This is a genomic window from Micromonospora sp. NPDC049900 (genome assembly GCF_044461025.1).
In the GTDB taxonomy this organism is placed as follows: domain Bacteria; phylum Actinomycetota; class Actinomycetes; order Mycobacteriales; family Micromonosporaceae; genus Micromonospora.
Map to the genome: position 1 here is coordinate 109,303 of NZ_JBITKM010000010.1, position 55,235 is coordinate 164,537.

Annotated in this window: 53 protein-coding genes, 2 tRNA genes, 1 pseudogene and 1 riboswitch (1 of these 57 running past the window's edge); of the genes and pseudogenes, 36 read left to right on the forward strand and 20 right to left on the reverse strand. The window is 71.2% G+C overall.

Translation table 11 applies throughout. From position 1 onward, the window contains the following. Positions 1 to 1,599, forward strand: the 3' portion of a protein-coding gene (locus ACIBMZ_RS21570; protein ID WP_396696445.1) for an ATP-binding protein. Its footprint begins 879 nt before the window's first position; 1,599 of the gene's 2,478 nt are visible here — the last part of the coding sequence; the start codon falls outside the window, past its left edge; the stop codon is at positions 1,597 to 1,599. Between the two features lie 320 nt (positions 1,600 to 1,919). Here ACIBMZ_RS21570 and ACIBMZ_RS21575 read toward each other — a convergent pair whose 3' ends face one another. Further along, on the reverse strand, positions 1,920 to 2,444 hold the full coding sequence (locus tag ACIBMZ_RS21575; protein WP_396696447.1) for a MarR family winged helix-turn-helix transcriptional regulator: 525 nt from the start codon (positions 2,442 to 2,444) through the stop codon (positions 1,920 to 1,922). 103 nt (positions 2,445 to 2,547) lie between these two features. Here ACIBMZ_RS21575 and ACIBMZ_RS21580 point away from each other — a divergent pair, with 103 nt between their 5' ends. Beyond that, complete coding sequence (locus ACIBMZ_RS21580) at positions 2,548 to 3,129, forward strand: YceI family protein (protein WP_396696449.1); 582 nt, start codon at positions 2,548 to 2,550, stop codon at positions 3,127 to 3,129. Between the two features lie 306 nt (positions 3,130 to 3,435). Next, a complete protein-coding gene (locus tag ACIBMZ_RS21585; protein ID WP_396696451.1) occupies positions 3,436 to 4,914 on the forward strand; it encodes a glutamate--cysteine ligase in 1,479 nt (492 codons plus the stop codon). Between the two features lie 143 nt (positions 4,915 to 5,057). Here the strand turns inward: ACIBMZ_RS21585 and ACIBMZ_RS21590 are convergent. Next, positions 5,058 to 6,447: pseudogene (locus tag ACIBMZ_RS21590) on the reverse strand (hypothetical protein); the annotation flags it as partial. A 122-nt stretch (positions 6,448 to 6,569) separates the two neighbouring features. On the opposite strand from ACIBMZ_RS21590, the gene ACIBMZ_RS21595 reads away from it, so the two are divergent. Both ACIBMZ_RS21595 and ACIBMZ_RS21600 read left to right on the forward strand, forming a co-directional pair. Continuing rightward, positions 6,570 to 7,244 (forward strand): PASTA domain-containing protein, encoded by a 675-nt coding sequence (locus tag ACIBMZ_RS21595; RefSeq protein WP_396696453.1) that lies wholly within the window; start codon positions 6,570 to 6,572, stop codon positions 7,242 to 7,244. Between the two features lie 102 nt (positions 7,245 to 7,346). Further along, complete coding sequence (locus tag ACIBMZ_RS21600; protein WP_396696455.1) at positions 7,347 to 8,132, forward strand: PASTA domain-containing protein; 786 nt, start codon at positions 7,347 to 7,349, stop codon at positions 8,130 to 8,132. A 6-nt stretch (positions 8,133 to 8,138) separates the two neighbouring features. Here the strand turns inward: ACIBMZ_RS21600 and ACIBMZ_RS21605 are convergent, their stop codons facing one another. Together ACIBMZ_RS21605 and ACIBMZ_RS21610 are read right to left on the reverse strand one after the other, a co-directional pair. After that, complete coding sequence (locus ACIBMZ_RS21605) at positions 8,139 to 8,579, reverse strand: hypothetical protein (RefSeq protein ID WP_396696457.1); 441 nt, start codon at positions 8,577 to 8,579, stop codon at positions 8,139 to 8,141. Between the two features lie 101 nt (positions 8,580 to 8,680). Beyond that, positions 8,681 to 8,968: a hypothetical protein gene (locus ACIBMZ_RS21610; protein ID WP_396696459.1), complete on the reverse strand. Its 288-nt coding sequence runs from the start codon at positions 8,966 to 8,968 to the stop codon at positions 8,681 to 8,683. A gap of 566 nt (positions 8,969 to 9,534) precedes the next feature. On the opposite strand from ACIBMZ_RS21610, the gene ACIBMZ_RS21615 reads away from it, so the two are divergent. From ACIBMZ_RS21615 to ACIBMZ_RS21625, 3 genes are all read left to right on the forward strand, one after another. Next, positions 9,535 to 10,416 carry a helix-turn-helix domain-containing protein gene (locus ACIBMZ_RS21615; RefSeq protein WP_396696461.1) on the forward strand — a complete coding sequence of 294 codons (882 nt, stop codon included), beginning with the start codon at positions 9,535 to 9,537 and terminating at the stop codon, positions 10,414 to 10,416. Beyond that, positions 10,386 to 10,607 (forward strand): DUF397 domain-containing protein, encoded by a 222-nt coding sequence (locus ACIBMZ_RS21620; protein ID WP_131051387.1) that lies wholly within the window; start codon positions 10,386 to 10,388, stop codon positions 10,605 to 10,607. Before ACIBMZ_RS21615 ends, ACIBMZ_RS21620 begins: the two co-directional genes overlap by 31 nt. Before the next feature lie 188 nt (positions 10,608 to 10,795). Further along, positions 10,796 to 11,194, forward strand: coding sequence for a hypothetical protein (locus ACIBMZ_RS21625; RefSeq protein WP_396696463.1), 399 nt, complete (start codon positions 10,796 to 10,798; stop codon positions 11,192 to 11,194). Here the strand turns inward: ACIBMZ_RS21625 and ACIBMZ_RS21630 are convergent. Next, the gene (locus ACIBMZ_RS21630) at positions 11,162 to 11,764 is read right to left on the reverse strand and encodes a hypothetical protein (protein WP_396696465.1); all 603 of its coding nucleotides are present in this window, start codon (positions 11,762 to 11,764) and stop codon (positions 11,162 to 11,164) included. The two genes, ACIBMZ_RS21625 and ACIBMZ_RS21630, sit on opposite strands and share 33 nt — an antisense overlap. A 220-nt stretch (positions 11,765 to 11,984) precedes the next feature. Between ACIBMZ_RS21630 and ACIBMZ_RS21635 the strand changes: the two genes are divergently transcribed. Beyond that, positions 11,985 to 13,859 carry a S8 family peptidase gene (locus tag ACIBMZ_RS21635; RefSeq protein ID WP_396696467.1) on the forward strand — a complete coding sequence of 625 codons (1,875 nt, stop codon included), beginning with the start codon at positions 11,985 to 11,987 and terminating at the stop codon, positions 13,857 to 13,859. Between the two features lie 66 nt (positions 13,860 to 13,925). Here the strand turns inward: ACIBMZ_RS21635 and ACIBMZ_RS21640 are convergent, their stop codons facing one another. From ACIBMZ_RS21640 to ACIBMZ_RS21650, 3 genes are all read right to left on the reverse strand, one after another. Continuing rightward, positions 13,926 to 14,723: a WecB/TagA/CpsF family glycosyltransferase gene (locus ACIBMZ_RS21640; protein ID WP_350697917.1), complete on the reverse strand. Its 798-nt coding sequence runs from the start codon at positions 14,721 to 14,723 to the stop codon at positions 13,926 to 13,928. Further along, positions 14,720 to 15,835, reverse strand: a complete 1,116-nt coding sequence (locus ACIBMZ_RS21645; protein WP_396696469.1) for an NAD-dependent epimerase/dehydratase family protein — start codon at positions 15,833 to 15,835, stop codon at positions 14,720 to 14,722. The genes ACIBMZ_RS21640 and ACIBMZ_RS21645 overlap by 4 nt, the downstream gene beginning before the upstream one ends. 65 nt (positions 15,836 to 15,900) lie before the next feature. Then, a tRNA-Leu gene (locus tag ACIBMZ_RS21650) sits at positions 15,901 to 15,986 on the reverse strand. A gap of 227 nt (positions 15,987 to 16,213) precedes the next feature. Here ACIBMZ_RS21650 and ACIBMZ_RS21655 point away from each other — a divergent pair. Genes ACIBMZ_RS21655 through pknB form a run of 7 tightly spaced genes read left to right on the forward strand, consistent with a single transcriptional unit; the run spans position 16,214 to position 25,232 of the window. Continuing rightward, positions 16,214 to 17,008: a DUF3662 and FHA domain-containing protein gene (locus tag ACIBMZ_RS21655; protein ID WP_350697915.1), complete on the forward strand. Its 795-nt coding sequence runs from the start codon at positions 16,214 to 16,216 to the stop codon at positions 17,006 to 17,008. A gap of 6 nt (positions 17,009 to 17,014) precedes the next feature. Further along, complete coding sequence (locus ACIBMZ_RS21660) at positions 17,015 to 17,503, forward strand: FHA domain-containing protein (protein ID WP_111242783.1); 489 nt, start codon at positions 17,015 to 17,017, stop codon at positions 17,501 to 17,503. After that, positions 17,500 to 18,963, forward strand: coding sequence for a protein phosphatase 2C domain-containing protein (locus tag ACIBMZ_RS21665; RefSeq protein WP_396696472.1), 1,464 nt, complete (start codon positions 17,500 to 17,502; stop codon positions 18,961 to 18,963). Before ACIBMZ_RS21660 ends, ACIBMZ_RS21665 begins: the two co-directional genes overlap by 4 nt. A gap of 27 nt (positions 18,964 to 18,990) precedes the next feature. Beyond that, the gene (locus ACIBMZ_RS21670; protein ID WP_396696474.1) at positions 18,991 to 20,481 is read left to right on the forward strand and encodes an FtsW/RodA/SpoVE family cell cycle protein; all 1,491 of its coding nucleotides are present in this window, start codon (positions 18,991 to 18,993) and stop codon (positions 20,479 to 20,481) included. Further along, positions 20,478 to 21,983 (forward strand): peptidoglycan D,D-transpeptidase FtsI family protein, encoded by a 1,506-nt coding sequence (locus ACIBMZ_RS21675; protein WP_396696476.1) that lies wholly within the window; start codon positions 20,478 to 20,480, stop codon positions 21,981 to 21,983. Before ACIBMZ_RS21670 ends, ACIBMZ_RS21675 begins: the two co-directional genes overlap by 4 nt. Before the next feature lies 1 nt (position 21,984). After that, positions 21,985 to 23,397 (forward strand): protein kinase, encoded by a 1,413-nt coding sequence (locus ACIBMZ_RS21680; protein ID WP_396696478.1) that lies wholly within the window; start codon positions 21,985 to 21,987, stop codon positions 23,395 to 23,397. Beyond that, positions 23,394 to 25,232: a Stk1 family PASTA domain-containing Ser/Thr kinase gene (gene pknB / locus ACIBMZ_RS21685; RefSeq protein ID WP_396696480.1), complete on the forward strand. Its 1,839-nt coding sequence runs from the start codon at positions 23,394 to 23,396 to the stop codon at positions 25,230 to 25,232. Before ACIBMZ_RS21680 ends, pknB begins: the two co-directional genes overlap by 4 nt. 112 nt (positions 25,233 to 25,344) lie before the next feature. Here pknB and ACIBMZ_RS21690 read toward each other — a convergent pair whose 3' ends face one another. The 4 genes from ACIBMZ_RS21690 to ACIBMZ_RS21705 are packed head-to-tail and all read right to left on the reverse strand — an operon-like array spanning position 25,345 to position 29,531. Next, positions 25,345 to 25,995 carry an aminodeoxychorismate/anthranilate synthase component II gene (locus ACIBMZ_RS21690; protein WP_396696482.1) on the reverse strand — a complete coding sequence of 217 codons (651 nt, stop codon included), beginning with the start codon at positions 25,993 to 25,995 and terminating at the stop codon, positions 25,345 to 25,347. Positions 25,996 to 26,000: 5 nt separating this feature from the next. After that, a complete protein-coding gene (locus tag ACIBMZ_RS21695) occupies positions 26,001 to 26,300 on the reverse strand; it encodes a hypothetical protein (RefSeq protein WP_396696484.1) in 300 nt (99 codons plus the stop codon). A 2-nt stretch (positions 26,301 to 26,302) separates the two neighbouring features. Then, entirely contained in the window at positions 26,303 to 28,723 is a 2,421-nt protein-coding gene (locus ACIBMZ_RS21700) for a class E sortase (protein WP_396696486.1), read from the reverse strand. Positions 28,724 to 28,730: 7 nt separating this feature from the next. Continuing rightward, on the reverse strand, positions 28,731 to 29,531 hold the full coding sequence (locus tag ACIBMZ_RS21705) for a DUF881 domain-containing protein (RefSeq protein ID WP_396696488.1): 801 nt from the start codon (positions 29,529 to 29,531) through the stop codon (positions 28,731 to 28,733). Positions 29,532 to 29,754: 223 nt separating this feature from the next. Between ACIBMZ_RS21705 and ACIBMZ_RS21710 the strand changes: the two genes are divergently transcribed. The 4 genes from ACIBMZ_RS21710 to ACIBMZ_RS21725 all read left to right on the forward strand — a co-directional run bounded on the left by ACIBMZ_RS21710 (position 29,755) and on the right by ACIBMZ_RS21725 (position 35,122). Then, positions 29,755 to 30,018, forward strand: coding sequence for a cell division protein CrgA (locus ACIBMZ_RS21710; protein ID WP_350697905.1), 264 nt, complete (start codon positions 29,755 to 29,757; stop codon positions 30,016 to 30,018). Positions 30,019 to 30,283: 265 nt separating this feature from the next. After that, positions 30,284 to 32,485 (forward strand): (Fe-S)-binding protein, encoded by a 2,202-nt coding sequence (locus ACIBMZ_RS21715; protein ID WP_396696490.1) that lies wholly within the window; start codon positions 30,284 to 30,286, stop codon positions 32,483 to 32,485. Between the two features lie 253 nt (positions 32,486 to 32,738). Next, positions 32,739 to 33,752 carry an NlpC/P60 family protein gene (locus ACIBMZ_RS21720; protein WP_396696492.1) on the forward strand — a complete coding sequence of 338 codons (1,014 nt, stop codon included), beginning with the start codon at positions 32,739 to 32,741 and terminating at the stop codon, positions 33,750 to 33,752. 180 nt (positions 33,753 to 33,932) lie between these two features. Beyond that, a riboswitch (cyclic di-AMP (ydaO/yuaA leader) is annotated at positions 33,933 to 34,069 on the forward strand. Positions 34,070 to 34,081: 12 nt separating this feature from the next. Beyond that, on the forward strand, positions 34,082 to 35,122 hold the full coding sequence (locus ACIBMZ_RS21725; RefSeq protein ID WP_396696494.1) for an NlpC/P60 family protein: 1,041 nt from the start codon (positions 34,082 to 34,084) through the stop codon (positions 35,120 to 35,122). Between the two features lie 62 nt (positions 35,123 to 35,184). On the opposite strand, the gene dcd is transcribed toward ACIBMZ_RS21725, so the two are convergent. Continuing rightward, positions 35,185 to 35,763, reverse strand: coding sequence for a dCTP deaminase (dcd, locus tag ACIBMZ_RS21730; RefSeq protein ID WP_396696496.1), 579 nt, complete (start codon positions 35,761 to 35,763; stop codon positions 35,185 to 35,187). 79 nt (positions 35,764 to 35,842) lie between these two features. Between dcd and ACIBMZ_RS21735 the strand changes: the two genes are divergently transcribed. After that, a complete protein-coding gene (locus ACIBMZ_RS21735; RefSeq protein ID WP_396696498.1) occupies positions 35,843 to 36,376 on the forward strand; it encodes a pyridoxamine 5'-phosphate oxidase family protein in 534 nt (177 codons plus the stop codon). Positions 36,377 to 36,443: 67 nt separating this feature from the next. On the opposite strand, the gene ACIBMZ_RS21740 is transcribed toward ACIBMZ_RS21735, so the two are convergent. Continuing rightward, the gene (locus ACIBMZ_RS21740; protein ID WP_396696500.1) at positions 36,444 to 37,445 is read right to left on the reverse strand and encodes a zinc metalloprotease; all 1,002 of its coding nucleotides are present in this window, start codon (positions 37,443 to 37,445) and stop codon (positions 36,444 to 36,446) included. Positions 37,446 to 37,658: 213 nt separating this feature from the next. Between ACIBMZ_RS21740 and ACIBMZ_RS21745 the strand changes: the two genes are divergently transcribed. Next, positions 37,659 to 37,732, forward strand: a tRNA-Gly gene (locus ACIBMZ_RS21745). Positions 37,733 to 37,960: 228 nt separating this feature from the next. Here the strand turns inward: ACIBMZ_RS21745 and ACIBMZ_RS21750 are convergent. Continuing rightward, complete coding sequence (locus ACIBMZ_RS21750; protein ID WP_396696502.1) at positions 37,961 to 38,269, reverse strand: hypothetical protein; 309 nt, start codon at positions 38,267 to 38,269, stop codon at positions 37,961 to 37,963. 134 nt (positions 38,270 to 38,403) lie between these two features. Between ACIBMZ_RS21750 and ACIBMZ_RS21755 the strand changes: the two genes are divergently transcribed. From ACIBMZ_RS21755 to ACIBMZ_RS21775, 5 genes are all read left to right on the forward strand, one after another. Continuing rightward, positions 38,404 to 39,294, forward strand: a complete 891-nt coding sequence (locus ACIBMZ_RS21755; RefSeq protein WP_396696504.1) for a MerR family transcriptional regulator — start codon at positions 38,404 to 38,406, stop codon at positions 39,292 to 39,294. Positions 39,295 to 39,896: 602 nt separating this feature from the next. Next, positions 39,897 to 39,998, forward strand: coding sequence for a divalent cation tolerance protein CutA (gene cutA, locus ACIBMZ_RS21760; protein ID WP_396696650.1), 102 nt, complete (start codon positions 39,897 to 39,899; stop codon positions 39,996 to 39,998). 102 nt (positions 39,999 to 40,100) lie between these two features. Then, positions 40,101 to 40,418, forward strand: a complete 318-nt coding sequence (locus tag ACIBMZ_RS21765) for an antibiotic biosynthesis monooxygenase family protein (RefSeq protein WP_396696506.1) — start codon at positions 40,101 to 40,103, stop codon at positions 40,416 to 40,418. Between the two features lie 157 nt (positions 40,419 to 40,575). After that, on the forward strand, positions 40,576 to 41,139 hold the full coding sequence (locus ACIBMZ_RS21770) for a dienelactone hydrolase family protein (RefSeq protein ID WP_396696508.1): 564 nt from the start codon (positions 40,576 to 40,578) through the stop codon (positions 41,137 to 41,139). A gap of 25 nt (positions 41,140 to 41,164) precedes the next feature. After that, positions 41,165 to 42,049: an LLM class flavin-dependent oxidoreductase gene (locus tag ACIBMZ_RS21775; protein ID WP_396696510.1), complete on the forward strand. Its 885-nt coding sequence runs from the start codon at positions 41,165 to 41,167 to the stop codon at positions 42,047 to 42,049. Positions 42,050 to 42,056: 7 nt separating this feature from the next. Here ACIBMZ_RS21775 and ACIBMZ_RS21780 read toward each other — a convergent pair whose 3' ends face one another. Next, the gene (locus ACIBMZ_RS21780) at positions 42,057 to 42,476 is read right to left on the reverse strand and encodes an ASCH domain-containing protein (protein WP_396696512.1); all 420 of its coding nucleotides are present in this window, start codon (positions 42,474 to 42,476) and stop codon (positions 42,057 to 42,059) included. 104 nt (positions 42,477 to 42,580) lie between these two features. Here ACIBMZ_RS21780 and ACIBMZ_RS21785 point away from each other — a divergent pair, with 104 nt between their 5' ends. Beyond that, positions 42,581 to 43,096 carry an alpha/beta hydrolase gene (locus ACIBMZ_RS21785; protein WP_396696514.1) on the forward strand — a complete coding sequence of 172 codons (516 nt, stop codon included), beginning with the start codon at positions 42,581 to 42,583 and terminating at the stop codon, positions 43,094 to 43,096. A gap of 79 nt (positions 43,097 to 43,175) precedes the next feature. Here the strand turns inward: ACIBMZ_RS21785 and ACIBMZ_RS21790 are convergent, their stop codons facing one another. Next, a complete protein-coding gene (locus ACIBMZ_RS21790; protein ID WP_396696516.1) occupies positions 43,176 to 43,721 on the reverse strand; it encodes a phosphoribosyltransferase in 546 nt (181 codons plus the stop codon). Positions 43,722 to 43,967: 246 nt separating this feature from the next. On the opposite strand from ACIBMZ_RS21790, the gene ACIBMZ_RS21795 reads away from it, so the two are divergent. The 4 genes from ACIBMZ_RS21795 (at position 43,968) to ACIBMZ_RS21810 (ending at position 48,611) form a co-directional block, all read left to right on the forward strand. After that, on the forward strand, positions 43,968 to 44,621 hold the full coding sequence (locus ACIBMZ_RS21795; RefSeq protein WP_396696518.1) for a septal ring lytic transglycosylase RlpA family protein: 654 nt from the start codon (positions 43,968 to 43,970) through the stop codon (positions 44,619 to 44,621). A gap of 98 nt (positions 44,622 to 44,719) precedes the next feature. Continuing rightward, positions 44,720 to 45,847, forward strand: a complete 1,128-nt coding sequence (locus tag ACIBMZ_RS21800) for a PP2C family protein-serine/threonine phosphatase (RefSeq protein WP_396696520.1) — start codon at positions 44,720 to 44,722, stop codon at positions 45,845 to 45,847. 173 nt (positions 45,848 to 46,020) lie between these two features. Then, a complete protein-coding gene (locus tag ACIBMZ_RS21805) occupies positions 46,021 to 47,877 on the forward strand; it encodes an acyl-CoA dehydrogenase (RefSeq protein WP_396696521.1) in 1,857 nt (618 codons plus the stop codon). Positions 47,878 to 48,341: 464 nt separating this feature from the next. Then, positions 48,342 to 48,611, forward strand: a complete 270-nt coding sequence (locus tag ACIBMZ_RS21810) for a DUF6458 family protein (RefSeq protein ID WP_131051717.1) — start codon at positions 48,342 to 48,344, stop codon at positions 48,609 to 48,611. 213 nt (positions 48,612 to 48,824) lie between these two features. On the opposite strand, the gene ACIBMZ_RS21815 is transcribed toward ACIBMZ_RS21810, so the two are convergent. Then, complete coding sequence (locus tag ACIBMZ_RS21815) at positions 48,825 to 49,364, reverse strand: SixA phosphatase family protein (protein WP_396696523.1); 540 nt, start codon at positions 49,362 to 49,364, stop codon at positions 48,825 to 48,827. A 114-nt stretch (positions 49,365 to 49,478) separates the two neighbouring features. Here ACIBMZ_RS21815 and ACIBMZ_RS21820 point away from each other — a divergent pair, with 114 nt between their 5' ends. Continuing rightward, a complete protein-coding gene (locus tag ACIBMZ_RS21820) occupies positions 49,479 to 49,763 on the forward strand; it encodes a DUF6458 family protein (protein WP_131051719.1) in 285 nt (94 codons plus the stop codon). A gap of 94 nt (positions 49,764 to 49,857) precedes the next feature. Here the strand turns inward: ACIBMZ_RS21820 and ACIBMZ_RS21825 are convergent, their stop codons facing one another. Further along, positions 49,858 to 50,535, reverse strand: coding sequence for a hemolysin III family protein (locus ACIBMZ_RS21825; RefSeq protein ID WP_396696525.1), 678 nt, complete (start codon positions 50,533 to 50,535; stop codon positions 49,858 to 49,860). A gap of 106 nt (positions 50,536 to 50,641) precedes the next feature. Here ACIBMZ_RS21825 and ACIBMZ_RS21830 point away from each other — a divergent pair, with 106 nt between their 5' ends. The 3 genes from ACIBMZ_RS21830 (at position 50,642) to ACIBMZ_RS21840 (ending at position 53,194) form a co-directional block, all read left to right on the forward strand. Continuing rightward, positions 50,642 to 51,541: an allophanate hydrolase subunit 1 gene (locus ACIBMZ_RS21830; RefSeq protein ID WP_396696527.1), complete on the forward strand. Its 900-nt coding sequence runs from the start codon at positions 50,642 to 50,644 to the stop codon at positions 51,539 to 51,541. A gap of 71 nt (positions 51,542 to 51,612) precedes the next feature. Then, the gene (locus ACIBMZ_RS21835) at positions 51,613 to 52,461 is read left to right on the forward strand and encodes a biotin-dependent carboxyltransferase family protein (RefSeq protein WP_396696652.1); all 849 of its coding nucleotides are present in this window, start codon (positions 51,613 to 51,615) and stop codon (positions 52,459 to 52,461) included. Further along, the gene (locus ACIBMZ_RS21840; RefSeq protein WP_396696529.1) at positions 52,445 to 53,194 is read left to right on the forward strand and encodes a LamB/YcsF family protein; all 750 of its coding nucleotides are present in this window, start codon (positions 52,445 to 52,447) and stop codon (positions 53,192 to 53,194) included. The genes ACIBMZ_RS21835 and ACIBMZ_RS21840 overlap by 17 nt, the downstream gene beginning before the upstream one ends. 89 nt (positions 53,195 to 53,283) lie before the next feature. Here ACIBMZ_RS21840 and ACIBMZ_RS21845 read toward each other — a convergent pair whose 3' ends face one another. After that, entirely contained in the window at positions 53,284 to 55,119 is a 1,836-nt protein-coding gene (locus tag ACIBMZ_RS21845; RefSeq protein WP_396696531.1) for an NHL domain-containing thioredoxin family protein, read from the reverse strand. Positions 55,120 to 55,235 lie beyond the last annotated feature (116 nt).

Genomic DNA, 55,235 nt, shown 5'->3' on the forward strand with positions numbered 1-55,235 from the left:
CTGGTCCGGCGGCTGGGCGGGCTGCCGTTGGCCATCGAGCTGATGGCCGCGCGCGGGCGACTGCTCGACCTCACCGAGCTTCTCGACCGGTACGGCGACCGGGTGCTGGACCTGGACACCTCAAGCGCGGCACGCGGCGGGTGGGAACCGGGCCCGAGCCGGGGTGACGACGCACGGGCGGCCGTGGCGGAGACGCTCCGCGACGCGGTGGCGACCAGCTACCGGTTGCTCGCCGACGAGGAGCGGGCCGCGTTGCGTCGGCTGGCCGCGTTCGGCAACCGCTGGTCGGTCGAGATGGCCGAGGAGATGCTGGCCGGGACGGGGGCGACCGCCGACCCGGTACCCATGCTGAACCGCTTCCTCGACCTCGGGCTGCTGAGCGTACGCGGCACCGGACCGTTCCGGTTCCGGCTGGTCGACGCCGTGCGGGACTACGCGGTCGAGCAGGCGTCCGGTGCCGGTGAGTCGACTGCGGTCCGGCGTCGGCACGCCCGGGTGGTGACCCGGTTGGTGGAGCGGACCGTGCCGGCGCTCAGCGGTGCCGGTGCGACCGTCGCGGCACACCGGTTGGACGAGGTCACCGGCGACGTCAGCTCGGCACTGGCGTACGCGGCGGTGGACGACCCGCTGACCGCACTGCGCCTGGCGGCGGCGTTGTCCCGGTGGTGGCGGCTGCGGGGACGGGACGTCCTGGGCCGGCAGTGGCTGCTGCGGCTGCTCGCCGATCCGCGTACCGCCGATGCCGATCCGGCGCTGCGGGCCTGGGCGTCGCTCGGCGTCGCGATGCTCGCCGGTGAGCACGGCGCGGCGGGTGAGGAGTTACCGACGGCGCAGGCCGCGTTGGCGGCGTTCCGGCGTCTCGGTGACGTGCCGGGCGAGTTGGAGGCGCGGAACGTGTTGGGTGCGCTGTTGTCCGCGACGGGCCGACCGGGACAGGCGCGGGAGCAGGCGGAGGCGGTGTTGGCGGTGGCGACCGAGGCCGGTCTGCTCCGGCAGATGGCGATCGCGCAGCACCACCTGGCCTGGCACGAGATGCGGGTGGCCGACCTCGCTGCCGCGCGGCGTCGACTGGCCACCGTGGACCGTCTCGGTGGCCAGTGTGGCGAGCAGCGGTTGCGGGTGCTGGCCCGGGGCACCGTCGCGGAGGTGTTCCGCCTGGAGGGCAGGTACGTCGACGCGGTCGGCGAGGCCCGACGCGTCCTGGCGGCGCTGGCCGACCTGGGGGTGCCCCGGCACCGTCGTCGGGTGCTGGGCACGCTGGGTCTGGCCCTCGCGCAGGACGGCCGTGCGGCCGAGGCCGCCGAGGTGCTCGTGGAGTTGCGGCCGTTGGACGGGACCGGCGCGTTGATCGAGGGACAGCTAGCCCGGCACCGGGGTGACCGGGAGGTCGCCGTGGAGTGGTTCACCGCCGCGGCCGAGATGAACCGGGAGGACCGGGACCGGCGGCGGGTGGTGGAGGCGCTGGTCGGCCTCGCGGCGAGTACGGCGGATCCGGAGGTGCTCGATCGACTGGACCTCGCCTGCCGCGCGGGTGCCGTGCGGCTGCTGCCACAGGAGCAGGAGTTGTTGTACGCGTTGTCGGTCGGTCGTCGCCGTTGAGCCGGACCGGCCCGACGGTGGTGCCGGAGAAGCACGGCGGGCCGGGCACGTGGCCCGGCCGACCGGCGGCGGAAACCCGAGGTGGCGCGGGCGAGGAAGCCCCCTGTTACCACCCCTCGCTCATCGCCCGCGCCGATTCCCCCCGATGCGCCCCGCTGCAGCGAGATTAGCGAGCGACTACCGCGAAGTCCGTCCCTCTTGTGGTGGTATGGCCGTTTCGTTGTCCGGTTCTGCCGGTCCTTCTGCCGGTGCCGTCACGCTCGGGTGTACCGATCGGCACCGAAGGTCGGAGCGCGGGTGCGGTCGAGGCGTCGCGCCACTCAACAAGGGGACGAATCCGGCGTTTTCCGGGCTGGTTCCTGCTCCGGGGCGGTGTCACTGCTGCCGGCGGTCGCGCAGGGGTGAACCGCGTCGCGGATCTGCCGCAGGCCGTCCAGCAGCGCGTCCAGCGCCGCCGGGTCGAGCTGGCCGGTGAACCAGTCCTCGATGAGCCGGAGGTGGCCGGGCAGGCTCTCGTCGAGCCGGCGCAGACCGGCGGGGGTCACCACGGCGTACGAGCTGCGTCGGTCGGACGGGCAGGCGCGCCGGGTGATCAGACCGTCGCGCTCCATCCGGTCCACGACCCGGGTGACGCCGCTGGTGGAGAGCGACGTCTGCGCGGCGAGATCGGTCATCCGTAGTTGGTTGCCGGGTGACCGGGTGAGCCGGGTCAGCACCTCGAACTCGACCGCTGACAGCCCGTGCTCGTCGAGTTGCGTGGCGAAGCGGGCGGAGAGGCCCGCGTGCACCTCGAAGAGGAGGCCGACAGCGGTGATCCGAGGGTCGTCGAACACGTTCGGGTCCACCGGCCCATCCTATCAGTACTTGACACACGGAATATTGCTACGACTATAGTTGCTCAGGCAGTCGTTGGGCTACTAAACAATCTCTTCCGGAGGGCAGTTTCTCATGACCAGCAGCACCGAGCCGGTTACCCGCGAGTGGAACGGCCTCACCATCCCGGCGGCCGGCACCTACCTGCTGGACGCGGCGCACAAGCGCGTGGGCTTCGTCGCCCGGCACATGATGGTAAGCAAGGTTCGCGGTGAGTTCGCCGACGCCGCCGCCACCATCACGATCGCCGAGGAGCCCCTTGGGTCCACGGTCAGCGCCACCATCCAGGCCGCCAGCATCAACACCGCGCAGGCCGACCGGGACGCGCACCTGCGCAGCCCGGAGTTCCTCGACGCCGAGCAGTTCCCCACCCTGGAGTACCGCAGCACCGGTGTGAAGTCGCACGAGGGCAACGAGTTCGTGCTCGACGGTGAGCTGACCATCAAGGGCGTGACGCGTCCGGTGGAGCTCAAGGTCGAGTTCGAGGGCGTCGGCCGCAGCCCGTTCGGCCAGGACATCTTCGGCTTCTCGGCGAGCACCGAGATCGACCGGGAGGACTTCGGTCTGACCTGGAACGTCGCCCTGGAGTCCGGCGGCGTGCTGGTCGGCAAGAAGATCAAGATCGAGATCGAGGGCGAGGGCATCCGCCAGTCCTGATCGTCCCCGTACGCCGACGGGCCCGCGCCGACCGCGCGGGTCCGTCGGCGTTTCCGGTGACGGTCGCGGTGCGGTTTGTCACAGGTTGTCAGCAGGGACGTGGGTGGCGCCACGGACCTGGCCGGGTAGGAATGCCCACGGGAGCGGCTCACCCGCCCCGTCGATGGGTCCGACCCACCCGCAAGGCGGGTGGACTGCGACAATGGACCGATCTTCGGGCCATCCGGTTCGGCGCTTTCACCGAGTATGGTTCACACTGCGCTGCGGAACGGCACCGTTCCGTCGCGTCGCGCGCCGGGAGGAAACATGGGCAGGGACGTCGACCGAGCCGCCTTCTCCCGTGAGGATCGGATCCGGTACCGCCAGAAGGTCCGCCGCTGTCTGGACGTCTTCGCGTTGATGCTGGACGACTTCGGGTTCGACGCCGACCGGCCGATGACCGGGCTGGAGATCGAGCTCAACCTGGTCGACCCGCTCGCCGAGCCGGCGATGCGCAACGAGGAGATCCTCGCCGCCATCGCCGATCCGTTGTTCCAGACCGAGTTGGGCCAGTTCAACCTGGAGCTGAACGCCAACCCCCGGCTCATCTCCAACGGCGGGTTCACCGACTACGAGCGTGACCTGCGCGGCAGCCTGGATCGGGCGAACGGGCGGGCGGCCCGCTCGGACACCCGGATCGTCCTGGTCGGCATCCTGCCCACGCTGACCGAGCGCCACCTGGTCGCGGACAACCTCTCCACCAACGAGCGGTACCGGGTGCTCAACGACCAGATCGTCGGTGCCCGGGGCGAGGACATCGAGCTCGACATCCGGGGCGTCGAGCGCCTGCGTACGCACACCGACTCGATCGCGCCGGAGGCCGCCTGCACCAGCCTCCAGTTCCACCTCCAGGTCGCACCGGACAGCTTCGCCGACTACTGGAACGCCTCCCAGGCCATCGCCGGGGTGCAGGTGGCGGTGGGTGCGAACTCGCCCTTCCTGTACGGCCGCCAACTCTGGGCGGAGACCCGGATCGCCCTGTTCGAGCAGGCCACCGACACCCGGCCGGACGAGCTGAAGGCGCAGGGCGTACGGCCCCGGGTCTGGTTCGGGGAACGCTGGATCACGTCCATCTTCGACCTGTTCGAGGAGAACGTCCGCTACTTCCCTCCACTGCTACCGATCTGCGAGACCGAGGACCCGGTGGAGGTGCTGCACGCGGGTGGCGTACCGGAGCTCGCCGAGTTGCGGCTGCACAACGGCACCGTCTACCGCTGGAACCGGCCGGTGTACGACATCATGGACGGCCGCCCGCACCTGCGGGTAGAGAACCGTGTGCTGCCGGCCGGGCCGACCGTGGTGGACATGCTGGCCAACGCCGCCTTCTATTTCGGGTTGGCCCGGGGCCTGGCCGAGGCCGACCGGCCGATCTGGAGCCAGCTCACCTTCAGCTCCGCCGAGGAGAACTTCCACGCCGCCGCCCGACGGGGCATGGACGCGGTGCTGCACTGGCCACGCCTCGGCGAGGTGCCGGTCACCACGCTGGTGCTGGACGTCCTGCTGCCGATCGCCGCCGCCGGGCTCGACGGGTTCGGGGTCTCCCCGGCGGAGCGGGACCGCCTGCTCGGCATCATCGAGCAGCGCTGTCGTACCGGTCGTAACGGTGCGGCCTGGCAGACCGCGGCGGTGTGGGCCGCCGAACGGCAACACGGCCTGGACCGGACCGCCGCCCTGCACCACATGCTCCAGCGCTACGCCGAGTTGCAGCGCACCAACGAGCCCGTGCACACCTGGCCCATCGACTGACCCGTCGCGCCGAGCGCCTCGGCGCGCACACGCACCGCCGGGTCAGCGGCTGCGGCGGTTGCGCCGACCGGTGCCCTCGGGCGCGGGGTCGGTACCGGTGGCACCGCCGTCCGGTGGTGCGGTGGGCGACGCCTCGTCGGAGGCCGGCGAGCCGCCGGGGGCCGTCGGGGTGACGGGCGCGTCGTCGTCGACCGTTCCGCTCCGCCCGGTGCCGCTGTCCGTGCCGCTCCTGCCGCCGAGTCGCCGTCGGGCCGGGCTCCGGGTCGCGGCGCGCGCGGGTTCCTTCGCCCTGTCCGCCGCCGGTCCGTCGAGCGTCGTCGTCGAGCCGGACCCGGCCGGGTCGGGCGCGGTCGGGTCGGCGGCCGTCGGGGTGCGCGCAGGACCCTCGCTGGCCGCCGGTGCAAGGCCGGTGTCGTCGGCCGCCCTGCGTTGCCGGGGCACCCGGGGTGTGTCGCCGGTGGGCGGCAGTTCCTGCCTGCGCCGGGCGGCCCGCTGGGCGAGCGCCGCGACCAGGACCGACCCGCCGATACCGACGATCACCGCGTACGGGGCGATCAGGTGGGCCGACACCTGCTCCGGGCTGATCGCGGTCAGCCTCGGCACCGCGAGGAAGTAGGCGATGGCCACCAGCAGCGGTCCGGCGGCACCGGAGGCGGTGGCACCGACCCGTCGGTGCGCCGGACGTACGCCGTGCCGCGCGGCCAGCGCGCCGATCAGCAGCGCCGAGCCGAGCGAGAGGATCGCGCCCGGCCAATAGAAGTAGTCCCGGATCCAGAACTGCGGATTGTCCGAGCTGAGTTGCCAGATGCCGAGCTGGGCGGTGGTGAGCCCGCGACCGGCCAGCACCGAGTCGACGACGGCGACCACGGCGAGCAGCCAGAGCCAGCCGGCGGTGGCGATGACGTTGGTGGCGGCGGCCCGGCAGCGCAGTGCCCAGACCGCCACCAGCACTCCGACCAGCACGCCGATCGCGGCGTAGGCGGCGGCCATGTCCCGCGGGGACGGAGTGTCCGGCACCTCCGCCACCCGCGCCGGCACGGCGACCAGCAGCACGGTGATCAGCGCGCCCAGCCCGGCGGCACCGGCCAGCGCGATCCCGTGCAGACCACCGCCGTCACCGCCCTCCCGGCGAACGTCGGTCGACCCGGCGGAATCGGATCGGGCGTCGTCGGGCCGGACGGTGCTGGTCCGAGCGGTGTCGGCCCCGACCGTCTCGGGCTGCGGCGTGGTGGCGGCCGACGGGCCGGCGTCGGTGGGCGTACCGGCGTCGGGGGGTGCGGCGGACGTCGGCTGCGGTGCGGTGCGGCGGTCGCGTAGGCGTTGCGCGCAGACCGCGCCGAAGATCGTCGAGGTGGCGGCGATCCAGGTGGCCCAGATCAGGCTCGCCACCCAGGCCGCGGTGCCGGCGGTCGCCTCGGTCGGTGCCCAGTTGAGAATGCCGAGCCCATACCCGAAGCCCAGTTGGGCGGCCCCGGCGCCGGCTGCCACGCCGGCCGCAGTGGCGATCGATCCTCCCCAGCCCTGTCTGGCCATGCCGGGCAGCGTAACGTCCTGTGGTCGGTGCGGCGAGTCGTGCGCGGCACCGGCCGGCAACGGTGACGGACAGTGCTTGGCGTCGGCGACTACGGTCGCCGGTGATAGGGCGGTGGGCGGAGATGACGGACGGATCCACGGACCGGGACGAGGTGCGCTCCGGCGCCGGCCCGGACCGCGCGAAGGTGGTGATCGGCGGCGGGCTCGCGGCGGTGCTCCTCGCCGTCATCGGGGCGACCGGCGGATGGGTGCTGGCCGGCGACCAGAAGCCCCCGCGCGACACGACACTGGACGCGAGCGGCAGTCGGGCCCCGACGTCCGAAGGCTCGCCGACGCCGCGCGACCGGCCGACGACAGCGACCAGCCAGCCCGCCCGGCCCACGCCGAACCGCACCGGCCTGACGGTGCCGGAACTCGTCGGCATGGACTTCGAGGAGGCCCGGGAGGAACTACGGGACCGGGGCCTGGGCTGGCAGTTCGTCTTCGGCAGCGGCGACAGTTCCCGCGTGCGCAGCACCGAGCCGGCCGGCGGTTTACCGGTGAAGCGCGGGGCCACCGTGAAGGTCACCGTGGCCGGTGCCGCGCCGGAGAGTTCGATACCTGACCTGGTCGGCGACTCGTGCGGTGAGGCGCGGGACGAACTCGTCGACGACGGCTTCTATCCGCGGTACCCGAGCGGGAAGTCCGGCACGGTCACCGCACAGGACCCGGCGGGCGGCGCCGTCGGGAGATGGAACGACGTGGTCCAGATCTGGTGCGGCACGACCCCGAGCCCGGAGGCCAGCGAGGAGTCGTAGAGACGCGCGTCCGACACGCTGATGCCGGCCGATGGCCCGACGAACCGTTAGGTTGACCGTCGAGGGCCATGCCGCCCGCCGGACCGGCGGAAAGGACGTGCGATGAGCGACGACCGCCAGGAGCCGCCCGAGGGCGAGTCGGACGACCGGACCCGCCCGATCCCGCCGGCCAGCGGACGTCCCGACGAGACCGCGCCGCTGGACCGTACGCCCGATCCCGCCGTACCCGACGAGACCGCGCCGTTCGGGCGTGCTCCCGGGGAGCCGGTGGACGCGACCGCGCCGTTGCCCCCGACGCAGCGGTCCGGTTCCGCGGCGTGGTCGGGGCGGGCGGAGGTGCCGTCGGTCCGGCCCGGTTTCGACGGCGAGCCGGCCGGTGGCGACTGGTACCCCGACGATCCGGGCAACCGGCGCTGGTGGTCGCCGATCCTCTGGGGTGTCGTCCTGCTGCTCCTGCTCGTCCTGCTCGGCGTGGGCCTGTGGCTGGTCCGGCAGGCGCTGGACGAGGACGGGTCGACGCCACCGTCCCCGCAACCGACGACGCAGGCGTCGCCGACCACCGCGTCACCGTCGCCGACCACCCGGTCACCGTCGCCACCGCCGACCACCAGCGCTGCCCCGACCCAACTCCCGGTGCCGCCGCTGACCGGGCTCTCCGAGGCGGCGGCGCGGGCGCTGCTGGACCAGCTCGGTCTCGGCTACGAGGTGGAGTACCGGCCGTCGGACCAGCCGCCGGGCACGGTGATCGCCACGGAACCCGGTGCGGGTGCGCTGGTCGAGGAGGGCGACGAGATCAGGTTGGTGGTGGCCACCGCGAGCCCGAGCCCGTCGCCGACGACCGGTGCGCCGACCACCGAACCGACGGTCACGGCGAGCCCGACCACCTGAGGCCGGTCACCACATCCGGCGTCTGGTGCCGACCAGTCCCAGCCCGGCCAGCGAGATGGACAAACCGAACACGCCGGACCAGAACAGCGAGCGGCTGAGTTCCTGGCGAGGGTCGGCACGGGTGGCGTGCGCCGACGGGTCGGTGTCCCGGTACGGATCGTCGACCGACCCGGAGCCGCCGTACGCGGTGGCCGGGGCGCCGCCCGGCTGATCGCTCGTGCCGAACTCGTCCCAACCGCCGGTCACGCCGTACGGGCCGACCGGTTCGGTCTGCACGACGGTGATCTCCGGTGCCGGGACCGGCTCGGCCAGTCGAGTGGACGAGAGGGCGGGGTCCCGGACCAACACCAGCATGGTGGTGGCGGCACCGAGAAGCGCCAGGACTCCGAAGGCGTAGGTGATGCGGGACCGATGGGGCTGTCGCGTGGGCAGATTGACCATGGCCATCCCAGGTTCAGGGCCCGGGACGCGCGGGATGGAGACTTTGCCGGGGTGGGCACACCGATTCTATGGCGTCGGCGTGCCCCCACGGCGGCTGTTCGTGATGCTCAGCCCACCCGGATCGGAGTTCGGGTGACCGGCCGACGGGCCGAGCGGACGGTGTGCGCACGCGGCTGCGGAGCGGCCTGGATCTGTTCCAGACCCGCCCGCTGCACGAAGATCGAACGCCGGTTGACCGCGTCCCCCGCCGCGTTCAACTCGTAGCCTTCGAGCCAGAGCCAGCCGTCGTAGGTGGGTCGGTCGAGTACCCGGATCACCCGGAACTGGATGGGCTTGCGGAACTGGACACTCGCCGCGCGAGTCACGTGCAGTACGTCACCGGAGCGGGGAAGCACATGGGCTCCTGAGAGGGTTGGCCGACGGGGAAGGTCGGCGGGGGCGATCGGGGGGAGATGCGGCTCCGGCAACGAGGTCGTGTCTCGTGCGCCGGTTCGTGGCGCGGGCGTCGGTCGGTGCCGGGCACGCTGGTGGCGCGCCGCTCGACCGGTGCGGGCTCAGGTGGTGTCGCCGGAGCCGCCGCCGGGGGTGGGCGGCCGGCTCCCGTGCGGGGAGTCCGTGCCCATGGCCGACGGTCGGGTCTGCACCCCGTCCGCGCCTCCGCCGTGGGGATCACGGGGGGAGATGGCGCGGAGACGGTGCGTAACCCAGGTCATACGGACAGAGTGCATCAGAGACGTGCTGCATGCAAGTTGCACGTAGACTTTTGCCAATAAGTGAGCGGCTCGCACGAAACGGCGCTTGAACGCGCCACCACCCGAGCGGCACACTGAGGAACGGTTTCGCCGCCGCGGCCGGCCGACGACCGGCACCACCCCAACGCCGCGTACGCTCGCCAGCCCCGACGGTCGCGCCCGAGGCGGGTGTCGAACCGACGGCGCGTCGAGGCGAGAGGTGACATCGGGTGAGCGAGCGCCGCAGTCCGACCATCCGGCGGCGCCGGCTCGGCGCGGAGTTGCGCCGCCAACGCGAGGCCGCCGGCATCACCATAGAGGCGGTCGCAGAGCAGTTGGAGTGCTCGGCGTCGAAGATCTCCCGCATCGAGACCGGCCACACCACCGCCACGCCCCGCGACGTCCGGGACATGCTCCGCATCTATGGCGTGGTGGGGGCAGAGAGCGACGAGCTGGTGCAGATCGCCCGCGAGGCGCGGCAGAAGGGCTGGTGGCACCCATACAGCACGGTGCTGGTCGGTGCGTTCGTCGGCCTGGAGGCGGCGGCCAGCTCGATCCGGGCGTACGAACAGCAGGTCATACCCGGACTGCTGGAGACCGAGGACTACGCCAGCGCGATGATCAAGGCCGCTCGTCCGGACTTCACCCCCGAACAGGTACGACAACGAGTGCGTGTCCGACTCGGCCGTCAGTCGTTGTTGACCCAGGATGATCCGGTCGATCTGTGGGTGGTGCTCGATGAGGCGGTGCTGAGCCGTCCGGTTGGCGGGGACATGGTCATGCGTGACCAGCTCAAGCGATTGGCGGAGGTGGCCCAACTGCCGAACGTGACGCTCCAGGTCCTGCCGTTCGAGGTAGGGGCGCACGCCGGCATGGACGGCACCTTCACGATCCTCAGCTTTCCCGAACCCGGTGATCCGGATGTCGTGTACGCAGAGAACGCCACGGGTGGGCTCTTCCTGGAGAAGAGCGACGAGCTACAGAAGTACAGCTTCATCTTCGATCACATTCGAGCAGCGGCCCGACGTCCGGAGGAGTCCGTCGAGTACATCGCGAGACTGGCAGAGGAGCCGTTGTGGAAGTGGCGACGCAAGGATTCTCCGTGGACCTGACGCAGGCGACATGGTTCAAGAGCTCGAAGAGTGGGCCGAACTGTGACAACTGCGTGGAGGTGGCGTACGTGACCGGGGCGGTCGGCGTCCGGGATTCGAAGGACAAGGCCGGTCCGGCCCTCGTCTTCGCCCCGGGGCACTGGCACGCCTTCGTCGCCGGCACCAGGGACGGCGCGTTCGGCCGGAGCTGACTGGCGGTAAGCGGTGTGGACGGTCCCCGTCCGGCTCGGCCGGGCGGGGACCGTCGTCGTGTCGGGTGCCCGTGGCCGTCCCGAGGGCTGCCGTCGCCACATCGACCGTGTCTCGTTGTACCTGTCGGTACGCGCTGGTCGACATCCTCCCGGCAGGGCGGGTAACCGAACGAGACAGGCGAGACGCAATGACGAGTATCGGATCAGAGAACATCAGCAACGGTCCCGCGAAGGCGGAGCGGTTCGGCGGTCAGTACCGCGGCGCCCGCCGGGACAGCATGTTGAGCGAGGTGCCGCCGGACGGTGAACGTGGCGGGCGGGACGTCCGGGGCGAGGCGGCGGCGCAGTCGCAGCACGCCCCACCGTCCCTGGACCCGAATCCGCTCACCGAGGGGTCGTTCCCGCCACCGGGATGGCCGATGACGGAGAACCCTTCGCTGGTGGACCACCCGCTGATGCACGGGCTGATGATGGAGTTGCCGCCGCGCGGCAGCGTGCCGCCGCCCGGCTGGCTGGACCGTTGGTTCGAGGCGACCCGGGCGATCCTGGAACTGCTATACGTGCAGGGCTCGGGCCGACTGCGCTGACGTCACCGCCCGCTCCGGCATGGCCAACTCGGCGAGCCGGTTGTGCCGCAGCGCGTGGCGTACGCCGATGGCCGCGACGCCCAACGCGCCCACGGTGACCGCCGGCCCGGCCGCACCGGGTCCGAGCAACTGACCGACGCCACTCGCCGCGATCAGGGCCGGCAGCAGAGCAAGCCCGGTCACCTGCAACGGCAGACCGATCAGCGGGTGGGCGGCGGCGGCCCGCAACCCGTGCGGTGCCGGGGTCCGGGGTGCCGTGGCGAGCGTGGTGGCGCCGGCCAGCAGTCGGCGTACCCGGCGGACCGTGCAGATCGCCACCACGGCGGCGGGGACGGCGGCCAGCGTGAGTCCGCTCGCCGCCCGGTCGGCCAGGGTGGCTCCCGGGGTGCTCAGTCCGGCGATCGGCAGCGCCACCGTCAGGGCGAGCCCGATCCCGGTCAGGCCGAGCAACCAACCGGCGTGCCGGCGCAGCCGGCGGGCGTGGGTCATCCGGGGCAACCCGTCCGCGACGTATCCGGCGACCCACCAGACGGCGGCGACCGGGAGCAGGAGGGCGAGATGGCTCTGCATGCCCATCAGACTTGCCCGCTTTCCGCGCTCGCGAATCCGGGCCCGTCCCCCGTTCCTCCCGTACCCGGTCCCCGTAGGGGGCCATCGCACCGGCGTGATGGGAGTTCCGGCATGTTTATCTGCCTCCGGGCACACCACTACTCTCACCTCGATCGGCTTTCATCGATCAACCTGCCACGAACGGGTCGACGATCGGTGCCGGTCGGAGGGAGGTAGGAAGATGGCTCTTCCACACAGGACCGTACTCGTCGGCCTGGCCGCGCTGGCCATGGTCGCCACGGCCAGCCCGGCCATGGCGGCCGAGCCGGTCGGCACGGTCAGGAGTGCCGGCGGTGCCACCGCCGTCGAGGGCAGCTACATCGTCGTGTTCAAGGACGCCGAGGTGGGCCGCAGCGCCGTCGGCTCGTCGGTGGACCGGCTGCTGCGCCGGCACGGCGGCAGCACGGCCCGCACCTACACCGCCGCGGTACGCGGTGCGGAACTCCGGGTCAGCGCCAAGGCGGCGGCGCGGATCGCCGCCGACCCGGCGGTGGCGTACGTCGAGCAGAACCACACCGTCGCGATCAGCGGCACCCAGACGAACCCACCGTCCTGGGGCCTGGACCGGATCGACCAGCGGAACCTGCCGCTGAACAGCTCCTACACCTACCCGAACACCGCCTCGAACGTCACCTCGTACGTCATCGACACCGGCATCCGGACGACCCACTCGGACTTCGGTGGCCGGGCGACCTGGGGCACCAACACCGTCGACACCAACAACACCGACTGCAACGGCCACGGCACCCACGTCGCCGGTACGGTCGGCGGCACCGCGTACGGCGTCGCCAAGGCCACCCGGCTGGTCGCGGTCAAGGTGTTGAACTGCCAGGGCAGCGGCACCAACGCCGGAGTCATCGCCGGCATCGACTGGGTCACCGCGAACGCGGTCAAGCCGGCCGTGGCCAACATGAGCCTGGGCGGCGGGGCGAACACCTCGGTCGACAACGCGGTGATCAACTCGATCAACGCCGGCATCACCTACGCGGTGGCCGCCGGAAACGGCAACGCGCTGGGCCAGCGGCAGAACGCCTGCAACTACTCGCCGGCCCGGGCCGCTCCGGCGATCACCGTCGGCGCCACCCAGAACAACGACGCCGCCGCCAGCTTCTCCAACTTCGGCACCTGCGTGGACATCCTCGCGCCCGGCGTGAGCATCACGTCGGCCTGGCACACCGGCGACACCGCGACCAACTCGATCAGCGGTACGTCGATGGCGTCACCGCACGTGGCCGGCGTCGCCGCACTGGTCCTCTCGGCCAACCCGTCGTGGACCCCGCAACAGGTCCGGGACTACCTGGTGGCCAACTCCACCCCGAACGTGATCACGAATGTGGGCACCGGCACCCCGAACCAACTGCTCTACGTGGTCAACGGCGACACCCCGCCGCCGACCAACGACTTCTCGGTCTCGGTGTCGCCGACCTCCGGCTCCACCGCGCCCGGTGGCTCGGTGACCGCGAGCGTGGCCACCGCCACCACCAACGGGTCGGCGCAGTCGGTCAGCCTCTCCGCGAGCGGCCTGCCGTCCGGGGCGACCGCCTCGTTCAGCCCGGCCACCGTCACCTCCGGCGGGTCGTCGACGCTGACCGTCACCACCTCGGCGAGCACCCCCGCCGGCACGTACCCGGTGACGGTGACCGGCAGCGCCGCGTCCGGCAGCAGGACCGCGACGTACTCGCTGACGGTGACCGGCAGCGGCAGTGGCGGATGCACGGGCACCAACGGCACCGACGTCACGATCCCGGACGCGGGCGCGGCGGTGACCAGCTCCATCACCATCTCCGGCTGCAACCGGAACGCCGCGTCGAACTCGACCGTCGCGGTGAACATCGTGCACACCTACCGTGGTGACCTGGTCGTCGACCTGCTCGCCCCGGACGGCTCGTCCTACCGCCTGAAGAACAGCAGCATCTTCGACGGCACGGCCAACGTGAACGCCACCTACACGGTGAACCTCTCCAGCGAGGCGGCGAACGGCACCTGGCGACTCCAGGTGCGGGACGTCTACAGCGGAGACACCGGTTACCTCAACACCTGGACGCTCACCCTCTGAGCATCGTCCGTGACGGCACCGGGCCCCCTGGCGGTACCGCCAGGGGGCCCGGTCTCCGTCGTCGGGTCAGACCGCGAAGGTGCTCGGACGCTCGGTGGCCGGTGCCGGCGGGCGGGCCTTCCACAGCCCGGTCTTCTGCGCGAAGAGCCGGCCGAGGTACGCCGGGTTGAGGATCACGTAGCGACGCCAGAGCCGCTTCGGCTCCAGCCCGAGCCGCCAGAACCACTCCAGCCCGGCCCGCTGCATCCACGGCGGTGGCTGGCGCAGCAGCCCGGCGTGGTAGTCGAAGGCCGCCCCGACCGCCATCATCGGCATGTCCAGCAGCGGACGCATCGCGTACGTGAAGACCTCCTGGCGTGGGCAGCCGAGGCCGACCAGGACGAGCCGGGCACCGCTGGCCTTGATCCGGTCGGCGATCTCGACGTCCTCGCCCGGCTGTACGGCGCGGAACTTCGACGCCTCCACCCCGGCGATCTTCAACGCCGGGAACATCCGCTCCAGCTCCGGGATGAGCCGGGCCAGCGTCTCGTCGGTCGAGCCGTACAGGTAGACCGGCAGGCCCTCGTCGGCGAAACGGGAGAGCACGTGCAGGGTCAGCAGCGGCCCGTAGACCCGGTCGGTGAGGCCGGCACCGTGCAGCAGGTTCAACGCCCAGCGCACCGGCTGGCCGTCCGGGGTCACCACGTCGAACGAGTTGAGTCGCGCGTTGTGCGGCGGGTCCAGCACGCCGGTCATCACGCCGTGCACGGCCAGCGCGGTCAACGCCATCGGACGGCGTTCCTGCGCGGCGGCCACCACCCGCTCGGTCGCCTCGGCGTAGTTCGTGGCGTCGACGAGGACACCGAGGACGTTCTTCTTGGTCATGCTCCCGGCACCCACTTGTCCACGTTGGCCTCGTAGATCTCACGCATGATCATGGGTACGTCGTAGACCTGCTTCCAGTCCGGGTAGTCGGCCTGGAACGCCTCGTTCGAGCCGATCCACCACTTGTGGTCGCCGATCCGGTTGGCCTCGACGTACTCCGAGATCATCTCTTGCCCGGTGATCCGCTCGGCCTCGGTGAACGCCTCCCGCATGGAGGTGTTCGAGTGCCGGCCGCCGCCGAGGTTGTACACCGCCGCCGAGCGGGGGTTGCGGAAGAACGCCTCGAACGCGGAGACCACGTCCGAGCTGTGGATGGCGTCCCGCACCTGCTTGCCCTGGTAGCCGTAGATCTTGTACGTCCGGCGTTCCAGGTTGCAGCGCATCACGTACGCCAGGAAGCCGTGCAGTTCGGTCGCCGAGTGGGCCGGGCCGGTCAGCGTCCCGCCCCGGAAGCAGGCGGTCCGCATGTCGAAGTAGCGACCGTACTCCTGCACCATCACGTCGGCGGCGACCTTGGAGGCGCCGAAGATGGAGTGCAGGCAGGCGTCGATCGACATGTCCTCGCGGATGCCCTGCTCGTACGGGTGGCCCGGCTCGATCTCCCAGCGGGTCTCCAGCTCGACCAGGGGCAGGCTGTTCGGCCGGTCGCCGTAGACCTTGTTCGTCGAGCAGTGGATGAACGGTGCCTCCACGCAGTGTTCCCGGACGCTCTGCAGGACGTTCAGGGTGCCGGCGGCGTTCACGTCGAAGTCGGTGAACGGGTCACGGACCGCCCAGTCGTGCGAGGGCTGCGCGGCCGTGTGGATCACCACGGCGACGTCCCGGCCGTACCGCTTGAACAGCGCGCCGAGCGCGCTGCGGTCGCGGATGTCGATGCTGTGGTGCGAGTACCCCTCACCCAGTTCGTCGGTCAGCCGGCGGACGTTCCACGCGGTGGACGCCTCCTCGCCGAAGAACTCCTGCCGCATGTCGTTGTCGATGCCGACGACGTCGAGACCGAGGCCGGCGAAGTGCCGGACCGCCTCGGAGCCGATCAGCCCGCCCGAACCGGTCACGAATGCGACACTCACATGCCACTCCTGGTGCGTCGGAGGCAGAAACCATCGGAGCATAGCGTGACGTTTGGTGCGCCTCGATACGGAGCGAGGGCCCCGCGTCGCCGCGGAGCCCTCGTCTGTGGTGGGGAAGGGGGGAGTTGAACCCCCACGCCCTTTCGGGCACACGGACCTGAACCGTGCGCGTCTGCCATTCCGCCACTTCCCCGTGGCATGACCTCGGGCAGCGTAGCTCGGGCCGGTTCCACCGTCTCCGGCGGACCTCGGCAATGCTACGTGACCCTCGGTCGTCACCGCGAATGGCATTCGCTGCTTCCAGCGGTTACCGTTCGTGGCGGACGAAAGAGTAGCACGACGATCCGAGGCCGTCCGAACGGGCCGTGGCCTGCTGGCCGAGCGGCGTGTGAGCTGCGTGCGCTCTGGACGGATACCATCATGTCCTCGGGACTCGAGGAGGAGCCGGTGAGCGTGCTGCAACGCTTCGAGAAGCGTCTGGAAGGCCTGGTCGAAGGGGCTTTCGCCAAGGTCTTCAAGGGGGTCGTGCACCCCGTGGAGATCCTCAACGCCATGCAGCGGGAGGCCGAGGCGCACAAGGCCATCCTGGCCGGTGGGCGCACCTTGGTGCCGAACCGCTACGTGATCGATCTCTCGCCCTACGACCACAGTCGGCTGGCGCCGTACGCCGCCGCGCTGGCCCAGGAACTGGCCCAGTCGCAGGCGGAGTTCATCGGCGAGCAGGCCTGGACGGTCTACGGCGACGTGATCGTCGAGATCGAGCGCGGTGAAGGGCTGGACACCGGCATGTTCCGGGTCACCGCCGAGGTCTACACCGGTGGCGAGGTCGCCCCGGTCTCGGCGCCCGGTGGCGGGTACGACGCCGGTCCGCCCGGATACCCCTCGTACGACCAGGGCGGCGGCTACGGCCCGCCGCAGGGTCACGGTGGCGGTCGCAACGTACGGCTGGTCTCCGGTGACGGCCGCACCTACCCGCTCCAGATGGGTTCGACCGTGATCGGTCGGGGCGACCAGGCCAACCTGCGTCTGCCGGACGTCGGTATCTCCCGGCGACACGCCCGGCTGGACTTCGACGGCGGCCAGGTCGTGCTGACCGATCTCGGCTCGACCAACGGCACGATGGTCAACGGCCAGCGGGTCTCCGCCGTGGCGCTGAACCCCGGCGACATGATCCAGCTCGGTACGACCACCCTGACCTTCCGCGTGGACGGCTGACCCGCCTTGCCGGAACTCGTCATCACCGTCGCCCGGTTCGGATTCCTCGTCCTGCTGTGGATCTTCGTGTTCACGGTGGTCGGCGTCATCCGTCGGGACCTGTTCGCGGGGGCCCGCTCAGGTCGGCTGGTGGCCGCACCCCGAGCGGTCGGCGCGTCGACCGGCCAGGCGACGGCGAAGCCGGCGAAGGTGAAGCGGGGGCGGGCGGCACACCAGCTCGTGGTGACCGCGGGGCAACTGGCCGGCACCCGGATCACGTTGGGCGAGGCACAGATAACCATCGGTCGGGCGGAGGACTCCACCCTCGTCATCACCGACGATTACGCCTCCGCGCGACACGCCCGGCTCGTACCGCGCGACGGGCAGTGGTTCGTCGAGGATCTCGGTTCGACTAACGGGACGTACCTCGATCGCGCTAAGGTCACCGGACCGACCCCCGTTCCCCTCGGCGTGCCGATCCGGATCGGCCGCACCTCTCTCGAATTACGGCCATGACTCTGACCCTGCGCTATGCGGCCCACAGCGACCGCGGTCTGATCCGTGACGGTAACCAGGACTCCGTCTACGCCGGACCGCGGCTACTCGCCGTCGCCGACGGCATGGGCGGCATGGCCGCCGGTGACGTCGCCAGCAACATCGTCATCGGTGCCATGGCGCCGCTCGACGAGGACGTCCCCGGTGACGCCCTCGTCGACGCGTTGCGTTCCGCCGTGGGCACCGCCAACCAACAGCTCCGCGACACCGTGGAAGCCAACCCACAGCTGGAGGGGATGGGCACCACGCTCACCGCGACCCTCTTCTCCGGCAGCAAGCTGGGCATGGTCCACATCGGTGACTCGCGGGCCTATCTTCTGCGCGACGGTGAGTTCGCCCAGATCACCAAGGACGACACCTACGTCCAGATGCTCGTCGACGAAGGCCGGATCAGCCCGGAGGAGGCGAGCAGCCACCCCCAGCGCTCGCTGCTCACCCGGGCCCTGGACGGCCGGGACATCGACCCCGAGTACTCGGTGCGTCAGGTGCTCACCGGCGACCGCTACCTGATCTGCTCCGACGGACTCTCCGGCGTGGTCAGTGCGGAGACCATCGCCGAGACCATGCGTGAGTACACCGACCCGCAGCAGTGCGTCGAGCGACTCGTGCAACTCGCCCTGCGCGGCGGCGGTCCGGACAACATCACGGTGATCATCGCGGACGCCACCGACCGGGACATCGTCGAGGCGGCCCCGATCGTCGGCGGCGCGGCGGCCCGGGACCGTGGCATGGCGACCTCGGCCGACGTCTCCACCCCGGCCGCTCGGGCCTCGGCGCTCTCCGCGCCCCGCCCGGCCGTGCCGGAGGAGCCCGCCGGCAACGCCGACGACGAGCCGGAGGCCCGTCGCCGCCCGCTGCGGGCACTGGCGATGACGACCGCCCTGGCGGTCATCCTCGGCGGCAGCCTCTACGGCGGGTACACCTACACCCAGCGGCAGTACTACGTCGGTGCCACGCAGGACGGCCAGGTGGCCGTGTTCCGCGGCATCCAGGGTCAGATCGCCGGGATGGACCTCTCCACGGTCCACTCGGAGAGCAGCGCCCAGCTCGACGATCTCACCCTCGCCGCGCAGGAGCAGGTCAAGCAGGGCATCCCGGCCAAGAGTGAGCCGGATGCGGAACGCCGGTTGGCCGAGCTGACGGTGGACAGCCCCACCAACGTCAACCTCAAGCCGATCTGCCCGCCCACGGCGACCCCGACCCCCGACGCCGGCGAACCGTCGCCGGCAGCGGATCCGCCGAGCGGCTCGCCGAGCCCGGTCGGCAGCGCGTCGGTCTCCGCCACGGGTGCCTCCGCGACCCCGCCGGTGCGCCCGTCCGACAACGGGGCGGCGCTCCTGCCCACCACCGGTACACCCGATGCCACGCCCGACACCTTCTCGCCCACCGTCGACCCGGCGGCCTGCCGGTCGCCCGAGTAGGCACCGGCACCCGAACCGAGGACGATCGTGACCGCAGCGGCCACCCCGGCAACCTCGCCCGCCAGTGCGGGCGAGCGTTCCGGCGTACGCCAGGCCCGGTCCCGGCGCAACGCCGAGCTGTCGCTGCTGTTGCTGGCGATGGCCCTGGTCGCGGCGTACGGGGCGATGGTCGAGGCGAACGTGCTCGACACGGTCACCCCGACCTTCTGGGTGCCGGCCGCCGCGCTCACCGCGGTGTTCCTCGGCATGCACCTGGTGATCCGGTTCCTGGCGCCCTTCGCCGACCCGGCCCTGCTGCCGGCGGTGGCCCTGCTCAACGGGCTCGGCGTCGGCTTCCTGCACCGGCTGGACCTGGCCCGGTCGGCTCCCGAGGACCGGGTCGACATGGCCACCTTCGCCGGCACCGGCGGGCGGCAGTTGGCCTGGACGCTGGTCTCGGTGATCCTCGCCGCCGGGCTGTTGGCGCTGATGCGCGACCATCGCTCGATCTCCCGGTACGCGTACACCCTGGGCCTGGCCGGCATCGTGCTGGTCATGCTGCCGGCTGTGTTGCCGGCCAGCATCTCCGAGATCAACGGTGCCAAGCTATGGGTCCGGGTCGGCAGCTTCTCCATCCAGCCCGGCGAGTTCGCCAAGCTCGCCCTGCTGGTCTTCTTCGCCTACTACCTGGTCCGCAAGCGCGAGGTGCTCTCGCTGGCCAGTCACCGGTTCCTCGGCATCGACTTCCCGCGTGGTCGCGACCTGGGGCCGGTGCTGGTGGTCTGGGCGATCAGCCTGCTGGTCCTGATCTTCGAGAAGGACCTGGGCACCTCGCTGCTCTACTTCGGCATGTTCGTGGCGACGGTGTACATCGCCACCGAACGGGTCAGTTGGCTGCTCATCGGTCTGGTCCTCTTCTTCGGCGGCGCCTACCTCGCGTACGTGCTCGGGGAACTGGTCGGTGGACCGTTCGCGAACTTCTACGTCCGGGCCGAGATCTGGCTCGACCCGTTCGCCGAGCCGTACGACGCCGGTTACCAGTTGGTGCAGGGGCTGCTCGCGCTCGGCACCGGCGGGATGTTCGGCGCCGGACCGGGCGGCGGCCAGCCGCTGCTGCTGCCGGAGGTGCAGAACGACTTCATCTTCGCCGGCCTCGGTGAGGAGATCGGCCTGTTCGGCCTCTCCGCGCTGCTGGTGATCTATCTGCTGATCGTGGAGCGTGGGCTGCGGGCCGCCATCGCGGTCCGTGACTCCTTCGGCAAGCTGCTCGCCGGTGGCCTGGCCTTCACCCTCGCGCTCCAGGTCTTCGTGATCGTCGGCGGCATCAGCGGGCTGATCCCGCTCACCGGTCAGACCACCCCGTTCCTCTCCGCCGGTGGCTCCTCGCTGATGGCGAACTGGCTGCTCGTCGCGGTGCTGCTGCGGGTCTCCGACGCCGGGCGCCGCCCGGTGACCGGGATCGGCGGCAAGGTGAACCGCCCGTCCGGCGGACCGCCCGAGCAACTGCACGGTGCCCCCACGGAGGTGATCAAGCCGTGAACGCACCCCTGCGCCGGGTCGGCGTCGTCGTCATCGTCCTGTTCGCTCTGCTCTTCGCCAACCTGAACTGGATCCAGGCGTACAAGGCCGACGAGTACCGCACCAGCGACTACAACGGTCGGGTCCAGGTCGCCGAGTACGAGCGCCGTCGCGGCAACATCGAGGCGGGTGGCACCGCCCTGGCGGTCAGCAAGGAGACCGACGGCGAGCTGAAGTTCCTGCGGACCTACCCGGGTGGGGCGAAGTACGCCCACGTGCTCGGCTACAAGCCGGTCAACCTCGGCGACACCGGGATCGAGCGCTCCGAGAACGACTTCCTCGCCGGCACCAGCGACCAGCTCATCGCCAACCGGATCAAGGACATGTTCACCGGCGACCGCACCGCCGGGGGCAACGTGCTGCTCACCCTCTCCCGGCGGGCCCAGGACGTCGCGTACGACCAGTTGCGCAACAACAACCGGGGGGTGAAGAAGGGCGCGGCGATCGCCATCGACCCGAAGACCGGGGCGGTGCAGGCGATGGTCTCCATGCCCAGCTTCGACCCGAACCCGCTGGCCAGCCACAACACGAACGAGGCGACCAAGGCGTACAACGAGCTGGAGCAGGACCCGCAGCGCCCGCTGCGCAACCGCGCGCTGGGCGAGGTGCTGCCGCCGGGCTCCACGTTCAAGATGGTGGTGGCCGCCGCCGCGCTGGAGAACGGGATCGGCAAGGACACCAACATCCCGGCCGGGCCGAGCTACACCCCGCCCACCTCCGGCGAGGCGATCACCAACGCGGTGCCGTCGATCTGCCCCCAGTCCGAGGTCACCCTGATGAAGGCGGTCACCGACTCCTGCAACACCGGCTTCGCCAAGCTCGGTGTGCAGCTCGGCCCGGACGTGATCAAGGAGAAGGCCCGGCAGTTCGGGTTCGAGCAGGAGGACCTCACCGTCGGCCGGCTCGGCGAGGGCGGTCAGTCGGTGGCGGCCAGCCGTACCGGCGACATGCAGAACCCCGACGGCGGGGCCGATCCGGCGGCGCTGGCCCAGTCCTCCATCGGGCAGCGCGACGTGCGGATGAGTCCCCTGGAGGGGGCGATGATCGCCGCGGCGGTCGCCAACCAGGGCAGTCAGATGCGGCCCTACCTGGTACGCCAGCTCCTCGGGCCGGACCGCACCACGGTCTACGACCCCGCCCAGCCGCGCGAACTGCGCCGTCCGGTGAGCCGGGAGGTCGCCGCCGACCTGCGGGACATGATGGTCAGCGTGGTGGAGAACGGCACCGCCCGGTCGGCTCAGATCAACGGCTACACCGTGGGTGGCAAGACGGGCACCGCCCAGTCGGCGCCCGACCGGCCCGACCACGGCTGGTTCATCGGTTTCGCCATCGACTCCAACGGGGAACCGGTCTCGGCGGTCTGCGTGCTGCTCGAGGAGGCCGGCAGCGGCGGCAGCGCAGAGGCGGCCCGGATCACCGGGCAGATCATGCGCGCCGTCATCGCCGACCGTGGAGGGCGTTGACATGCTCAGTCCGGGAGTGCAGCTCGGTAACCGCTACCGTCTCGACGAGCGCATCGCCAGCGGTGGCATGGGCGACGTCTGGCGCGGCCTGGACCAGGTGCTCGGCCGTACGGTCGCGGTGAAGAGCCTGCTGCCGGCGCTGCTGGACGAGCCCGGTTTCGCCGAGCGGTTCCGCGGCGAGGCACGCACCATGGCGACGATCAACCACCCGGGTGTGGTCGACGTCTACGACTTCGGCAACGACCAGCAGATCGCCTTCCTGGTGATGGAGTACGTGGAGGGCGACCCGCTCTCGGCCACGCTGAGCCGGGTCGGTCGACTCACCCCGGCCCGGACGATGGCGTTGGTGGCCCAGGCCGCCGACGCGCTGCACGCGGCCCACCTCAAGGGGATCGTGCACCGGGACGTGAAGCCCGGCAACCTGCTGGTCCGGCCGAACGGCACGCTGGTGCTGACCGACTTCGGCATCGCCCGCTCGGAACTCGTCGGCCAGCTCACCGCCGCCGGTTCGGTGCTCGGCACCGCCTCGTACATCTCGCCCGAGCAGGCCACCGGCCAGGTCGCCACCCCCGCCTCGGACGTGTACGCCCTCGGCGTGGTGGCGTACCAGTGTCTCGCCGGGCGTCGGCCCTTCGAGGGCGACAACCCGCTCGACATCGCCATGCGGCACGTGCGGGAGACCCCGCGACAGTTGCCGTCCGACATCCCGCCGCAGGTCTGCGCCCTGGTGGAGCGGGCCATGGCGAAGGACCCCAAGGACCGCTGGCAGAGCGCCGCCGCGCTGGCCGGGGTGGCCCGGCAGCTCAAGACGGCGCTGTCCCAGCAGGCGCGCGCGGGTGGGCAGAACGCCAACCCGATCTCGGCCGCCCCCGCGTCACCGGCTCCCGGACGCGCCCAGGTGCCGACACCGCAACCGCCGCGCCCGTCGGCGGCACCGCACTCGACACCGCCCGGTCGCCCACCGGCCGTGAACCACCGGCCGCCGATGGCGGCCCGTCCCCCGGCGGCGCAACCACTGCGCCCCACGACCGTCGCCCCGGCCGTGCCGGCGATGCCGGTCGGCCGACCGATGCCCCCGCCCAACAACTACCCGCGTGCCGCCGCCGCGCCGCCCGGCTACCAGCCACGGCCAGCACCACCACAGCAGGTGCCCGGACGGTCGCGTTCCGGAGTCCTGTTTCTGGCAGTGATGCTGGGCGTACTGGTCCTGCTCTGTTCCGGCGTGGTTTCCTACCGGGTGCGGATGAACCAGAGCGCCGACCTGCCGGTCGGGGTCTCCGTGCAAACGGTGTCGTCCGTCGTGCCAGGGCTCGACGGGCGAGACGATCCGGCCGGTACCGCGTACCGTCGACTGGATCAGCCCCGCGTGGGCAGCCACGAGACGACGACGAGTGAAGGACGACGGACGCGATGACAGCGCAGGCCCGCCTGCTCGGTGGCAGGTACCAGGTCGGCGAGCTGCTCGGATATGGCGGCATGGCCGAGGTGCATCGCGGTCGCGACCTGCGGCTCGGCCGAGATGTCGCGATCAAGATGCTCCGGACCGACCTGGCCCGGGACGCCACATTCCAGATGCGTTTCCGGCGGGAGGCGCAGAACGCGGCCTCGCTCAACCACCCGGCCATCGTCGCGGTCTACGACACGGGTGAGGAACAGGCGCCGACCGGCGAGACCCTTCCGTTCATCGTGATGGAGTTCGTCAACGGGCGCACCCTCAAGGAGGTGCTCGGTGCCGAGGGCCGGTTGCAGCCCCGGCGGGCGCTGGAGATCTCCGCCGACATCTGCGCCGCGCTGGAGTTCAGCCACCGGCACGGCATCATCCACCGCGACATCAAGCCCGGCAACGTGATGCTCACCCAGACCGGCCAGGTCAAGGTGATGGACTTCGGTATCGCCCGGGCTCTGGCCAGCGGTGCCACCACGATGACGCAGACCAGCGCGGTCATCGGCACCGCCCAGTACCTCTCCCCGGAGCAGGCGCGCGGTGAGGCCGTCGACGCCCGTTCCGACGTGTACGCCGCCGGCTGCGTCCTCTTCGAGTTGGTCTGCGGCCACCCGCCGTTCGTCGGCGACAGCCCGGTCAGCGTCGCGTACCAGCACGTGCGGGAGACCCCGCCGACGCCGAGTGACCTGAACCCGGACGTCACCCCGGCGGTCGACGCGATCGTGCTCAAGGCGCTCTCCAAGAACCCGCTCAACCGCTACCAGAGCGCCGGTGAGATGCGTGCCGACATGCTCCGGGCGGCGGCTGGGCGCCCGGTCATGGCGACGCCCGTGATGCGCGAGGACGAGACCGTCGCGATGGCGCCGTCCCCGGGCTACTCGTCCGGTGCGGCGGGTGCCACCCAGACGCGGCAGATCCCCGCCCGGGTCGGCGACCCGCGCCAGCGTCGCGCCTCGTCCTGGCTGATCGCCATGTTCGCCGCGCTCGGCGTACTCGCGGTGATCGCACTGGTCGCCGCGCTGCTGCTGAACCAGCGCGATCCCGAGGACACTCCGGTGCCGACCCTGACCGGGCTCAGCCAGGAGGACGCGCGCGCCCAGGCCGAGCAGAGTGGCCTCACCCTGGAGGTGGGCAACCCCGTCTTCGACTCGGACTGCCGGAAGGACACCGTGGTCAACCAGACCCCGGCTGCCGGTGAACGGGTGGAGCCGAACAGCACGGTGACCGTGGAGATCTGCGGCGGCAAGCCCGAAGTGACCATTCCGTCCGTGGTCGGTGGCACCCGGCAGTTCGCCGAGAACGAGCTGGAGAAGCTCAAACTCGAAGTCGAGGTCAAGCAGGAGAACAACGCCGCGCCCGAGGGCCAGGTGTTGAAGATCGAGCCGGCTGAGGGCGAGAAGGTGGCAGAGGGGACCAAGGTCACCCTCACCGTCTCGCGGGGCAACGTCGTGCCGGTGCCGAACGTCGAGGGGCTCACCGAGCAGGCGGCCAAGCAGGCGCTGGAGAACGCCGGCTTCAAGGTCGACGTCGACCAGGGCCGTGAGGTGCCCGCCGACCAGGCCGGTCGGGTGCTCGACCAGAGTCCCAACGCCAACTCCCAGCGCACCAAGGGCAGCACGGTGAAGATCGTCGTGTCGGTGCCCGAGGTGGAGGACCCGGATCCGCCGACGCCGACGCCGCCGACCGGGAGCCCGTCCACCCCGCCGCCGGACGAGGACGACGACGGTGGCGGCAGCGGTGGCAGTGGCGGCGGCCAGGTGATGCCGACTCCGGGCTTCCCGCCGTTCCGCTTCCCCGGAGAGTGACCGACGCGGCCCCCGCCGCCACCCCCGTGCGGTGGCGACGCCGCCCGGTCCGGCGGGGCCGGGCGGTCGGTGACCGCTTCGCCGTGTCGGGCGGGCCGGTGACGGACCGGCGTCAGGTGGTGGCGAACGCGGCGCGGCGGCGGGTGTCGACCTCGGCCGCCAACGCGGGCGCCCGCTCCAGCGCCTCCTGGTAGCCGCAGCCAGCCAGCCAGTTCGCCAACATCAGGTGCCCGCCTTCGGTGAGCACCGACTCCGGGTGGAACTGCACGCCCTCGATCGGCAGCGTGCGGTGCCGCATCGCCATCACCACGCCGGACTCCGTCCGGCCGGTGACCTCCAGCTCCGCCGGCAGCGTCTCGGGCAGGACGGCGAGGGAGTGGTAGCGGGTCGCCGTGAACGGGTCGGGCAGACCGGCGAGTACGCCGACCGAGTCGTGGCGTACCTCGGAGGTCTTGCCGTGCAGCAGCTCGGGGGCGCGGGCGACGGTGGCGCCGTACGCCTCGCCGATCGCCTGGTGACCGAGGCAGACGCCGAAGATCGGGATCTCGCCCGCGTACCGGCGGATCACGTCGAGGCAGATGCCGGCCCGGTCGGGACTGCCCGGTCCCGGTGAGAGCAGGATGCCGTCGGCACCGACCCGTCCCACCTCCGCCACGTCGATCTCGTCGTTGCGCCGCACCTCGCACTCGACGCCGAGCTGGCCGAGGTACTGCACCAGGTTGAAGACGAACGAGTCGTAGTTGTCGATCACCAGGACGCGCATCGGCCTCACTCGTCTTCGTCTGGCGGCGGGGTGTTGTTCCGGTCGGTGTCGTACGGCAGGTCGTGCTCGTCACCGGGCGGGGCGTCGGAGGGATCCTCACCGGGCACCACGTCACCGCCGGGTGCCCCGGGACCGTCGTCCTGCTGGGTCACCTGGACGTCCTCTCCGGTGAACGGGAGGTGCGGCCCGGCCCAGGGGAAGACCACGTACCAGAGCAGCGCTACCGCGGTGGTGGCGAGCAGCAGGCTGCCGACGAGTTTGCCGGGTACCCCGAAGGGCAGCTTTCGCCAGATCCAGGCGTACATCGTCAGGCTCCCAGCTCCGCCGGGCGCCCCTCGGCCTTCGGCTGCGTACGGGTCAACTCGGCGTGGACGATCAGCCGCTCGTAGTTGTCGAACTTGGGGTTGCAGGTGGTCAGCGTCAGCATCCGCTTGGACGGCCGGACCCCGGGCCGCCCCGGCACGGGTGCGACCACCTCCACCTGGGACGGCTTCACGATGTGGTTCTCGGTGACCTGGTAGACGTACCAGTCGTCGCGGCCCTCGACCACGATCGCGTCACCGTTGCGCAGCTCGTCCAGCCGCCAAAAGGTGGCCCGGTTGCGGTGTCCGGCCACGGAGAAGTTGCCGACCTGTCCGGGCTGGGCGCTGTCCGGGTAGTGGCCCGGCGCGTACCGGATGTCCTCCTGGCGGACGCCCTCGACGACGATCCACTCCTTGTCGAACTTCGGGATGTAGAGCCCGGCGATCGGCTTGCCGTTGACCGGCGGTTTCGGGGACGCCGACGGCGAGGCGCTGGCCGAGGGGGAGACCGTGGGGTCGCCCTTGGGGCCCCACGCCTCGGCGAGCTGCTGGCTCAGCTCGCCCTGGTGCGCGTCGACGATCGCCGACTTGCCCCAGATCTCGTAGCCGGCGAAGAGGAGCACCACCAGGCCGAACGTGATCAGCAGCTCGCCGCTGAACCGCAGGCCGGTGCGGATCCGGGACCAGGCGGACGGCCGGGTCAGCTCGGAGTAGACGCTCTTGTAGCCCTCGCCGGTCTGGTGCGGCCGGAGTTGCACCACCCGGTCGCCCCGGCGCGGCTTGGGAGGCTCGGTGCCCGGGTCGGCACCGTCGGCCGGGTCGTCGGTCTCGGGCGGCCGGGGCACGGCCCCCATCAGGGCGGTGGAGTCCATCGCGGGCGGAGTGCTCGGTCGGGTGCCGGTGACCGCCGGGATGAGGGCGGTGGCGCCCGGGTCGGCCGACCGGCCGTCGTCCGGTCGGGAGCCGGCGGCGGCCCCGCCGGTCGGCGACAACGCCGGGGTGTTGCCGGTCGGTGCCGGGGCACCCCGCGTCGGCGACGCGGACGGGTTGCCCGTGAGGGAGGGCGTGGTCGACGAGGCCGGGGGCGTGCCGCCGTTCGGGGCGGCGGCCGAGCGGGCCTGACCGCCGATCGCCGGCATCAGTGCGGTCGGTCCCTCACCGGACCAGCTCTGGCCGGTGGGCTGCCCCGAGGGCGGCCCGTCGCGGCCGTCCCGGCTCTCCGGCCGCCACGCTGCGGGCGGCTGCGGGCCGGTGGGCTGTGACGTCGGGTGCGGTGCCGTCGGCTGCTGCGGGCCCGTGGGCTGCTGGCGGACGGGCCCCGACGGCGGGACCTGCTCGGGCTGCCCGCCGTGCCGCGCCTGCGCCGGGTCGAGACCGTGCCGGGCGTACGACGACTGCTCCGCGCCGGAGAACGAGGTCGACGGCTGGCCGGGCTGCGGCGTGGCCGGTCGTACCGGGCCGGCGTTCGACCGGGCCGGGCCGGCCCCGGAGGGTGCGGATCCGTTCTCCGAGGGAGCCAGGCTGGGCACGTCCGGGCGCAGTGACCCGGGCCCGTGCGGCGGTGATCCGGTGTCCGGCCGGGCTGGTCCGGTCGCCGGTCGTCCGGGCGGCGAGAGGGGCGGCGGCTGTCCACCGGACCAGGTCGAGGAGGCATCCGGGCCGCTGCCGCTGGCCTGTCCCGGACCGCCGGGGGCGGTGCGGTCGGGCGGGGTGGGCGCGGCGGGGCGGCGGGCCTCGAAGGCCCCGCGCCACGGGGTCGGCTCGACGGGGATGTCCGGCTCGCCGGAGGGCAGGGGTACGCCGTTCCACTGCCCGGCACCACCCGGGCCCTGCCGTCGACCGGGCCCGCCGACCGGCGGCAGGCTCGGCGACGGACCCCACTGCCCCGGCGTCCGTTCCTGGCTCACCATCCGGTCCTGGCCTGACGTCCGGTCCTCGCTGGGCGAGGGACCCCACTGACCGGGTGTCCGGTCCTGCCCCGGCGCGGTGTCCCAGCGGCCCGGTGCCCCGGAGCCACCCGGGCCGGCCGTGTCGCCGAAGCGTGGGTCCGGTCCGCTGCCCGGCGGGGCGGAGGTGTCCCACCGGCCGGGCGTGGTGTTCCAGCGACCGGCCGGGCCGGTGGGCTCGCCGGGTCGGGTGTCGTGGGTATCGGACGGCCGGGTACCGGGCGGGACCGGCGGGCGACGCTCGGACCCGCCCGACGCACGGCCCTCGGGCGCGGCGGCGCGACGGCTGTCGGGCCGGGCCTGGTGGCGGTTGTCCGGCATGCCCGGTTGGCGGTTGTCCGGCGTGGCGGTGCGGCGGTTGTCCGGCGTGGCCGGGGGGCGGCCGTCGGCCACGCCGGGGTCGGGTCGCTCGACCTTCGGCAGAAAGGCGGTGGGCTCCTCGGCCTGGTCGCGGTGCCGGCCGTCGGGGTGCGGGCTCACAGCGTGCTCACCGCGGCACCGTGGCCGATCGCAGGGTGGTGGAGTCCTCGAACGCGGGCACGGTGACGGTGCCGGAAAGCTCCTGGTAGCCGAGCTGGTAGTTGTCGACCGCGTCCCTGAACCACCGGACTCCCTCGGAAGCGGCGAGGGCCTGCCGCAGTGCGGCGGGGTCGCCAATTGCTACGATCTTGAACGGAGGGGAGTACACCCGGCCGTGCAGCAGCAGGGTGTTACCCACGCAGCGTACCGCGCTGGTCGCCAGGACGCGGACGTTCATGATTGACATCGCCTCGGCGCCACCGGCCCACAGCGCGTTCACCACCGCCTGGACGTCACCCTGGTGCACGACCAGATCGTCGTTGGTGGCCCCTTCGGGCAGGTTGTTGAGTCGGGGCGCGTCGTCGAGCACGACGGTCATCCCCGGGCCGGTCAACTCGGTGAAACCGGCGTTGGCGAGGCTGGCGGCGCCGCGTTCCTGCTGCTCCCGGATCGGTGTGTCCGAGCCGGCGAGGTCGGCCGTACGGCTCTCGACCTCCTTGCGCAGCGTCGCGGCGCGTTCCTCGTTCGCCGCCACCTGGGCGCGGCGGTCCTCGATCAGCTCGGTGAGCTGGGGGCGTCGGTCCTCGCGCAGGTTCGTGCCGCCAGCGGTGGTGGCGGTGGTGGTGAAGAGCAGGCCGGCCGCGGCGGCGATCAGGGGTACCCCGATCGACCAGCCCGGACGGCGCTGACGCGGCCGACGGGGCAGCAACCCGGCGACGAGTCGTCGCAGCGCCTTCTGCCACGACGCTGCGCCGGACGTGTACTCCACGGCCGTTCCCCCCTTGTCCTCCGGCTCCGGCACCCGACAGGTGCGGCGGAGCGACGGTCGCCCGCCCGTCCGATTCGCCGATGCCGGACATCGGTCTGGCCTCATTCGTGGATTGGACGGGCCTTCCGGACTACGCTAGCTGTCGAACATTATTGGCCATGGACCGTCGCCCTCGCGCCCGGTTGTCAGGCCGGACGAGGTCGTAACCCCTCTGGAGAGCGTCGTGCCCAAGTCTCAGGTCCGCAAGAAGAAGGTGTACACCCCGCCCACGGACGTACGCCCGACGACGACATCGGCGTCCCGTAAGCCGAGCCCGGTCTGGCTGCCCGCCACGGCCGTGTCGTTGATCGCCTTCGGCATCGCCTGGCTGGTGGTCTACTACCTGTCCGAGCAGGAGTACCCGGTCATGGAGCTGGGGTACTGGAACCTCGCGGTCGGCTTCGGCGCGATGGTCGCCTCGCTGATCCTGCTCTCCCGCTGGCGCTGATCCCCTGCTCAACGGCCACGTGCCCGGGCCCCGGCCGAGCGGATTCGGCGGTGGCCTCCTAAGGTGTGCGCAGGGCGGCGTGGCCCAGGTGCGAGAAGTCTCACGTTACTGCTGAGTAACCTTGCGCGTAAGCTGCATCGCATGACCGAGTGGACCGAGGTCATCGACCGATCCGGGTCGAGGTGCGGCACCCTGGCGTGACCAATCGCACCCCGACCCCGGTCGCCGAGCCGCTCGACAGGCAGCAGACCGGGAGGCCAACTCGATGGGCAGCGTCCAGATCGTCACCACGATCCTCGCGGCGGCGATCACCGCCGTGGCGGTGTGGCTCGCGGTGCGTGCGGTCTCGAAGATGTTCGCCGTGATCCGGCTGGGCCAGCCCGACCCGTCCCGCTCCGGTGACCACGCCGCGCGTACGAAGACCATGCTCGCGGAGACGGCCGGGCACACCCGGATGCTCCGCTGGAGCGTGGTCGGCGCCGCGCACTGGTTCGTGATGGTCGGCTTTCTCGTGCTGTCGCTGCTGGTGCTCGAGGCGTACTTCGAGGTGGTGTCGCCGACCGCCGGCCTGCCGCTGATCGGTGGCTGGACGCTCTACGGGCTGGTCACCGAGTGGATCGGCATCCTCGGCGTGGTCGGCATCGTGGTGCTGATCGCGATCCGGGTGGCCAACCGGCCGAGTCAGGCCGGACGCCGGTCCCGGTTCACCGGCTCCACCATGTGGCAGGGCTACTTCGTCGAGGCCGTCGTCCTCGCCGTCCTCGTCATGGGCTTCCTGATCCGTGGCTTCAAGGTGGCCACCGACCACTTCGAGTACCCGACCTGGGCCACCCCGCTGAGTCACGCGGTCGGCTCGGTGTTGCCGGACTGGGAGTCCGGGGTCAGCATCGCCGCCCTGGTCAAGATCGCGATCTCGATGACCTGGCTCATCGTGATCTCGCTGAACGTGACCATGGGCGTCGCCTGGCACCGCTTCCTCGCCTTCCCGAACATCTACTTCAAACGCAAGCCGGGTGCGTCCGGCTCCGGCCTCGGGCCGCTGCGGCCGATGACGAGCGAGGGCAAGCCGCTCGACTTCGAGGAGGCCGATCCGGAGAAGGACCAGTTCGGCGTCGCGCACGTCGAGCAGTTCACCTGGAAGGGCCTGCTGGACTTCAGCACCTGCACGGAGTGCGGCCGGTGCCAGTCGCAGTGCCCGGCGTGGAACACCGGCAAGCCGCTGTCGCCGAAGCTGCTGGTGCTCAGCCTGCGTGACCACGCGTACGCCAAGGCGCCCTATCTGCTGGCCGGCGGCGGCAAGGACCTCACCGGCGAGGAGAAGGCCACCGCCGCGCAACTCGCCCACCTCGACGTGCTGGCGCTCGCCGAGGCGGAGAAGCCGCTGATCGGCGACGCCGAGGCGGGCGGCGTGATCGACCCGGACGTGCTCTGGTCGTGCACCACCTGCGGGGCCTGCGTCGAGCAGTGCCCGGTGGACATCGAGCACGTCGACCACATCGTCGACATGCGCCGCTACCAGGTGCTGATCGAGTCGAACTTCCCCTCCGAGGCCGGCGTGATGCTGCGCAACCTGGAGAACAAGGGCAACCCCTGGGGCGCGCCGCAGAACACCCGGGAGGACTGGACCAAGGGTCTCGATTTCGAGGTGCCCCGGGTCGGCGAGGTCGAGGACTTCGAGTACCTCTTCTGGGTCGGCTGCGCGGGCGCGTTCGAGGACCGGGCGAAGAAGACCACTCGGGCGGTCGCCACGCTGCTGAACGAGGCCGGTGTCTCGTTCGCCATCCTCGGTGAGGGCGAGACGTGCTCGGGCGACCCGGCCCGCCGGATCGGCAACGAGTTCGTCTTCCAGATGCTCGCCCAGCAGAACGTGGAGACGCTCAACGAGGCGTTCGAGGGCCGCGAGAAGGCAAAGCGGAAGATCGTCGCGACCTGTCCGCACTGCTTCAACACCCTGGGCAACGAGTACGGCCAGCTCGGCGGCGAGTTCGAGGTGGTGCACCACACCCAGTTGCTGGCGCACCTGGTCGCCACCGGCAAGCTGACCCCGGTGCAGCCGGTCGACGGCGGCGTCACCTACCACGACCCGTGCTACCTGGGCCGGCACAACCGGGTCTTCGCCCCGCCGCGCGAGGTGCTGGGCAGCGCCGTCGGTGCCGACAACAGCGTGGTCGAGATGCCGCGCAACAGCGAGCGCTCCTTCTGCTGTGGCGCCGGTGGCGCGCGCATGTGGATGGAGGAGCGGATCGGTAAGCGGATCAATGTGGATCGGGTCGAGGAGGCCATGTCCACCGGCGCGAAGACCGTCGCGGTCGGCTGTCCGTTCTGCTCGACGATGCTGAGTGACGGAGTCAACGGCAAGGGGGCGGGCGACCAGGTCGAGGTGGTCGACGTGGCCAGCGTGCTGCTGCGTTCGATCAAGCCCGAGCCGACCCGGGGCGCCGAGGAGGGCGAGCCGGTCGCCGGGTGACCAGCGAGAACGTCGGGGCGTGGTCGGCATCTGTACGGATGCCGACACGTCCTGATTTTTATATTGGCGGAGATGACTGTAACGAATTGGTCGACACCCTTTGTGTGCGGTCCGTCGCACAAAGGTGAATGAGCCGTTGGTCGCCTTGATTCCACCGCGCGCCTTCCCTAATGTGAGGCACCGACCGCCGTGGGTCGTCTGTCTCGCCCCCTACCGCTAGCGGGACGCCCGGTGGTCGGTCGCAAAGGAGTCGGTGCCGGTGGCAACCATGCCCCTCCATCGTCATGCGCCGGGACGCCCCACCCCCGCGCGCGGGCTGCGCAAGGCCGCTCGCCGCCTGGTCGTCCTGGTCGCCGCCGCCGCGGTCGGTGCCGGTCTGGTCGCCGCGCCCGCGTCCGCCGCGCCGTCGGTGGACGAGATCGAGCGCCAGATCGACAAGCAGTGGCAGCAGCTCGAACCCACTATCGAGCAGTTCAACAAGGTGCGCTCGGAGCTGCGGACCAACCGCGAGAAGGCCGACAAGCTGCAAAAGAAGATCGAGCCGCTGGCGCTGGAGACGGAGCTGGCGATGAACCGGGTCGCCGGTCTGGCCTCCCGGTACTACATCACCGGCCCCTCGCAGGAGATCGGCGCGGTGCTGCTCAACGCGAAGCCGGACAAGCTCGGTGAGCAGATGGCCCTCCTCGACCGGCTGGCCTGGGAGGAGCGCCGTCAGCTCGAGGGCGTCATGAAGATCCGGAAGAAGTACGACGACCAGAAGGCCGTACTCGACGCGCTGATCGTCGACCAGGAGGCCAAGCAGAAGCAGCTCGCGGCGAAGAAGAAGCAGATCGACGCCGAGATCAAGCGGCTGGAACGGTCCCTTCCGGTGACCACCGTCAAGACCACCAACTGCCCGACCATCAACGGTGTGGTCAGCGACGCGGCCCGGACGGCGATCCGGACCGCCTGCGCGCAGGTCGGCAAGCCGTACGTCTGGGGTGCCACCGGGCCGAACTCGTTCGACTGCTCGGGTCTCACCCAGTACGCGTACAAGGCGGCGGGTATCTACCTGACCCACTTCACGGGTGCCCAGTGGCGCGAGGGCAAGGCCATCTCCCGGGCTGACGCCCGCCCCGGTGACCTCGTGTTCTTCCGCAGCGACGTGAGCCACGTCGGGATCTATCTGGGGAACAACACGATGGTGCACGCGGCGCGTGCCGGTGTGCCGGTGAACGTCTCGCCGATCACGACGATGCCGGTCGCCGGCTTCCGTCGACCCGGCTGACGCCTGAGCGCGTACGCAGGAACGACGAAAGGCCCTCGGTCAAGCGACCGGGGGCCTTTCGTCGTTGTCGGATTAATGCACCGAGAGTGACGGTGTGGGTGTGTTGCGTATCGACGCCGATCGTCCCTACGCTGGTCAATCGTCGGCCCGCTGGCAGGACCGCCCACCCGGGGCGGTGACGGTCCGACACCGCCGAGTCGCTGTCCGAGCGAGCCGGGGACCCAGGTTCCCGGGGTGAGTCCGCGATCGTCGCGGTAGGGCGTCCCCTTCCCGCCCGAACCCGTCAGCTAACCCGGTAGGCGGTCTGGGAAGAAGGAGTACGCAGCCCGGTGGCACACCATGCCCCGCGGCCACCGTCGTACCGGCCGGCGAAGGCCGGCCCGACGACGGCTGCGCCGCGATTCCGCTGGTACCGCTGCACCACCGCACTCGCCGCACTCGCCGCGACCGCCGTTCTGCTGACCGGCGGCGCGACGGCGGCCCACGCCGACCCCACGGTCGACGACATCGAGCGCCAGATCGACGAGGACTGGAACCGGCTCGAAGCCGTCATCGAACGGCACAACGCGACCCGGCAGGACCTGGCCGGCACCCGCCGGGAGGCAGACGCGCTGACCGCCCGCATCGCCCCGCTCCAACAGCAGGTGGACGAGGCGACGAAGCGGGTCGGCGCGCTGGCCGCGCGCGCGTACCGGGGCGAGCCGGTCCGCGCCGTGAACACGCTGCTGGGCAGCCGGTCGCCGGGCGAGGTCGTCGCCCAGCTCGGCCTGCTCGACCGGTACGCCCGCTTCCAGCAGGAGGACGTACGCCAGGCGCGTGAGCTGCGGGACGAACTCGCCGCCACCCGAGCCGGACTGGACCGCACCATCGCCGAGCTGACCCGCACCGAGGCCGACCTGGCCGCGAAGCGGCGGCAGATCGACGCCGAGATCGAGCGGTTGCAGCGGTTGCGGCTGCGGGCGTACGACGACGGGGGCGGTGGTCCGCTGCGGCCGGCGCCCTGTCCGGCCACCTACCCGGGTGGCCCGGCCGGTGAGGCGGTCACCTTCGCCTGCGCCCAGATCGGCAAGCCGTACTCGTGGGGCGCCGAGGGGCCGCACGCGTACGACTGCTCGGGGTTGATGTTGGCCGCGTGGGCGCGGGCCGGGGTGGCGCTGCCGCACAACGCGGCGCGGCAGCGGCAGGTCACCGCCTCGGTCGGTCGCGGCGACCTGCGCCCAGGTGATCTGGTCTTCTACTACCGCGACCTGCACCACGTCGGCATGTACGTCGGCGGCGGGTGGGTGGTGCACGCCTCCCGGGCGGGCAAGCCGATCGCGATGAAGCGGATGGACAGCAGCCCGATCCACAGCTTCGGCCGACCCGGCTGAGTAGCCGGATGATCGCGGGCCCGCTCCACGGCGGCGCGGGCCCGCCGGTCGTCAGCGGGTCGTCAGCGGGTCGGCCAGGTACGCCAGTTCTGCCAGGCGCGGCTCGGCGTCGGGCCGCGCTGCCCCTGGTAGCGCGAGCCGTAGACGAGCGAGCCGTACGGGTGCTCGGCGGGCGAGGAGAGCCGGAAGATGCAGAGCTGGCCGATCTTCATGCCGGGCCAGAGCGTGATCGGCAGGTTGGCCACGTTGGACAGCTCCAGCGTCACGTGCCCGGAGAAGCCGGGGTCGATGAAACCGGCGGTGGAGTGCGTCAGCAGGCCGAGGCGGCCGAGGCTGGACTTGCCTTCGAGCCGGCCGGCGAGCTGGTCGCCGAGCGAGATCACCTCAAGCGTGGAGGCGAGCACGAACTCACCGGGGTGCAACACGAACGGCTCGCCGTCGGGCACCTCCACCGGCGAGGTGAGATCGTCCTGCTGGGTCGCCGGGTCGATGTGTGTGTACAGGTGGTTGTTGAACACCCGGAACAGCTTGTCCAGGCGGACGTCGATGCTGGACGGCTGCACCAGGGTGGGCTCGAAGGGCTCCAGTGCCAGGGTGCCGGCCTTGATCTCGGAGACCAGGTCACGGTCGGAGAGCAGCATCGCCACACCTTAGCGGCCGGTATGCGTGACCTGCGTGTCGGACTACCTGCTTAGAACGTATGTTCGATAGGATGGCGGCATGGCTTCCTGGTCCGAATTCACCGCTGACGAGCCTCGACTCGCCGACGGGATCCGCCTTCTCATGCAGCAGTACGGCCCGGGCTTCGGCTACCTGGCCACGGTCCGCGCCGACGGCGGGCCCCGGGTGCACCCGGTCTCCCCGCTGATCACCGACGACGGTCTGTTCTGTTTCGTGATCGACTCGCCGAAGCGGCGCGACCTGGAACGCGACGGGCGGTATGCGTTGCACTCGTTCCCGGCGGAGGAGAGCGACGACGAGGCGTACGTCGCCGGTCGGGCCCGACCCGTCACCGACGACGCCACGGTGGCCCGGCTGGCGCTGGCGGCCCGCGCAGCCCCGCACGTCGACTGGCGCCTGTTCGAGTTCACCGTCGACGTGGCGATGCTCACCCGGCACCAGCACGCCGCCACCGCCGGGCTGGTCGGACGACCGGCGGTACAGGTCTGGCTCGACCCGGCCGGTGCCACCCCGCAGGCGGCCCGGCCCGCGCCCCACCCGACCCGTGCGGCCCGACATGTCCGCGCCGCCTGAGCACTCCGGTGCCGGCCCCGCCTGACGACGGGACCGGCACCGGAGGTACGCGCCGACGACTCCCGCGCTACGCGCGGTAGGTGTTCCAGGCGTTGATCATCCGGGTCGCCTGGCCCGGGGTGAACTGGTACATGCAGGTGTCGTACGTGTAGTCCATGAAGTTGGTGATCGGGTCCAGCCCCGCGGTGGAGCAGGTGTCCCGACCGGTCGGGCACTGGTAGGCCGGCGACGCCTCCGCCGGAGTGTCGGAGACCTGGTCGCCGCTGCCCGAGCAGCCGCCCTGGAACGTGTGGTACAGGTTCAGCCAGTGGCCGACCTCGTGGGTGCCGGTGTCACCCTGGTTGTAGTTGGTGGCGGTGCCACCCGGCAGCGACTCGCTGAGCACGACCACGCCGTCCATCACGTTCAGCGTGGTCTGCGGGAAGGTCGCCCAGCCGAGCAGGCCCCCGCTCAGCTCACCGAGATAGATGTTGAGCGTGCCCTTGGTGCCCTGGCGGAGCTGGGTCTTCATCTGCCGCTCGGCGGTGGAGCCCTGCCTGATCGGATACCACGACGTGTTGGTGACCCGGTTGATGCTCTGCAACTGGAAGGCGAAGGCGGTGGCGGCACCGCCCGTCGCACCCGCGAACGACTGGTTCAGCACGGTGATCTGCGACTGGATCATCGAGTCGGGGATGTTCCCGCCGGCCCGGGTGGTGTCCTTGCGGATCACGTGCACCACCACCGGGATGGTGACCGAGGCCGCCGCGGCCTGGGCGCTGAGCGTACGCTGACCGACCCGCTTGGCCCGCTCCTGCAACAGGTCGGCGAACTCCGACTCCCGCTGGTGCAGTTGCGTCATGGTCAACTCGTTCGGGTCGTGCTTGACGACCGCGTCGCCCCGGACTCGGGCCGCAGTGCCCGTCGGGTCCTCACACACCTCGTCGGCGGAGACGGCGGTAGCCGTCGGGGCGGCGGCCGTGGTGGCCGCCGGCAGCAGACCGACCGTGGCCACGCCGAGCGCCACCGCCAGCGACGTCGATGCGATGCCGGCGATCCGCCGGTTCAGCAGGACGGGACGGAGTCCCATAAGCCCACCTCTTTCTGGCGACGCGACCGGGGGTTGTGTCGCGTCGTGCGGGAAACGTGGGCCAGACGTTACAACGCATCGACAGATTTGAGAATGGCTATGTGTTGCCGGCATGCAACTTCTTGCGCAGCGTGCGGAGGCGGGCCGGGCGGGGTGGTCGGCGGGGGTGGCTGGGTGCACCGGGGCGGTGGCTCAGGTACAGTGGTGCCGCTTGCGGGTGTAGTTCAATGGCAGAACATCAGCTTCCCAAGCTGACAGTGCGGGTTCGATTCCCGTCACCCGCTCCACGCACGAAAGCCCTGGTCAGGACGTGAGTCCCACCAGGGCTTTCGCGTTGCCAGGAGAGCTGAAACCGGCCGTGGGCCGTCAGTTCGCCTCGGTCGCTGGTCTGCCACCTTCGGGCCTGCCTCGGCGTGCGCTGCTTGCTGGGCGTGCCTCGGGCCGCCGTCACCGCCTTGTCGATCGTCGGCGATGCCTTGATCGGCCTCCCTTGCCGGCGGGTAAGATCAAGCTACCTACTTCACCATGCGCATCGGCTGGCCACTCAAGATGCCGTAGCCGAGAACGATCAAGGACGTAAGGCCGATCGCGGCGAAAGCTACGCCAATCGCCCGTTCCAGCAGGATGAAGCGCGCAAGACGCTGCTCGTGCGGGACGCCTGAGAGCCAGCGCCACGGTGGAACTCGCCGTAGCCCGCTCGTGGTGGACATCGACCGCCGCACGTGCCACTCCGTCACGTCGCGAAAGTTGGTGGCCAGGGCAACGCCGACGAGGCCGATAGCCAGGCTCGTGGCGACTCCCGCCAGGACACGCCATGTCTCCATCTGGCCTCCTCCCAGCATTACCGGATCTCAGGTGGCTTGCGCCCTAGGGCCTGGCTCCGGTGGGCGGTTGTTGCACATGCCGTAGCGGCATGTGGTGAGGTCAGGGCACTACAGCACGAAAGGCTCTGACTGCGATGTATCCCTCTCTCACGCCTCCCCGGCAGGTCAAGATCGGTGATGCCGCTGCGTTCGCCGGGATCACCCCACGCGCCATCCGCCACTACCACGAGATCGGTCTGCTGCCGGAACCCGAGCGCGGCGGGGACGGCCGCCGCCGCTACGGCTATGACGACATGACCCGCCTGCTGTGGATCCGCAAGATGGCTGATGCCGGTATCAGCCTGGACGACATGCGGGCCGCCTTCGGTGAAGCCCGGGACGACGCCGGAGACGATGCCCTGGACCACGCCCCGGATATCGAGTCGGTCCTGAGCAGGCTGGAGGAGACCTTGGCGGCGCAGGAGGCCATCATCAAGCGTCGGCGCGCGGCTGTCCAGCGTCTGCAGGCGCTGGGCAGCCCGCAGGGGCTGCTCTCCGAACTGGTCACGGACCGGCTCAGCCACCTGCCCCCGGGCGCGTTGCGCCCCTCCGATCTGGACGCCCTGCTCATCACAGAACGGATCTTCGGGCCGCTGGGCGCCGCCATCCAGGCCGGCACGTTCATCGTGCTGGCCACCCACCCCGACCTGCGGGCCGAGGAGGACCGTCTGGAGGCGGCCGAGGCCGCCCTCGACGACGGCGTCGAACCCGACGACCCGCTCGTCGAAGAGCTTGCCGTACAGCGATGCGCTCACCTGATGGCCCTGAATCAGGCCATCGAGGCAGCCGGTCTCGACGCGGCCGAGGAGAAGATCTTCGAGAGCTACGACGCCGACCTGAGAGGGGCGGAGCACACAGAGATGAGTGCCGCCACAGCGATCACCAAGATGCCTTATGACTTCTCTCCTGCCCGGATGCGCTGCGCGGAACTCGCCGGACGGCTCTTCGGCGAGGCCCTTGCCGACGCCTACTCCGCGGACAGATGACAGTGCGGGTTCGATTCCCGTCACCCGCTCCACCGCGAAGGCACTGGTCAGGACGTAAGTCCCCGCCAAGGCTCTGATGTTGCCAGCGCCCATGAGATCGCCAGGGTGGCTGGCCGCCGTCGGGCTCCTGCCGATCGGCTGCCGCGCCGGCTACGCCGGGGCATCGACGTTGCAGAAGGCGGCTACCACTGGTGGGGCGAGTTCCGCTTGTGGGACAACGAGATCCTTGTGGGCTGGTACGCCGCGAACGGTGGCTCTGTCCGGTCCAAGGGAACGACGTACTTCGTGCTTCATCCGCACGGACAGGAGATGACTGGCCGTTGGGCCGGGCTGAGCTACGACGGCGAGATCGCCACCGGCTGGGGCGGAATGGCGCACAGTGAGCAGGAAGCCCGCGCCCATCATCACCGGGCCGGACCCCGAGTGGCTGGCAGCCTTCACCCGCCGCCTGATGGACGACCGTCTGGCCGCCTGCGGACACCACCTCGTTCCGCGATTCGCTCGATCTATCGGTGGCACGGCACGGTCCACGACGAACAGGAGGCCCGGGGGCGCTGCACACCCGGGCGAGCCTGGTCGACCGCATCACCGCCCGTGCGGGCGTGGGGCATCCGTACGAGGTGCCCTGCGTCATCGCCGTGACCGTGAATGAGGGGAATCCCGCCTACCTCCGATGGGTGCTGGACGAGACCGAACCAGCGTGAGCATTTCATCTCGGTGAGGGTTGCCGCTCCGAGCTGTTGATCTCAAGTCGGGTTGAGGTTCTAGCCTCGGTCTGACCGATTTCCGGCATGAAGGAGGGCGGCATGCCCGTCGTCTACCGAGTGGACAAGTTCGACGTCCCGGAATCCGCGCGCGCGGAGTTCTGGCGACACGTACGGCGAACCCACGCGATCCTGCGGGATCAACCGGGATTCCTCGACGATGCCCTGCTGGAACAGCACTCCGGCCCGGGTCGCTTCAACGCCGTCACCATCGTGCGGTGGTCTTCCCCGGACGATCTGCCCTCAGCCCGTGTTGCCGTACAGGCGGCGCACCGCGCGGAGGGGTTCGAGCCGGCTGCCTTCTTCACGGCGGCCGGCATCGAAGCGGACCTGGCGAACTATGTGGAGACCGAGGCCTGATGCGCCACGCCGGGCCGGGGCAGCAGTGACGATCATGGGAGGTGGTGGACTTCTACGCTGCCGTCCTTGACCTAGGGCGAGATCTGGCGGCGGTGTCACCGGGACGAGGTGGTGGCCGCTCCCGGTTCTTGTCGGGTGGTGGTTTTACGGTGGGGGGATGGTCGAGATTCTGCTGTTCCACCATGCTCAGGGGCAGACGCCGGGGTTCCTGGCGCTGGCCGACCGGTGGCGGGCCGCCGGACACACCGTGCACACCCCTGACCTGTACGACGGTGCCACCTTCGGCACTGTCGACGAGGGGGTCGCGCACGCCGAGTCGATCGGGTTCGGGGAGATCATCCGGCGCGGGACGGCGGCTGCCGAGGCGCTGCCCGAGCGGCTCGTCTACGCGGGCTGCTCGCTCGGCAACCTGCCGGCGCAGTCGCTCACCCAGACCCGGCCGGGTGCCCTGGGCGCGCTGCTGCTCTACGGGGCGGTGCCGCCGGAGGAGTTCGGCCCGTGGCCGACCGGTACGCCGGTGCAGATGCACGCGATGGCCGACGACGAGTGGGCCGAGGTGCCGGCGATGCGGGCGATGGCGGACGAGATCGACGGCGCCGAGCTGTACGTCTACCCCGGTGCCGGGCACCTCTTCGCGGATGCGGGCGGCGTCGACTACGACGAGTCGGCCGCCGAGTTGCTGATCGGTCGCACGCTGGAGTTTCTCGACCGGCTGGGCTGATCCGCTGGTCGGTCGCCGTACTCTGGTGATCATGAGATTCGGCATCGTGATCCTGCCCGACCAGCGGTGGTCGGTGGCCCGGCACCGGTGGCAGCAGGCCGAGGAGTGGGGCTTCGACCACGCCTGGACGTACGACCATCTGGGTTGGCGGGATCTGGTGGACGGCCCGTGGTTCGACTCGATGGGTACGCTCACCGCCGCCGCGACGGTGACCTCGCGGATCCGGCTCGGCACGCTCGTCGCGTCCCCGAACTTCCGGCATCCGGCGGCCTTCGCCCGGCAGGTGACCTCGCTCGACGACGTGTCCGACGGGCGAATGCTGCTCGGGCTCGGTGCGGGTGGCATCGGCTTCGACTCGGCGGTGCTCGGCGGTGAGACGCTGCCGCCGCGACAGCGCGTGGAGCGGTACGCCGAGTTCACCGAGCTGCTCGATACGATCCTGCTCAAGGACGGTACGACCTGGCAGGGCGACTGGTTCACGGCGGTGGACGCGCGGAACAACCCCGGCTGTGTGCAGGAGCCCCGGGTGCCGTTCGTGATGGCCGCCAACGGTCCCCGCTCGATGCGGCTGGTCAGCCGGTTCGGTCAGGGCTGGGTGACCACCGGCCCGGACGCCGACGACCTGGGCGAGTGGTGGGACGGGGTCGCCGGGCTGGCGGCGCGGATGGACGCGCGGCTCGCCGCCGACGGCCGGGACCCGGCAAGCCTGGACCGCTACCTGTCGCTGGACTCCGGACCGGTCTTCTCGCTGAGCAGTGCACAGTTCTTCGCCGACCAGGTGGGCCGCGCGGCGGAGCTGGGCTTCACCGACGTGATCACGCACTGGCCCCGGGAGAGTAGTTGGTACGCGGGCGACGAGGCGGTGCTCGTCGACGTGGCGACCCGGCTGCTCCCCGAGCTGCGCGGCTGAGGCCGTCCTACGTCCCGTACGCGCCCTCGTCGCCTCGGCTGACCAGCCGGAAGCGGATGCAGACGATCTCGGTGTCGTCGGTGACCGGGGTGCCGAGCCGGTCCCAGTAGGCGGCGTGCCCGGCCCGCCACTCCTCGACCGAGCGGTCGCCCTCTCCCTCAGAGCGGGCGAAGTCCCAGCTCACCTCGGCGAAGCGGGTCACCTCCACGCCGGTCACCTGGACCACGGCCACCAGGGCGTCCTGGTCGTCGACCACGACCAGTCGTTCGCCGACGTGCTCCAGGTCCTCGCGCTCCTCGGCGTACTCGGTGAGCAGGCCGGCGGTGGCGGTCTTCACCCCGGCCAGGACCAGGGTGTTGAGCCTTGCGCGAAGCTCGCCCGGAGTGCCGAGGGCGAGGGTGCGTAGTCCGCCGACGCGTGGCCACATGACGCGAGATTACCGGTGGGGGCGAGGGTTCCGGTGGGATCTCGACGGGTGGAGAGTCCACGTGGGAGCGGTACGGTCGATGCCCGACGAAAGAGGAGATGTCGATGGCGGACCGACGCGCGGTGCTCATTCCCGGACGCGGCTACGACACCCGGTATCCGCTCTTCCTCTATCTGGGTGAGGCGCTGCGTCGGCTCGGTTTCGGGCTGCACGGGATCGCCTGGCAGGTGCCGGAGGACTTCGACCCGAACACCATCGGCCGGTGGGTCTGCGACGAGGTCGCCCCGACCCTGACCGAGCGCACCGACCTGCTGGTCGGCAAGTCGCTCGGCTCGCTGGCCGCGCCACTCGCGGTCGAGCGGCGGCTGCCCGCCGTCTGGCTCACGCCGCTGCTGCACCGGGGCGAGGTGGTCGACGCGCTGCGCCGGGCCACCGCCCCGTTCCTGTTGGTGGGGGGTACGGCCGACTCGTCCTGGGACGGTGGGATCGCCCGCCGGTTGACCCCGCACGTGCTGGAGATCACCGCCGCCGACCATGCGCTGATGGTGCCGGGGCCGTTGGCCCGGTCCGCCGAGGTGCTCGGCAAGGTCTGCACGGTGGTGGAGGACTTCGTCCGCTGACCCGCGGCGGCGCGGCGGGGTTCGGTTGTTAGCAGGGGACCCCTGCTATGCACGAGGCGTTAATAAGGTGCCCTTCCTTTCACAAGTCGGCGCTCGTGAGCAGGCCGCTTATGCGGAGTTCGGCGCTCAGCGCCGGTGCGCAGTCGATCACGACGGCGGAGGTGCCGAGTGCCTCGGCACCCCGGGCGGCGCAGATGTCGTAGAGGGCGCGCACCTGGGCGGCCGTCGCCACCCAGTCGTCGACCACCAGCACCCGGTCGCCGGGGCCCAGGTGTCGGTCGCGTACGGCCAGGTCGACCCGTCGGCCACGGAAGTCGGGCGGGCTCTGCGCCCAGGTCAGCGATCCGGGAGGCAGTCGGCCGTCGCCCGGCTTGTGCGCCGCTACGAACCCGACGCCGAGCGCAGTGGCGGCGAGCGGGCCGAGCAGGAAGCCGGTGACGGCCGGACTGACGACCACGGTGGGCCGGGCGGCCCGGAACGGCGCGACGAGCGCGGGACCGAGAGCGGCGAGTACGTCGGGGTCGCGCCACCAGCCGGAGACGTCGCTGACCAGGTGGCTCGCCCCGGGACCGGGGTCGATCCAGTGGATCAGTTCGACCAGGCGGGCGCGCAGCTCAGCGGACATCCCCTCATCCTGCGGCACCCCGCGCCGCCAGAGGCGGCGGCCGGCCCATCGCGGGCGAGCTAACAAGCTGCACGGGGCCGACGGCAGCCCACGGCTGCGGGGGCCGGCTGGCCCACCTCGGATCGGATGATCGGCTTCACGTATCGCCGCAATTACGGTCATACCATCATGATCACGTTGACGTCGGATGTGCTTCTCTCGTTATGGTCCGACCCGATTTGATCTGCCAAGGAAAGGACCGGGCCGGTGACTGGTAGGCACTCCCGTACCCGCAGGATCACCTCGCCGGCCGGGCTGACGGCCACTGGGGTGCTGGCCGTCGCCCTCGCCGTCGGCGGGACGGTCGGTGCGATGCGCCTGTCCGACGACTCGGACCCGGCCCGCCCGACCGCGATCGACCTCCCGACCATCCCGGATGCCACCGATCCGGCGACCGGCTCGCCGAGCGCGTCACCGAGTGCCAGCCCGAGCCCGAGCGCCAGCACCAGCGCCTCGCCGAGCGCCACGGCGAGCCCGACGCCGGTCCGGACCACGCAGGCGCCGTCGCGGAGCAAGTCGCGGACGGCCAGCCCGACCCCGAAGCCGACGGCCTCGAAGACGACCGCCCGCCCGGTGGTGGACACCGGCTCGTGCGGCGCATCGTTCTACTGGCAGGGCCAGGTCACCGCCAACGGCGAGGCGTTCAACCCGGAGGGGATGACCGCCGCGCACAAGACCCTGCCGTTCGACACCCGGGTACGCGTGACGAACCCCGCCAACGGCAAGTCGGTCACCGTACGCATCAACGACCGGGGACCGTTCATCGAGGGGCGCTGCCTGGACCTCTCCCGTGGCGCGTTCGGTGAGATCGCCTCGCACGACCTCGGTCACATCCAGGTGCGCTACGAGGTGTTGGGCTGAGCCCGACCGGGCGGCGATCGGTGCGCGGGATGATCCTCGCGGCCAGATCATTCTCGTCCGACGGGTCAGGTTCATTTTTTCGTTCACGTCCATCGGGCATGCTGTCGGGTGTACGTACGCAACTCCTCCAGCCGGGCCGTGGCCGGCTGAGTCCCGGATCCCGCGCCGGCCTCGGCGCGGCCCTTGTCCTGCTCGCGCTCGTCTCCGCCGTGGAACTGGCCGACGGCCGGGCGGCGAACTACATCGCGCTGATGGTGGCCGCTCCGTTCCTGGCCGCCGCGCTGGCGTCCTGGCGGATCGTGCTCGGTGTCGGTGCCGCCGCCTCGGTGCTCGGTGCCTCGTTCGCGTTGGCCGAGGAGAACGTCTCGCTCTCCACCGCCGTCGCGGTGGCGGGCATCGCGCTGGGCACCGGGATCGCGGCGGCGGTGGCGGCGGTACGTCAACGACAGGCCGAGCAGATCGCCGAGCTGTCCAAGCTCGCCGCAGTCGCCCAGCAGGCGGTGCTGCGTCCGCTCGGTCCCCGGGTGGGCACGCTGTCGGTGGCCGGACGGTACATCTCGTCCACCGCCAAGGCGGAGATCGGCGGCGACCTCTACGAGGCGATCGACACCCCGTACGGCGTACGCATGATCATCGGCGACGTACGCGGCAAGGGTCTGGAGGCGGTCCGGCTGGCCAGCATCGTGCTGGGCTCCTACCGGCACGTGGCGTACGAGCGGTCCGACCTGCGCGGGGTGGTCGCGGACCTGGATCGGGCGGTGGCCCGCAGCGTGGGCGACGAGGATTTCGTCACCGCCGCGCTGGTGGAGGAGCGGGGCGGCACCCTCACCATCGTCAACTGCGGACATCCGGCGCCGCTGCTGCTGCGTCGGGGCGCGGTGATCCCGCTCGAACCGCCCGCACCGGCTCCGCCGCTGGGTTTCATGCCGGTGGTCCGGCCCCGCGTGGAGCGGCTGGAGCCGGGTGACCGCCTGCTGCTGTTCACCGACGGGCTCGGCGAGGCCCGTCGGGACGGCGAGTTCTTCCCCACCGCCGACCGGGCCTGGCGGCTGCTCGGGCACGGCACGGTGGGCGACGGTCTGGCCTCGCTGGAGACCGCCCTGGTGGAGTGGGTGCACGGCCGGCTGGACGACGACATCGCCCTGGTCCTGATGGAGTACACCGGCTCGCCCGGCGGGGCGACTGCGGCGGTGCCGAGCTGGGAGGTCGGGGCGGCCGAGAGCTGACCCCGGGACGGTCGGCGTGGTCGGGACCGACCCCGGTCGGCGGCTGGCCGGTACCTGAACGGCAAGTGTGTAATCCCTGTCACTTCGGTGGGTGGCTTGTCGCTGCCTACCCGTGAGTAATAGAGTCTGGGGTTACTGATCGGTAACACCTGTCCGGAAGCGGGGCCAGCGACATGACCCACTACAAGAGCAACCTTCGGGACCTCGAGTTCAACCTGTTCGAGGTGTTCGGGGCGGACCGGTCGTTCGGCCAGGAGCCGTACTCCGAGCTCGACGTCGACACGGCGCGGAGCTTCCTCGCCGAGATGGACCGCCTGGCCCGCGAAGACCTCGCCGCCAGCTACACCGACGGTGACCGCAACCCGCCGGTCTTCGACCCGGCCAGCCACACCGCGCCGCTGCCGGAGTCGTTCAAGAAGTCGTACCAGGCGTTCATGGACTCCGAGTTCTGGCGGCTGGACCTCCCCCCGGAGTTGGGCGGCACCAACGCCCCCCGGGCGCTGTGGTGGGCGCTCGCCGAGCTGGTGCTCGGCTCGAACGCCCCGGTCTGGATGTACGCCTCCGGCCCGTCCTTCGCGCATGTGCTGCACGTCGAGGGCACCGAGCAGCAGAAGAAGTGGGCGAAGCTCTTCATCGACCGGCAGTGGGGCTCCACCATGGTGCTCACCGAGCCGGACGCCGGTTCGGACGTGGGCGCCGGTCGCGCGCGGGCCATCCCCCAGCCGGACGGTTCGTGGCACATCGAGGGCGTCAAGCGCTTCATCACCTCCGGCGAGCACGACCTGAGCGACAACATCGTCCACTACGTGCTGGCCCGTCCGGTCGGCGTGGAGGGCGTCGGTGGCCCCGGCACCAAGGGCCTGTCGCTGTTCGTGGTGCCGAACTACTTCTTCGACGAGGACAGCGGCGAGCTGGGCGAGCGCAACGGCGTCTTCGCCACGAACGTCGAGCACAAGATGGGCCTGAAGGTCTCCAACACCTGCGAGCTGACCTTCGGCGAGCACGGCGTACCGGCCAAGGGCTGGCTGCTGGGTGAGAAGCACGACGGCATCCGGCAGATGTTCATGATCATCGAGTACGCCCGGATGCTGGTCGGCACCAAGGCGATCGCCACCCTCTCCACCGGCTACCTGAACGCCCTGGAGTACGCCAAGAACCGGGTGCAGGGCGCCGACCTGGTCCAGCAGACCGACAAGAGCGCTCCCCGCGTCACCATCACCCACCACCCGGACGTCCGCCGGTCGCTGCTGCTGCAGAAGTCGTACGCCGAGGGTCTGCGCGCCCTGGTGCTCTACACCGCGTCCTGGCAGGACAAGATCGCCCTCGCCGAGGCGGCCGGTGACGAGAAGGCCACCAAGCTGGCGAAGCGGGTCAACGATCTGCTGCTGCCGTTGGTCAAGGGCGTCGGCTCGGAGCGGGCGTACGAGATGCTCGGGCACGAGTCGTTGCAGACCTTCGGGGGTTCCGGCTTCCTCCAGGACTACCCCCTGGAGCAGTACGTCCGGGACGCCAAGATCGACACGTTGTACGAGGGCACCACCGCCATCCAGAGCCTCGACCTGATCTTCCGGAAGATCGTCCGGGACAACGGCAAGGCGCTGATGGCGGTCGCCGGGGAGATCCAGGAGTTCATCACCACCGAGGCCGGCAACGGTCAGCTCAAGGACGAGCGGCAGGCGCTCGGTAAGGCCCTCGCCGAGATCCAGAACATGCTCGGCGTGATGACCGGCTGGCTGGGCGAGGTGCAGGGCGGCGACACCCGGTCCCTCTACAAGGTGGGGCTGAGCAGCCGCCGGTTCCTGCTGGCGCTCGGCGACGTGGTGGTCGGCTGGCTGCTGCAGAAGCAGGCGGACGTGGCGCTGAAGGCGCTGGCCGGCGAGGTCTCCGCGACCGACAAGGCGTTCTACACCGGCAAGGTGGCCGCCGCCCGGTTCTTCGCCCGTGAGGTGCTGCCCCGCGTCGGCGCCGACCGGCGCATCGTCGAGGGCACCGACCTGGACATCATGGACATCCCGGAGGAGGCGTTCTGATCCGGGTCGACATCGTGCGGTGACGCGAAGCCGCAGCAACGGGACAGCCGGTGGGGCGCATGCCCACCGGCTGTCCCCGTTCGTGGCGCGCGTCCTTCCCGTGGCGCGCGTCCTTTCTGCGGTGCGTCGCGGGCCGAGACCTTCACGGTGTCAGGTTCAGGTGTCCCGAGCCGATGCCATGGTCATAGCCGACAAAAGCCCCATGTGTTCGATCGATGGCATGGGTTTCGGTGAGCTTGCCGGGGAGGTGGGTGGAGTTGTTGTCGCTCTGGCGACAACAACTCCACCCACCTCGCTCGACGGATGCCTCCGGACGCGCCTCGCGTCCGGCATCACGGAGCACCGCGCCGTGTGCCGGGTCGTGTTCGCCGGTCGGCGGCGCGGGTAACCCTGCGGCGGACGGGTAACCGTCGCTGACCAGTCCGAGTACGCCCAGAGCAACCGCACGGGGGAGTGCCGCGCACATGGGCATTGGTAGTGGAATCTTCCTGATCGCGATCGGTGCGATCCTGACGTTCGCCATCCGGGCCAACGTCTGGTGGATCGACCTGCGGGCGGTCGGCTGGGTCTTCATCCTGGCCGGGCTGACCGTGCTGCTCACCACCCTCTGGTTCTGGCAGGACCGCCGCAAGCGGGCCCGGACCCTGATCGTGGAGGAGAACCGGCTCTCCCATCCGACCGCGATGATGCCGCCGCCTCCCGATCCGCCGCCGCCGACCGCGCCGCCGAGCTGATCCGTCCGCCGAGTCGAGCCGGCGTCACCCCGATGGGTGGCGTCGGCTCAGGCCCGGGTCAAAGCCCCTGTTCGGCTCGCGGGGACCCAGGGGACCGACCGGCCGCGTTGGGGATCAGCCCGGGTGCCGCTGTCATACCCGGGCCGATTCCCGCCTTGCCGAGCCGCCGCCTGGACTTCCGCCTGGGCTCGACCGAGGACTTCGACGCGGGGCCTAGCCGCGTGCGGTGTGCCGGACGTCGATCGGGGCCGTACCGCGCCCCAGCTCCGCCCAGGACACCGTGAGCCGATGCCGCACCAGGTCGCTGGTACGCAGCCCGTCCGGGTCGGCGCCCTGCGGATCGAGCGACTCGGACAGCAGCGAGATACCGGGGTTGTGGGCGATCAGCAGGACGGTGCCGATGGTCGGCTCGACCCGGCGCAGCAGTGTCAGGAGGTCCTCCGGGTGTGCCTCGTACGCATCCGGTTCGTAGCGGACGACCGGGAACGGACCGGCGGGTCCGCCCTCCGGCGGCGTACCGGTCATGCCCATCTCGACGTGGTGCCAGGTCTGCCGGGTCCGCAGCGCGGCGGAGCAGATCACCAGTTCCGGCAGGAGTCCGTGCCGGGCGAGCCAGGCACCGGCCGCCGCCGCGTCGGCCCGTCCCCGCGCGCTCAACGGCCGCTCGACGTCCGGACCGTCCGCCGTGGGTTGTTCGGCCTTGGCGTGCCGTAGCAGCACGAGCGTGCGTTGCTGTCCCGAGGCGTCCGTCATGCCACCAGCTTGCCCGATTGGCGATCTCCGTGCCGGGGTATGTCCCTCGATGCCGCAACCTCATCCATGGCCGCGGCGAAGTGGAATGCAGCTTCGAGCCGAGGAGACGACGACATGGGCATCGGTGGCAGTATCTTCCTGATCGCGCTGGGCGCGATCTTCGCGTTCGCCGTGGAGGCGGACCTCGGCTGGCTCAACCTGAGCGTCGTCGGCTGGGTGCTGATGCTCGCCGGTGTGGCCGGGCTGCTGGTCACCCTCTACTTCTGGAACTCGCGGCGTCGTCCGGTCGTCGCTCCGGTGCGTGAGGAGCGCGTGGTCGCCGAGCGCGCCGTACCGGTGCAGGACAACCGGGTGGTGCAGGAGTACCGCGAGGTGCGCCGACCCGACCCGATGGTCTGACCGTCCGAGAGACAACGGGGTGGCGGAACGATCCGCCACCCCGTTGTCGTGCTCGTCGTACCGTCTGCCGGTCGTCCTGCCGTCCGTGTTTCGCTTAGGCGAACAGTGCGAAGTAGATCGCGATGTGGTGACAGATCGCGGCGACCAGCGTGCAGGCGTGGAAGAACTCGTGATGACCGAAGACCGTGGGCCACGGGTTCGGCCGACGCAGCGCGTAGAAGACCGCCCCCACGGTGTAGATGCCACCGCCGACGGCGAGCAGCACCAGGGCGGTGACCCCGCCGTAGCGCAGGATGTCCGGCAGCATTCCCACGGACACCCAACCGAGCGCCAGGTAGAGCGGAGCGGAGAGCCATCGCGACGCGTGCGGCCAGATCAGCTTCAGCGCCACCCCACCCAGGGCCCCACCCCAGACCACCGAGAGCATGATCACGGCGGCGCGTGTCTCCAGCAGCAGAACGCAGAACGGTGTGTACGTACCGGCGATGAACAAAAAGATCATCGAGTGGTCCATCCGGCGCATCACCTGGTACCCGCGTGTCGACCACACTCGACGGTGATAGAGCGCGCTGGTGCCGAAGAGGCCGCAGACGGTGAGGCTGTAGACGGCGGTACTGATCAGGGGTGTCCAGCCGGGGCGGGCCGCGGCGATCGAGCAGAGCACGATGCCGCAGACCAGTGCGACGAAGAACGCGTACGTGTGCAGCCAGCCGCGCATCCGGGGTTTCCCGATGTCGACCGGCTTGAGCCGGGGGCGTGCTGAGGTGGTCACGGGATCAGGTTACGACACCGTAGGTTACCTTCGGGTAGTGCAACGCGTCACGCCGTCCGACCAGCAGCCGACACGCTGGTGGGCGACCGTCGGCCAGGATGGCGGCATGCGGATCAGACCGGTCGGCGCACACGCCCTCCTGCTCGACCTCACCCCACCGCCGACCCCCCGACCTGACGTCGACCAGACCTCGACCAGCGACCCCGGCAACGGTTCCCCGGCCGGTGGTGGGACGGTCGCCGGGCTGGTCGAGGCGTGGCGGGCCGAGCTGTGGCGTCGCCGCGAAGAGGGTGCCCTGGTCGCCGACGAGATTGTCCCGGCCGCCACGACCATCCTGGTCGACGGCGTGCCGGACCTGGAGGCAACCGCCACCCGCATAGCCGACTGGACTCCCACCCCCACCCCCACCCCCGCGCCCGACCTCGGCGCGGACCGCCCCACCTCACTCCGTCGATCATGGAGTTGTGGCTACGACAAAGAGTCATACAACGGGACAAATTCTCAACCACAACTCCATGATCGACGTGATGAGCCTGCGGTGGAGCACGAGGCTGCGGTGGACGTTGCGGCGTCGGGGGAGTCGGCGGGGGCCGGGACGGGGGGAAGGGCGGGGTGGGGCGGTGTCGGTGGGCTGGTCGAGGTGCCGGTGAGTTTTGACGGGGAGGATCTGCCCCGGGTCGCCGAGCTGTGGCGGGTGGATGTGTCGGCGGTGGTGCGTCGGCTGCGGGAGACCGAGTTCCGGGTGGCGTTCTGCGGCTTCGCGCCCGGCTTCGGGTACCTCACCGGGTTGCCCGCCGAACTGGCGGTGCCCCGGCTGGCCACCCCCCGTCCCCGGGTGCCGGCCGGTGCGGTCGGGCTGGCCGGGCCGTACGCCGGGATCTATCCGACCGCCTCGCCCGGCGGCTGGCTGCTGGTCGGACGGACCGGGCTGACCCTGTTCGACGTGACGGCCGATCCCCCCGCGCTGCTCACGCCCGGTACCCGCGTCCGGCTGGTGTCGGCGTGACCGGCGCAGCGGCCCATGACCCGCAGCGCACCCAGGCAGCAACCGTCGAGGCAGCAACGGTCGAGGCGGCGATCGTCGAGGTGGTGCGGGCCGGGGCGTTGACCACGGTGCAGGACCAGGGCCGCGTCGGCTGGGCCCATCTCGGGGTGCCGCGTGCCGGTGCGCTCGACCCGGCGGCGTTGCGGCTGGCCAACCGCCTGGTCGGCAATCCGGAGTCGGCGGCCGGACTGGAGATCACGCTGACCGGCTGCGACCTGCGGGTGAATCGGGCCACCACGGTCGCGGTGGTGGGTGCCGAGGCCGATGTGTGGGTCGGTACGCGGCCCGGCGACACCGGTCGCCCGCTGGCCGTACCAGGCGGGACGGTGCTCCGGATCGGTCCCGCCCGACGGGGCCTGCGCTGCTGGTTGGCGCTGGCCGGTGGTGTCGCGGTCGACCCGGTGCTGGGTAGCCGGTCCACGGACACGCTCGCCGGGCTCGGACCGGCACCACTGCGCGACGGCGACCTGCTGCCGCTGGGCGTCCAGCCGGGTCCGCCCGCGCCGGTCGACCTCACCGTGCCGCCGCCGTTCCCGGCGGAACTGCACCTGACGGTACGACTCGGCCCTCGGCAGGACTGGTTCACCCCGGTCGCGCTGGACCGGCTGCTCGGTACGGCGTACCAGGTGAGTCCGTTGAGCAACCGGGTCGGCGCGCGACTGTCCGGCGCGCCGCTGCCCCGCGCGGTGTCCGGTGAGCTGCCCAGCGAGGGCATCGTCCTCGGTGCGGTGCAGGTGCCGGCGGACGGCCAACCGCTGGTCTTCCTCGCCGACCATCCCACCACCGGCGGCTATCCGGTCATCGCGGTGGTGAACGACGTGACCCCGCTCGCGCAGGCCCGTCCAGGCACTACGGTCAGATTTCATGGACCTGAACGCTGACCTCGGTGAGGGATTCGGTATCTGGCCGCTCGGCGACGACGAGGCCCTGCTTGGTTTGATCACCTCCGCCAACGTCGCCTGCGGCTTCCACGCCGGGGACGCGCCCACGATGCGCCGGGTCTGCGCCACGGCGGCGCAGCGCGGCGTGGCGATCGGTGCGCAGGTCGGCTACCGGGACCTGGCCGGTTTCGGACGGCGGGCCATCGCGTACGAGTTCGCCGAGCTGCGCGACGAGGTGCTCTATCAGCTCGGGGCGCTCAACGCGTTCTGCCGGGCGTACCGCACCCGGGTCCGTTACCTCAAGCCGCACGGGGCGCTGTACCACGCGGCGGCGTGCGAGGAGATGCCGGCGGCGGCGATCGTCGCGGCGGTCGACGACTTCGACCGGGACCTGCCGCTGCTCTGCCCGCCCGGCTCGGTGCTGGCCCAGCTCGCCCAAGGTGCCGGGATGCGGGTGGTGGCCGAGGGGTTCGCCGACCGTAACTACCTGCCCAACGGTCGGCTGGTGCCGCGTACGTCGCCGGACGCGCTGGTCACCGACCCGCAGGAGGTGGCGAACCGGGCGGTGCGGATGGCCACCGAGCGGGCGGTGACGGCCGTGGACGGGAGCGCGATCCCGTGCGTCGTCGAGTCGATCTGCCTGCACGGTGACAGCCCGGGCGCGGTGGCCGCCGCAGAACTCGTCCGCGCCGCCCTGATCGACGCCGGGGTGACGCCGACGGCGTTCGGCTGAGCGGTGCCGAGCGGTGCTGACCGAGGTGAGGAGGGGTCCCCTGCTATACCGCAGGCGTTAGCAGGGGACCCTTCCTTTCACCTCAACGGTCAGCCGGCGTCCATGCCGCGCAGTACCAGCGGGAGACGGCTCCCACCATCGGGGACCACGCGTACCGGCACGCCCCAGTCCTGCCGGGTCAGGTGGCACGCCGCGTGCTCCACGTCCGCGTCGCAGGTCGCCGCCTGCGCGGTCACCTGGAGCACGCCGTTGGCCACCGCACCGTCGAGCACCAGGCGGCGGGACAGGTCGGTGCCGGTACCCGCCCCCTCCAGCAGCAGCTCCGGCGGCGAGGCGGAGACCACCAGCCGGGTCGACGGGCCGTACGTCTCGTCCAACTTCTGCCCCGGCGCCGGAGTGAAGACGACGTCCAGCACCACCTCCCCGGCGGCCAGGCCGGTCGGCTTGCGCTCGGTGCGGTGCCGGGGGCCGTCGACGGTGTCCGCCCCGGCCGCCGAGAGCGCACCCGGGGCCAACCGGGTGATCCGGTGCGCGGACGACTCCACCACCAGCACCGCCCCGTCGGGCATGAGCACCAGGTCGCTCGGCTCGCCGAGGTCGGCGGCCACCGTGGAGACCCGGTCGGTCGCCGGGTCGTAGCGGCGCACCGCGCCGTTGTAGGTGTCGGCGACCAGCACCGACCCGTCGGGCAGCGCGCAGACGCCGAGCGGGTGCTGGAGCAGCGCCTGCGCCGCCGGCCCGTCCACGTGGCCGAAGTCGAACAACCCCTGACCCACGGCGGTGCCCAGGACGCCGTTCTCGACGTACCGGACGGCGCTGGTCTCGCTGTCGGCCACCCAGAGGCGGGTGCCGTCGGCGGAGACCGAGAGCCCGGACGGCTGGGCCAGCCACGCCTCGGCCAACGGCCCGTCCCGCAGCGCCTCCACGGTGGTGCCGGCGTACATCCCGGCGGTGCGCTTGATCGGGTCGAACCACCAGAGCTGGTGGATGCCGGCCATGGCGATGACGATCCGGTCGTCGTACCAGGCGAGGTCCCAGGGCGAGGAGAGGTCGATCGAGAGCGCGTCGTGCGCGTGGCCGTCGACCGTGGAGCGCCACTGACGGCCGGTGCCGGCCACGGTGACCACCTCGCCGGTGGCCAGTCGTACGCCGCGGAGCAGGTGGTTGACGGTGTCGGCGACCACCAGGTCGTAACCGGCGACCTCGGCGACGTGCTCGGGCAGCAGGCACAGGCCCTGCGGCTCGGAGAAGGTGGCGGCCCCGGCCGGTCCGTCGACCCGACCCCGGCTGCCGGTGCCGACGGAGCGGACCACGGTCTCGCCGTCGTCGGCCAGCTCGACCACCCGGTGCCGGGCCGAGTCCGACACCAGCAGGCCGCCGCCGGGCAGGGCCACCGCCTTGCCGGGGAAGCGCAGCGTCGTCCGTGGCTCGGCCGGTGGCACGTACGGGCCGTCGCCCCGCCGCAGGGTGCCCTTCGCCTCGTGGGTGGCGACCAACTCGTCGATCAGCCGGGCCAGCCCCTCGGCGTGACCCTCACCGGCCATCGTGGCCACCACGTACCCCTCCGGGTCGACCACGGCGAGGGTCGGCCAGGCACGGGCCGCGTACTGCTGCCACATGTCCAGCTCGGGGTCGTCGAGCACCGGGTGGTGCACGCCGTACCGCTCGACGGCGGCGGCCAGGGCTTCCGGGTCCTTCTCGTGCTCGAACTTGGGTGAGTGCACACCGATCACGACGAGGACGTCGGCGTACTTCTCTTCGAGCGGGCGCAGTTCGTCGAGTACGTGCAGGCAGTTGATGCAGCAGAAGGTCCAGAAGTCCAGGACCGCTACGCGACCCCGCAGATCCGTTAAACGCAGGTCCTTGCCGCCGGTGTTCAACCAGGCCCGGCCCCGGAGCTCGGGTGCCCGTACGCGTGCACTCATGCGTCCCATCGTGCCCTACCGGCGGGCACGGACCGGCCGGACCTCGGTGTCCGCGCCTGCGTGCACGAACATCGGGGGGGGGGGGGGGGGGCCCGGGCCCCCCCCCCCCGCGCCCC

Bases quoted from the DNA above. Each gene is read 5' to 3' on its own strand.
- ACIBMZ_RS21605 (WP_396696457.1), bottom strand. From the start codon at position 8,579: ATGGCCATGGTCAATCTGCCCACGCGACAGCCCCATCGGTCCCGCATC.
- ACIBMZ_RS21770 (WP_396696508.1), top strand. From the start codon at position 40,576: ATGGTCGAGATTCTGCTGTTCCACCATGCTCAGGGGCAGACGCCGGGG.
- ACIBMZ_RS21790 (WP_396696516.1), bottom strand. From the start codon at position 43,721: ATGTCCGCTGAGCTGCGCGCCCGCCTGGTCGAACTGATCCACTGGATC.
- ACIBMZ_RS21600 (WP_396696455.1), top strand. From the start codon at position 7,347: ATGAGCGACGACCGCCAGGAGCCGCCCGAGGGCGAGTCGGACGACCGG.
- ACIBMZ_RS21740 (WP_396696500.1), bottom strand. From the start codon at position 37,445: ATGGGACTCCGTCCCGTCCTGCTGAACCGGCGGATCGCCGGCATCGCA.
- ACIBMZ_RS21845 (WP_396696531.1), bottom strand. From the start codon at position 55,119: ATGAGTGCACGCGTACGGGCACCCGAGCTCCGGGGCCGGGCCTGGTTG.
- ACIBMZ_RS21800 (WP_396696520.1), top strand. From the start codon at position 44,720: ATGCTGTCGGGTGTACGTACGCAACTCCTCCAGCCGGGCCGTGGCCGG.
- pknB (WP_396696480.1), top strand. From the start codon at position 23,394: ATGACAGCGCAGGCCCGCCTGCTCGGTGGCAGGTACCAGGTCGGCGAG.
- ACIBMZ_RS21645 (WP_396696469.1), bottom strand. From the start codon at position 15,835: ATGCTCCGATGGTTTCTGCCTCCGACGCACCAGGAGTGGCATGTGAGT.
- ACIBMZ_RS21820 (WP_131051719.1), top strand. From the start codon at position 49,479: ATGGGCATCGGTGGCAGTATCTTCCTGATCGCGCTGGGCGCGATCTTC.
- ACIBMZ_RS21640 (WP_350697917.1), bottom strand. From the start codon at position 14,723: ATGACCAAGAAGAACGTCCTCGGTGTCCTCGTCGACGCCACGAACTAC.
- ACIBMZ_RS21815 (WP_396696523.1), bottom strand. From the start codon at position 49,364: ATGACGGACGCCTCGGGACAGCAACGCACGCTCGTGCTGCTACGGCAC.
- ACIBMZ_RS21780 (WP_396696512.1), bottom strand. From the start codon at position 42,476: ATGTGGCCACGCGTCGGCGGACTACGCACCCTCGCCCTCGGCACTCCG.
- ACIBMZ_RS21785 (WP_396696514.1), top strand. From the start codon at position 42,581: ATGGCGGACCGACGCGCGGTGCTCATTCCCGGACGCGGCTACGACACC.
- ACIBMZ_RS21680 (WP_396696478.1), top strand. From the start codon at position 21,985: ATGCTCAGTCCGGGAGTGCAGCTCGGTAACCGCTACCGTCTCGACGAG.
- ACIBMZ_RS21805 (WP_396696521.1), top strand. From the start codon at position 46,021: ATGACCCACTACAAGAGCAACCTTCGGGACCTCGAGTTCAACCTGTTC.
- ACIBMZ_RS21585 (WP_396696451.1), top strand. From the start codon at position 3,436: ATGGGCAGGGACGTCGACCGAGCCGCCTTCTCCCGTGAGGATCGGATC.
- ACIBMZ_RS21750 (WP_396696502.1), bottom strand. From the start codon at position 38,269: ATGGAGACATGGCGTGTCCTGGCGGGAGTCGCCACGAGCCTGGCTATC.
- dcd (WP_396696496.1), bottom strand. From the start codon at position 35,763: ATGCTGCTCTCCGACCGTGACCTGGTCTCCGAGATCAAGGCCGGCACC.
- ACIBMZ_RS21690 (WP_396696482.1), bottom strand. From the start codon at position 25,995: ATGCGCGTCCTGGTGATCGACAACTACGACTCGTTCGTCTTCAACCTG.
- ACIBMZ_RS21830 (WP_396696527.1), top strand. From the start codon at position 50,642: ATGCGGATCAGACCGGTCGGCGCACACGCCCTCCTGCTCGACCTCACC.
- ACIBMZ_RS21665 (WP_396696472.1), top strand. From the start codon at position 17,500: ATGACTCTGACCCTGCGCTATGCGGCCCACAGCGACCGCGGTCTGATC.
- ACIBMZ_RS21765 (WP_396696506.1), top strand. From the start codon at position 40,101: ATGCCCGTCGTCTACCGAGTGGACAAGTTCGACGTCCCGGAATCCGCG.
- ACIBMZ_RS21735 (WP_396696498.1), top strand. From the start codon at position 35,843: ATGGCTTCCTGGTCCGAATTCACCGCTGACGAGCCTCGACTCGCCGAC.
- ACIBMZ_RS21810 (WP_131051717.1), top strand. From the start codon at position 48,342: ATGGGCATTGGTAGTGGAATCTTCCTGATCGCGATCGGTGCGATCCTG.
- ACIBMZ_RS21595 (WP_396696453.1), top strand. From the start codon at position 6,570: ATGACGGACGGATCCACGGACCGGGACGAGGTGCGCTCCGGCGCCGGC.
- ACIBMZ_RS21840 (WP_396696529.1), top strand. From the start codon at position 52,445: ATGGACCTGAACGCTGACCTCGGTGAGGGATTCGGTATCTGGCCGCTC.
- ACIBMZ_RS21755 (WP_396696504.1), top strand. From the start codon at position 38,404: ATGTATCCCTCTCTCACGCCTCCCCGGCAGGTCAAGATCGGTGATGCC.
- ACIBMZ_RS21580 (WP_396696449.1), top strand. From the start codon at position 2,548: ATGACCAGCAGCACCGAGCCGGTTACCCGCGAGTGGAACGGCCTCACC.
- ACIBMZ_RS21695 (WP_396696484.1), bottom strand. From the start codon at position 26,300: ATGTACGCCTGGATCTGGCGAAAGCTGCCCTTCGGGGTACCCGGCAAA.
- ACIBMZ_RS21715 (WP_396696490.1), top strand. From the start codon at position 30,284: ATGGGCAGCGTCCAGATCGTCACCACGATCCTCGCGGCGGCGATCACC.
- ACIBMZ_RS21655 (WP_350697915.1), top strand. From the start codon at position 16,214: ATGTCCTCGGGACTCGAGGAGGAGCCGGTGAGCGTGCTGCAACGCTTC.
- ACIBMZ_RS21635 (WP_396696467.1), top strand. From the start codon at position 11,985: ATGGCTCTTCCACACAGGACCGTACTCGTCGGCCTGGCCGCGCTGGCC.
- ACIBMZ_RS21630 (WP_396696465.1), bottom strand. From the start codon at position 11,764: ATGCAGAGCCATCTCGCCCTCCTGCTCCCGGTCGCCGCCGTCTGGTGG.
- ACIBMZ_RS21625 (WP_396696463.1), top strand. From the start codon at position 10,796: ATGACGAGTATCGGATCAGAGAACATCAGCAACGGTCCCGCGAAGGCG.